49 protein-coding genes, 2 pseudogenes and 1 riboswitch (2 of these 52 running past the window's edge) are annotated in these 57210 nt (G+C 70.1%); of the genes and pseudogenes, 32 read left to right on the top strand and 19 right to left on the bottom strand.

What is annotated here, in order from left to right; genetic code table 11:
* The 4 genes from ACZ7L9_RS27345 to ACZ7L9_RS27330 all read right to left on the bottom strand — a co-directional run.
* On the bottom strand, positions 1 to 67 hold the 5' portion of the coding sequence (locus ACZ7L9_RS27345; RefSeq protein ID WP_471419165.1) for an L-rhamnose mutarotase. Its footprint begins 245 nt before the window's first position; the window shows 67 of its 312 coding nt (coding positions 1–67); it begins with the start codon at positions 65 to 67; its stop codon lies off the left edge, out of view.
* Between the two features lies 1 nt (position 68).
* Positions 69 to 1058, bottom strand: a complete 990-nt coding sequence (locus ACZ7L9_RS27340; protein ID WP_471419163.1) for an aldo/keto reductase — start codon at positions 1056 to 1058, stop codon at positions 69 to 71.
* Between the two features lie 146 nt (positions 1059 to 1204).
* Positions 1205 to 2596 carry a wax ester/triacylglycerol synthase family O-acyltransferase gene (locus ACZ7L9_RS27335; RefSeq protein ID WP_471419162.1) on the bottom strand — a complete coding sequence of 464 codons (1392 nt, stop codon included), beginning with the start codon at positions 2594 to 2596 and terminating at the stop codon, positions 1205 to 1207.
* A 205-nt stretch (positions 2597 to 2801) separates the two neighbouring features.
* Positions 2802 to 4868: a SpoIIE family protein phosphatase gene (locus ACZ7L9_RS27330; protein WP_471419160.1), complete on the bottom strand. Its 2067-nt coding sequence runs from the start codon at positions 4866 to 4868 to the stop codon at positions 2802 to 2804.
* Positions 4869 to 5129: 261 nt separating this feature from the next.
* On the opposite strand from ACZ7L9_RS27330, the gene ACZ7L9_RS27325 reads away from it, so the two are divergent.
* The 7 genes from ACZ7L9_RS27325 to ACZ7L9_RS27295 all read left to right on the top strand — a co-directional run bounded on the left by ACZ7L9_RS27325 (position 5130) and on the right by ACZ7L9_RS27295 (position 12965).
* Positions 5130 to 6497 carry an FAD-dependent oxidoreductase gene (locus ACZ7L9_RS27325; RefSeq protein ID WP_471419158.1) on the top strand — a complete coding sequence of 456 codons (1368 nt, stop codon included), beginning with the start codon at positions 5130 to 5132 and terminating at the stop codon, positions 6495 to 6497.
* 261 nt (positions 6498 to 6758) lie between these two features.
* Complete coding sequence (locus ACZ7L9_RS27320; RefSeq protein ID WP_471419156.1) at positions 6759 to 7808, top strand: iron-siderophore ABC transporter substrate-binding protein; 1050 nt, start codon at positions 6759 to 6761, stop codon at positions 7806 to 7808.
* Between the two features lie 17 nt (positions 7809 to 7825).
* On the top strand, positions 7826 to 8863 hold the full coding sequence (locus ACZ7L9_RS27315; protein WP_471419154.1) for a FecCD family ABC transporter permease: 1038 nt from the start codon (positions 7826 to 7828) through the stop codon (positions 8861 to 8863).
* Positions 8860 to 9924: a FecCD family ABC transporter permease gene (locus ACZ7L9_RS27310; RefSeq protein WP_471419153.1), complete on the top strand. Its 1065-nt coding sequence runs from the start codon at positions 8860 to 8862 to the stop codon at positions 9922 to 9924. Before ACZ7L9_RS27315 ends, ACZ7L9_RS27310 begins: the two co-directional genes overlap by 4 nt.
* A 191-nt stretch (positions 9925 to 10115) precedes the next feature.
* Positions 10116 to 10970: a YndJ family protein gene (locus tag ACZ7L9_RS27305; protein WP_471419151.1), complete on the top strand. Its 855-nt coding sequence runs from the start codon at positions 10116 to 10118 to the stop codon at positions 10968 to 10970.
* On the top strand, positions 10967 to 11491 hold the full coding sequence (locus ACZ7L9_RS27300) for a DUF1990 family protein (RefSeq protein ID WP_471419149.1): 525 nt from the start codon (positions 10967 to 10969) through the stop codon (positions 11489 to 11491). Before ACZ7L9_RS27305 ends, ACZ7L9_RS27300 begins: the two co-directional genes overlap by 4 nt.
* 37 nt (positions 11492 to 11528) lie before the next feature.
* A complete protein-coding gene (locus ACZ7L9_RS27295; RefSeq protein WP_471419147.1) occupies positions 11529 to 12965 on the top strand; it encodes a lipase maturation factor family protein in 1437 nt (478 codons plus the stop codon).
* 170 nt (positions 12966 to 13135) lie between these two features.
* On the opposite strand, the gene ACZ7L9_RS27290 is transcribed toward ACZ7L9_RS27295, so the two are convergent.
* Positions 13136 to 13312 carry a hypothetical protein gene (locus tag ACZ7L9_RS27290; protein WP_177328339.1) on the bottom strand — a complete coding sequence of 59 codons (177 nt, stop codon included), beginning with the start codon at positions 13310 to 13312 and terminating at the stop codon, positions 13136 to 13138.
* Positions 13313 to 13685: 373 nt separating this feature from the next.
* Positions 13686 to 15170, bottom strand: coding sequence for an SDR family NAD(P)-dependent oxidoreductase (locus ACZ7L9_RS27285; RefSeq protein ID WP_471419145.1), 1485 nt, complete (start codon positions 15168 to 15170; stop codon positions 13686 to 13688).
* A gap of 239 nt (positions 15171 to 15409) precedes the next feature.
* Here ACZ7L9_RS27285 and ACZ7L9_RS27280 point away from each other — a divergent pair, with 239 nt between their 5' ends.
* The 4 genes from ACZ7L9_RS27280 to ACZ7L9_RS27265 all read left to right on the top strand — a co-directional run bounded on the left by ACZ7L9_RS27280 (position 15410) and on the right by ACZ7L9_RS27265 (position 21085).
* Positions 15410 to 16705: a PP2C family protein-serine/threonine phosphatase gene (locus ACZ7L9_RS27280; protein ID WP_471419143.1), complete on the top strand. Its 1296-nt coding sequence runs from the start codon at positions 15410 to 15412 to the stop codon at positions 16703 to 16705.
* Complete coding sequence (locus ACZ7L9_RS27275; RefSeq protein WP_471419141.1) at positions 16702 to 18327, top strand: sensor histidine kinase; 1626 nt, start codon at positions 16702 to 16704, stop codon at positions 18325 to 18327. Before ACZ7L9_RS27280 ends, ACZ7L9_RS27275 begins: the two co-directional genes overlap by 4 nt.
* A 99-nt stretch (positions 18328 to 18426) precedes the next feature.
* Positions 18427 to 18882, top strand: coding sequence for an ATP-binding protein (locus ACZ7L9_RS27270; protein ID WP_471419139.1), 456 nt, complete (start codon positions 18427 to 18429; stop codon positions 18880 to 18882).
* 556 nt (positions 18883 to 19438) lie between these two features.
* Positions 19439 to 21085, top strand: a complete 1647-nt coding sequence (locus tag ACZ7L9_RS27265; RefSeq protein ID WP_471419137.1) for an APC family permease — start codon at positions 19439 to 19441, stop codon at positions 21083 to 21085.
* Positions 21086 to 21120: 35 nt separating this feature from the next.
* Here the strand turns inward: ACZ7L9_RS27265 and ACZ7L9_RS27260 are convergent, their stop codons facing one another.
* Positions 21121 to 21801, bottom strand: a complete 681-nt coding sequence (locus ACZ7L9_RS27260) for a (2Fe-2S)-binding protein (RefSeq protein ID WP_471419135.1) — start codon at positions 21799 to 21801, stop codon at positions 21121 to 21123.
* A gap of 253 nt (positions 21802 to 22054) precedes the next feature.
* Here ACZ7L9_RS27260 and ACZ7L9_RS27255 point away from each other — a divergent pair, with 253 nt between their 5' ends.
* Positions 22055 to 23125 (top strand): DMT family transporter, encoded by a 1071-nt coding sequence (locus tag ACZ7L9_RS27255; protein WP_471419133.1) that lies wholly within the window; start codon positions 22055 to 22057, stop codon positions 23123 to 23125.
* Here the strand turns inward: ACZ7L9_RS27255 and ACZ7L9_RS27250 are convergent.
* Positions 23095 to 24468, bottom strand: a complete 1374-nt coding sequence (locus ACZ7L9_RS27250; protein WP_471419131.1) for a transglycosylase family protein — start codon at positions 24466 to 24468, stop codon at positions 23095 to 23097. The two genes, ACZ7L9_RS27255 and ACZ7L9_RS27250, sit on opposite strands and share 31 nt — an antisense overlap.
* Before the next feature lie 231 nt (positions 24469 to 24699).
* Between ACZ7L9_RS27250 and gndA the strand changes: the two genes are divergently transcribed.
* The 3 genes from gndA to ACZ7L9_RS27235 all read left to right on the top strand — a co-directional run bounded on the left by gndA (position 24700) and on the right by ACZ7L9_RS27235 (position 28478).
* Complete coding sequence (gene gndA / locus ACZ7L9_RS27245; protein WP_471419129.1) at positions 24700 to 26142, top strand: NADP-dependent phosphogluconate dehydrogenase; 1443 nt, start codon at positions 24700 to 24702, stop codon at positions 26140 to 26142.
* A gap of 465 nt (positions 26143 to 26607) precedes the next feature.
* Complete coding sequence (locus tag ACZ7L9_RS27240) at positions 26608 to 27681, top strand: Dyp-type peroxidase (RefSeq protein ID WP_471419127.1); 1074 nt, start codon at positions 26608 to 26610, stop codon at positions 27679 to 27681.
* Entirely contained in the window at positions 27681 to 28478 is a 798-nt protein-coding gene (locus ACZ7L9_RS27235) for a family 1 encapsulin nanocompartment shell protein (protein WP_471419125.1), read from the top strand. The genes ACZ7L9_RS27240 and ACZ7L9_RS27235 overlap by 1 nt, the downstream gene beginning before the upstream one ends.
* Before the next feature lie 808 nt (positions 28479 to 29286).
* Here ACZ7L9_RS27235 and ACZ7L9_RS27230 read toward each other — a convergent pair.
* The 3 genes from ACZ7L9_RS27230 to panD all read right to left on the bottom strand — a co-directional run bounded on the left by ACZ7L9_RS27230 (position 29287) and on the right by panD (position 30808).
* Positions 29287 to 29916, bottom strand: coding sequence for an aspartate/glutamate racemase family protein (locus ACZ7L9_RS27230; RefSeq protein WP_471419123.1), 630 nt, complete (start codon positions 29914 to 29916; stop codon positions 29287 to 29289).
* Positions 29917 to 29991: 75 nt separating this feature from the next.
* The gene (locus ACZ7L9_RS27225; protein WP_471419121.1) at positions 29992 to 30351 is read right to left on the bottom strand and encodes a GNAT family N-acetyltransferase; all 360 of its coding nucleotides are present in this window, start codon (positions 30349 to 30351) and stop codon (positions 29992 to 29994) included.
* Between the two features lie 31 nt (positions 30352 to 30382).
* Positions 30383 to 30808, bottom strand: a complete 426-nt coding sequence (gene panD, locus ACZ7L9_RS27220; protein ID WP_471419119.1) for an aspartate 1-decarboxylase — start codon at positions 30806 to 30808, stop codon at positions 30383 to 30385.
* Positions 30809 to 31041: 233 nt separating this feature from the next.
* On the opposite strand from panD, the gene ACZ7L9_RS27215 reads away from it, so the two are divergent.
* The 5 genes from ACZ7L9_RS27215 (at position 31042) to ACZ7L9_RS27195 (ending at position 35101) form a co-directional block, all read left to right on the top strand.
* On the top strand, positions 31042 to 31251 hold the full coding sequence (locus tag ACZ7L9_RS27215; RefSeq protein ID WP_471419117.1) for a hypothetical protein: 210 nt from the start codon (positions 31042 to 31044) through the stop codon (positions 31249 to 31251).
* Positions 31252 to 31325: 74 nt separating this feature from the next.
* Positions 31326 to 31477: riboswitch (cobalamin riboswitch) on the top strand.
* Between the two features lie 39 nt (positions 31478 to 31516).
* Entirely contained in the window at positions 31517 to 32503 is a 987-nt protein-coding gene (locus ACZ7L9_RS27210; RefSeq protein WP_471419115.1) for an ABC transporter substrate-binding protein, read from the top strand.
* A complete protein-coding gene (locus ACZ7L9_RS27205) occupies positions 32500 to 33555 on the top strand; it encodes a FecCD family ABC transporter permease (protein WP_471419113.1) in 1056 nt (351 codons plus the stop codon). The genes ACZ7L9_RS27210 and ACZ7L9_RS27205 overlap by 4 nt, the downstream gene beginning before the upstream one ends.
* Complete coding sequence (locus ACZ7L9_RS27200; RefSeq protein WP_471419111.1) at positions 33552 to 34340, top strand: ABC transporter ATP-binding protein; 789 nt, start codon at positions 33552 to 33554, stop codon at positions 34338 to 34340. The genes ACZ7L9_RS27205 and ACZ7L9_RS27200 overlap by 4 nt, the downstream gene beginning before the upstream one ends.
* Positions 34337 to 35101 carry a (2Fe-2S)-binding protein gene (locus ACZ7L9_RS27195; RefSeq protein ID WP_471419109.1) on the top strand — a complete coding sequence of 255 codons (765 nt, stop codon included), beginning with the start codon at positions 34337 to 34339 and terminating at the stop codon, positions 35099 to 35101. The genes ACZ7L9_RS27200 and ACZ7L9_RS27195 overlap by 4 nt, the downstream gene beginning before the upstream one ends.
* Positions 35102 to 35179: 78 nt before the next feature.
* Here ACZ7L9_RS27195 and ACZ7L9_RS27190 read toward each other — a convergent pair.
* Both ACZ7L9_RS27190 and ACZ7L9_RS27185 read right to left on the bottom strand, forming a co-directional pair.
* Positions 35180 to 35559: pseudogene (locus tag ACZ7L9_RS27190) on the bottom strand (enoyl-CoA hydratase/isomerase family protein); the annotation flags it as partial.
* Between the two features lie 681 nt (positions 35560 to 36240).
* Positions 36241 to 37947 (bottom strand): FAD-dependent oxidoreductase, encoded by a 1707-nt coding sequence (locus tag ACZ7L9_RS27185; protein WP_471419107.1) that lies wholly within the window; start codon positions 37945 to 37947, stop codon positions 36241 to 36243.
* A gap of 246 nt (positions 37948 to 38193) precedes the next feature.
* On the opposite strand from ACZ7L9_RS27185, the gene ACZ7L9_RS27180 reads away from it, so the two are divergent.
* Positions 38194 to 38556 (top strand): UBP-type zinc finger domain-containing protein, encoded by a 363-nt coding sequence (locus tag ACZ7L9_RS27180; protein ID WP_471419105.1) that lies wholly within the window; start codon positions 38194 to 38196, stop codon positions 38554 to 38556.
* Between the two features lie 530 nt (positions 38557 to 39086).
* Here ACZ7L9_RS27180 and ACZ7L9_RS27175 read toward each other — a convergent pair.
* From ACZ7L9_RS27175 to ACZ7L9_RS27155, 5 genes are all read right to left on the bottom strand, one after another.
* Positions 39087 to 39854, bottom strand: a complete 768-nt coding sequence (locus ACZ7L9_RS27175) for an SDR family NAD(P)-dependent oxidoreductase (RefSeq protein WP_471419103.1) — start codon at positions 39852 to 39854, stop codon at positions 39087 to 39089.
* Positions 39855 to 40247: 393 nt separating this feature from the next.
* Positions 40248 to 41216, bottom strand: coding sequence for an MBL fold metallo-hydrolase (locus tag ACZ7L9_RS27170; protein WP_471419101.1), 969 nt, complete (start codon positions 41214 to 41216; stop codon positions 40248 to 40250).
* A gap of 93 nt (positions 41217 to 41309) precedes the next feature.
* Positions 41310 to 42149: an MBL fold metallo-hydrolase gene (locus tag ACZ7L9_RS27165; RefSeq protein ID WP_471419098.1), complete on the bottom strand. Its 840-nt coding sequence runs from the start codon at positions 42147 to 42149 to the stop codon at positions 41310 to 41312.
* A 53-nt stretch (positions 42150 to 42202) separates the two neighbouring features.
* Positions 42203 to 42529, bottom strand: a complete 327-nt coding sequence (locus ACZ7L9_RS27160; RefSeq protein ID WP_471419096.1) for a hypothetical protein — start codon at positions 42527 to 42529, stop codon at positions 42203 to 42205.
* Between the two features lie 265 nt (positions 42530 to 42794).
* Positions 42795 to 43673 carry a D-2-hydroxyacid dehydrogenase family protein gene (locus tag ACZ7L9_RS27155; RefSeq protein ID WP_471419248.1) on the bottom strand — a complete coding sequence of 293 codons (879 nt, stop codon included), beginning with the start codon at positions 43671 to 43673 and terminating at the stop codon, positions 42795 to 42797.
* A gap of 676 nt (positions 43674 to 44349) precedes the next feature.
* Here ACZ7L9_RS27155 and ACZ7L9_RS27150 point away from each other — a divergent pair.
* From ACZ7L9_RS27150 to ACZ7L9_RS27135, 4 genes are all read left to right on the top strand, one after another.
* On the top strand, positions 44350 to 45345 hold the full coding sequence (locus tag ACZ7L9_RS27150; RefSeq protein WP_471419094.1) for an LLM class flavin-dependent oxidoreductase: 996 nt from the start codon (positions 44350 to 44352) through the stop codon (positions 45343 to 45345).
* A 503-nt stretch (positions 45346 to 45848) separates the two neighbouring features.
* On the top strand, positions 45849 to 46886 hold the full coding sequence (locus tag ACZ7L9_RS27145) for an alpha/beta hydrolase (RefSeq protein WP_471419092.1): 1038 nt from the start codon (positions 45849 to 45851) through the stop codon (positions 46884 to 46886).
* Positions 46887 to 46975: 89 nt separating this feature from the next.
* The gene (locus ACZ7L9_RS27140) at positions 46976 to 47548 is read left to right on the top strand and encodes a sigma factor-like helix-turn-helix DNA-binding protein (protein ID WP_471419090.1); all 573 of its coding nucleotides are present in this window, start codon (positions 46976 to 46978) and stop codon (positions 47546 to 47548) included.
* Positions 47549 to 47722: 174 nt separating this feature from the next.
* Positions 47723 to 48640, top strand: coding sequence for a DUF5996 family protein (locus ACZ7L9_RS27135; RefSeq protein ID WP_471419246.1), 918 nt, complete (start codon positions 47723 to 47725; stop codon positions 48638 to 48640).
* A 50-nt stretch (positions 48641 to 48690) separates the two neighbouring features.
* Here ACZ7L9_RS27135 and ACZ7L9_RS27130 read toward each other — a convergent pair whose 3' ends face one another.
* The gene (locus tag ACZ7L9_RS27130) at positions 48691 to 49623 is read right to left on the bottom strand and encodes an RNA polymerase sigma-70 factor (RefSeq protein ID WP_471419088.1); all 933 of its coding nucleotides are present in this window, start codon (positions 49621 to 49623) and stop codon (positions 48691 to 48693) included.
* A 197-nt stretch (positions 49624 to 49820) separates the two neighbouring features.
* Between ACZ7L9_RS27130 and ACZ7L9_RS27125 the strand changes: the two genes are divergently transcribed.
* The 7 genes and pseudogenes from ACZ7L9_RS27125 to ACZ7L9_RS27095 form a co-directional block, all read left to right on the top strand.
* Positions 49821 to 50306 (top strand): carboxymuconolactone decarboxylase family protein, encoded by a 486-nt coding sequence (locus ACZ7L9_RS27125; RefSeq protein WP_471419086.1) that lies wholly within the window; start codon positions 49821 to 49823, stop codon positions 50304 to 50306.
* Between the two features lie 326 nt (positions 50307 to 50632).
* Positions 50633 to 51562, top strand: coding sequence for an NmrA family NAD(P)-binding protein (locus ACZ7L9_RS27120; RefSeq protein WP_471419085.1), 930 nt, complete (start codon positions 50633 to 50635; stop codon positions 51560 to 51562).
* Between the two features lie 189 nt (positions 51563 to 51751).
* On the top strand, positions 51752 to 52576 hold the full coding sequence (locus ACZ7L9_RS27115) for a hypothetical protein (protein ID WP_471419083.1): 825 nt from the start codon (positions 51752 to 51754) through the stop codon (positions 52574 to 52576).
* Positions 52573 to 53079, top strand: a complete 507-nt coding sequence (locus tag ACZ7L9_RS27110; RefSeq protein WP_471419081.1) for a DUF302 domain-containing protein — start codon at positions 52573 to 52575, stop codon at positions 53077 to 53079. Before ACZ7L9_RS27115 ends, ACZ7L9_RS27110 begins: the two co-directional genes overlap by 4 nt.
* Positions 53080 to 53234: 155 nt before the next feature.
* Entirely contained in the window at positions 53235 to 54038 is an 804-nt protein-coding gene (locus ACZ7L9_RS27105) for a DUF427 domain-containing protein (protein ID WP_471419079.1), read from the top strand.
* Between the two features lie 122 nt (positions 54039 to 54160).
* Positions 54161 to 54387, top strand: a pseudogene (locus ACZ7L9_RS27100) (globin domain-containing protein); the annotation flags it as partial.
* A gap of 157 nt (positions 54388 to 54544) precedes the next feature.
* Positions 54545 to 57210: the 5' portion of an FtsX-like permease family protein gene (locus ACZ7L9_RS27095; protein ID WP_471419077.1), read on the top strand. It continues 643 nt past the right edge of the window; the window shows 2666 of its 3309 coding nt (coding positions 1–2666); it begins with the start codon at positions 54545 to 54547; its stop codon lies off the right edge, out of view.

Genomic DNA, 57210 nt, shown 5'->3' with positions numbered 1-57210 from the left:
CGCGGTGCGCGGCCTCGTACTCCTCGATGCGGTCGGCGCGGACCTTGGTGTGCAGGGCGATTCTCATCTCAGTGTCCGTCCTCGGTCAGCAGGCCCTCGGCGCGCAGGTCGTCCCAGAGTCCGTCCGGGATCTCGCGGCGGAGCAGGGCGGCGGCGTCGTGCACCTCGTCCGGGGAGCGGGTGCCGACGAGCACTCCGGCGACGGCCGGGTGCGCGAGCGGGTAGTGGAGGGCGGCGGCCCGCAGCGGGACGCCGTGGCCCTCGGTGACGGCCTTGATCCGCAGCGCCCGGTCCAGGAGGGCCGGCGACGCGGCCGTGTAGTCGTACGTGGCACCAGGGCGCGGGTCGGCGAGGAGCCCGGAGTTGAAGACCCCGCCGACGACGACACTGCGGCCGCGGGCGGCGGCCTCGGGCAGCAGCTCGGTGAGGGCGGACTGGTCGAGGAGGGTGTAGCGGCCTGCGCAGAGCACGACGTCGATGTCGGTGTCGCGCAGGAAGCGGGTGAGCATGGCGGTCTGGTTCATCCCGGCACCGATGGCTCCGATGACGCCCTGTGCGCGCAGCTTCTCCAGTGCCGGGTAGGCCTCGTGGAACGCGGCCTCCGCGTGGTCGTCCGGGTCGTGCAGATAGACGATGTCGACGCGGTCGAGTCCGAGCCGTTCCAGACTGTCCTCGATGCTGCGGCGCACACCGTCGGCGCTGAAATCCCAGCGGCGGCGGTGCGTGGCCGGCACGGCGAAGCCCTCGGACAGCCCGCCGGACATGGTCTCGAAGGCGGTGCCGGCGGGCAGCGGGTCGAGTACCCGTCCCACCTTGGTGGACAGCACGTAGGAGTCGCGGGGTCTGCCACGCAGGGCCTCGCCGAGCCGTCGTTCGGAGAGGCCGAGTCCGTAGTGCGGCGCAGTGTCGAAACAGCGGATGCCCTCGCCCCATGCGGCGTCCACGGCGGCCGCCGCCTGCGCGGGGTCGACGGCGCTGAAGAGATTACCGATGGCAGCGGCACCGAAGGACAGTTCGGTGACCTCGACCGTGCTGCTGCCCAGCCTGTTGCGCCGCATGCTTCCGTCGCCCTCCCCGGTGATCACTTCCTGTCACACAGCGACTATTCATCGGATCACTTGGGCACGTCAATACCTCTGACACCACGAACTGCGGCATATTTCCAGGAATCTGTCCGATCTATGGTTGATCGGGTGCGGACCGTTCAACCGGTCGGCAGCAGTTCGAGCAGGTGCGCCACCTCGTCATGGGCACAGCTCGCCAGCCGCTCCAGATCGGGCAGCGCCTTGCCGTCGGCCACCAGCCCGACCCGCACCCGGCCGCCGTACGTGGACAGGGCGATGGCCAGGGACTGGCCGCGGGCCAGCGGCGCCATCGGGTAGACGGCGCGCAGCGGGCAGCCGCCGAGGGAGAGCGCCGAGCGCGGCAGGGGCACGCTGGTGACCAGGACGTCGAAGAGCATCCTGGCCGCGTTCCCGGCGATGGGCGCGCCGAAGCGGTGGGCCAGCGAAGGCAGTTGATCGGCGAGCACGGCGACCGCACCGGCACCGCGGAAGGGCCCCGCGGACTTGTTGCGGTCCATGGCGGTGCGGACGATACGGAACCGTTCCCAGGGGTCGGATTCGCGGACAGGGAGTCCGAGCAGATAGGCGGAGAGCTTGTTCCCGGTCGCGGCGGCCTGGCCCGGTCTGCGGCGGGAGACCGGCACCAGGGCGCGCGGGTCCTCGGCCGGCAGCGCTTCTCCGCGCTCCAGCATCCAGCGGCGGAGGGCCCCGGCGACGACCGCGAGGAGGACGTCATTGGTCGTACCTCCGGCGGCGCGGCGGATCCGCTGGACCGCGTCGAGGTCCAGGTCGGCGGTGGCGAGCCGCCGGGTGCCGCTGGAGCTCGCGGTGAGCGCGGGCGCGCCGCGCAGGTCGAGCCGGCTGGCCCGCACCATGGAGGCACCGACCCCGAAGGCCCGGCCGAGGTCCTCGATCCGGCCCAGCGCGAGGCCGGCGACCTGGCGCGGGCCCGGCATCCAGGAGCGGGGCGGGACCGCGCGCGCCCCGCGGGTGGGGATGCTGCCGCGGGCGCGGCCGGCGGCGGAGGCGATCTCGTCGAAGATCCCGGCGCCGATGGCGACCGCGCGCATTCCGTCGGCGAGCGCGTGGTGGAGCTTGACGAGCACGGCGAAGGGGCCGCCGTCGGCGCCGCCGATCACGTACATCTGCCAGGGCGGCAGGCCCCGTTCGAGCGGTCGTTCCATCAGCTCGCCCGCCAGCCGGGTGGCGCCCGCCATGAATCCGTCGTCCCCGCCGCGCGACTCCGCCTCGGTCAGCCGCACCCGTGCGATGTGCCGCCGCACGTCGAAGTCCTTGTCCACGAACCAGGCCGCGCCGCCGACCGGCAGCAGTACGTCCCTGACCCGCATCCGCAGCCGCGGAATCGCTGCGGCGCGGGTACCCAGCAGTTCCAGCACGGTCCCGGCGCTCGCGCCGTGCGCCGGGCCGGGGGCCGGGGAGAAGACGGCGAGCGCACCGAGGTGCATGGGGTGAGCATCGGATTCGAGGTGCCAGAAGGCCAGGTCGAGGGGTGCCAGCAGCTCAGTGCCCAACGGATCCTCATGTCATAGAAAGACTGGACTGACGGAGTGGCAGTCAATCGCTTGCGGTCGGTTACGGTCAAGCACTGACATGTTACGTTCTGTTACTGTCGGGTAGTGCTCAGCGTCTGTCGGGCCCGTACGCGGCGCCCTCTGGGGCCCGCCATCCGCGATATCCGCACCATCCGGGCTATCCACATCATTCGGGCCATTCACATCATTCGCTTTCCGGAATGACGAATTCACACCACACGCACTTGCCGACACCGCGCGACTCCACACCCCAGAGGTCCGCCAGCCGGTCCACCAGCATCAGCCCCCGCCCGGAAACCCCGGCCTCCCCCGCGTCCCGGCGTCGGGGCAGCGCGCTGGAACGGTCCTCGACATCGACCCGCAGGCGCCGCTCGGACCCGGTGAGCACCCGGATCGTGACGATCGCCCCACCATCGGTGTGCATCAGCGCATTGGTGATCAGCTCGTCGGCCGCCAACTCGACCTCGTCGGCCCGCGTCTTGGCACCCCAGGCCCGTACCGCCGCCCGGATCATGTGCCGCGCGGAGCTCAGCGCCTCCGGGTCGCCCTGGGCGACATGCTGCTGGAGCCTGCCGCCGGGTTGGGGCGCGTGAGCGATCTTGCGGCCCAGCAGCAGGACCGCCACATCGTCCTCGCCGCCGCGCTCGTCGACCTCTTCGCAGAGCCGGTCGGCCAGCTCCTGCAGGCCCCGCGGACCATTGCGCACCGTGGACGTCAGCAGCTGGATACCCTCGTCGAGATCGGCGCCGGGCGTCTCCACCAGCCCGTCGGTGAACAGCAGCAGCACCTGACCGGGGTCCAGCTCGACCGTGCCGACCGGATATTCGAGCCGTCCGAACTCGGCGGAGAGCCCCAGCGGCAACCCGCCCTCCGCTACCAGCCTGTGACAGTTGCCGTCGATGTCGCGCAGCAGCGGATCGACGTGACCGGCCCGGACCAGCTGCATCACTCCGGTCGTCAGGTCGACCTCGGCGTAGGTGCAGGTCGCGAAGCGGTCGGTGTCCAGTTCGTGGAGGAAGACGGAGGCGCGGGCCATCACAGTGGCGGGGCTGTGCCCCTCGGCCGCGTAGGCCCGCAGCACGATGCGCAGCTGCCCCATGACCGCCGCGGCATGCGTGTCATGGCCCTGTACGTCCCCGATGACGGCCCCGACCCGGCCGCCGGGCAGCGGGATGACGTCGTACCAGTCGCCTCCGATGTCCCGGCCCAGCCGGGCCGACCGGTACCGGACGGCGACCTGCGCCCCCGGCACGTCGGGGATCCGGCGCGGCAGCATGGCCTGCTGGAGGCCCTCGGCGAGATCGTGCTCCTGTTCGTACAGCATGGCCCGCTGCAGGCTCTGGGCGATGGAGCTGCCGAGCGCGACGAGCAGATTGCGTTCGTCGCCGGTGAAGCCCGCCTTGTCGCTGTAGAGCAGCCCAAGGGCACCTATGGGCCGGGCCTGGGCGATCAGCGGCAGATACGCGGCGGATGTGATGCCGAGGTGGCTGATGTGCGGCCAGAGAATCGGGTACGAGGTGGCGAAGTCCGTGGCGGAGTCGATGAAGCGGGGCGCGAGGGTGCGTACGACTTCGCTCATCGGGTACTCCTCGTCCATCCGGGTGTACCGCGTACCGGGGACGAACGAGCCCTCCGGGCCGTCCGCCACCAGATGGATGCGTCCGGCCTCGATCAGCCCGACGACCAGGCTGGTCGCACCGAGATGCGCCAGCCCCTGGGAGTTCTTCAGCACCTCGATGACGTCGCGGACCGTCCGGGCATGGGCGAGTGCGGCCGTGGTGCCCTCCACCAGGCTGGTGCGGCGCCGGCGCTCCATGTCCAGTTCCCGCCGGGCCGTCGAGTCGGCCAGCTCCTGGGTGGCGTCGCGGACGATACCGATGATGCGATGGGGACGGCCGCTCTCGTCGCGCTGGATGAAGCCCTGGGTGTGGGTCCAGCGCAGCGTGCCGTCGCGCCGCAGGATCCTGAAGTACGCGCCGTAGTTCCGCTGCCCGTTCTTGAGGGCCTGCGCGACCATCGCGTCGAGCCGGACACCCTCGTCCGGTGGCACCCGCGACGCGATCGACTCCGGCCGGTTGTCGTATTCCTCGTCGCGCAGATCGAACACCTCGAGTGCGGGACGGTCCATGTGCATGAGGCCACTGTCGAGGTCCCAGTCGAAGCTGCCCATACGGTTCAGGGCGAGACTGAGATCCGGGTGGGCGGGCCAGGCGTCCGGGAGTGACAGGGCACCCGCTACCCGATCATCCATGCGGGTCACTCTGCCATCATTTGTCCGAATCTTCGAGTGAACCCCGCACCCGTGGGGATTCCGGCGCCAGGCGTTCGGGGTCGGCTCCCGGACCCGTGCCGGACACCGGAGAGCACCGTTCGGGAGCGCCCGTAGGGCCGCCCGGACGGAGACCGCAGGTCAGCAACGGTTACCGTGTCCCGTGGCGCACGGTAAGCCCATCCTTACCTCTACCCTGCGCCGCACCGCCCGCGTCAGCCCGTTCTAAGGACCTGCAACTCCATGACCCGCCCCGTCCGCGTCGCCATAGTCGGAGCCGGCCCCGCCGGAATCTACGCTGCGGACGCGCTGCTGAAATCCGAGGCCGCACAGGACCCGGGGGTTTCGATCGACCTGTTCGAGCGGATGCCCGCCCCCTTCGGCCTGATCCGTTACGGGGTTGCCCCCGACCACCCGCGGATCAAGGGCATCGTCCAGGCACTGCACCAGGTGCTCGACAAGCCGCAACTGCGGCTGTTCGGCAACGTCGACTACCCCGCCGACATCGACCTGGACGATCTGCGGTCCTTCTACGACGCGGTGATCTTCTCCACCGGCGCCGACGCGGACCGCGCGCTCGACATCCCCGGCAGCGGCCTGGACGGCTCCCACGGCGCAGCCGACTTCGTCTCCTGGTACGACGGACACCCCGACGTGGCGCGCACCTGGCCCCTGGAGGCGGAGAAGGTCGCCGTTCTCGGGGTGGGCAATGTGGCCCTGGACGTGGCGCGCATGCTCGCCAAGACTGCGGACGAACTGCTGCCGACCGAGATACCCGCGAACGTCCACGAGGGCCTGAAGGCCAACAAGGCCCTGGAAGTGCACGTCTTCGGGCGCCGCGGTCCCGCGCAGGCCAAGTTCAGCCCGATGGAGCTGCGGGAACTGGACCACTCGCCGAACATCGAGGTCATCGTCAACCCCGAGGACATCGAGTACGACCAGGGTTCGATCGAGACCCGGCGCGGCAACAAGCAGGCCAACATGGTCGCCTCCACGCTGGAGAACTGGGCCATCCGCGACGTGGGCGACCGGCCGCACAAGCTGTTCCTGCACTTCTTCGAGTCCCCGGCGGAGATCCTCGGCGAGGACGGCCGAGTCGTCGGCCTGCGCACCGAGCGGACCGAGCTGGACGGCACCGGGAACGTCAAGGGCACCGGACGCTTCACCGACTGGGACGTGCAGAGCGTCTACCGTGCGGTCGGTTACTACTCGCAGGAGCTCCCGAAGCTCCCGTTCGACGTGGCCTCCGGCACCGTCCCGCACGCCGCGGGGCGCGTCGTCGACGGCGTGGAGCCCATGCCCTCGGTGTACGTCACGGGATGGATCAAGCGCGGCCCGATCGGCCTGATCGGCCACACCAAGGGCGACGCCAACGAGACGGTCGCCTGCCTCCTGGAGGACCACGCAACGGGCCGACTCCCGGCGCCGGAGCGGCCCGAGCCGGAGGCCGTCACCGCGTTCCTGGAGGAGCGCGGCGTCCGTTACACCACCCGCGAGGGCTGGTACCGCCTGGACGCGCATGAGCGGGCGCTGGGGGCGGAGCAGGGGCGCGAGCGGATCAAGGTCGTGGAGCGCGACGCCATGCTGGACGCTTCCGAGCCCCGCTCCTGACAGTACGGACCGTTCCTGACGGTACGGACCGACGGTCCGTACCGTCAGGAGGGGCAGCTCCGTCCACCTCGGCGGAGCTGCCCGGCCGGGATTTCGCTCAACGACCCTGCAGCGCCCCGACGTTGCCAGTGACATTGTCATGACTCTGACAATCCCAGGAGGCCGGTTGTAGGCGGAGGTCCACTTAGCTTAGGCTTACCTAAGTTCTGACGCTCCGCGTGGGAATCGCCCGCCCCGTCCACCTACCCATGAGGTACACCCATGTCCCGGTTCACCCGCGTGCGTCGCCGGACGCTCGCCGCAACTGCCACCGCCGCAGCGTTCGTTCTCGTCCTCGGTGCTTGTTCGTCGAGCGACGACGGCAAGGAGACCTCGGGCGCAGCCGGGAAGAGTGGCGGAGCGTTCCCGGTCTCCATCAAGAGCGCGCTCGGCACGGCGGAGATCAAGAAGCAGCCCGAACGGGTCGTCACCCTCGGCCAGGGTTCGGCGGAGACGGCCATCGCGCTCGGCCACACCCCGGTGGGCATCGAGAGTTACGAGTGGGGAAGCGACAAGTCGGGCTATCTGCCATGGATCCACGAAGCGGTGAAGAAGAAGGGCGACAAGCTGCCGACCCAGTTCACCGGCGGCGAGGACATCGACTTCGAGGCCATCACCGAGCTGGAGCCGGATGTCATCCTCGCGCCGTGGTCCGGGATCACGCAGAAGGATTACGGCATCCTCAAGGACATCGCCCCCACGGTCGCCTATCCCGATCTGGCGTGGAGCACGGACTGGGACGAGCAGATAGACATCGTCGCCAAGGCGCTGGGCCGGCCGGACAAGGCGAAGACCCTCATCTCGAAGATCGAGAAGCAACTGTCCGACGCGGCGGCGACCCGGCCGGACTACAAGAAGCACACGTTCTCGTACATCTACAACACCGGCCCCGGCACCCTCGGCGTGTTCAAGCCCAACGAGCAGCGCGTCGAGATGGTCTCCTCGCTCGGTCTCACCGTCGACCCGGTGGTGAACACCTTCAAGGAGACCAGGGGCACCGACTCGGCGCTCATCGGGCTGGAGAACGCCGAGAAGCTGAAGGACAGCGACCTCGTCTTCACGTTCTACACCGACGACAAGTCCCGTGAGGAGATCGAGGCGCAGCCGCTGTACGCGGCGATCGGGGCGGTCAAGAGCGGCGCCGTGGTCGCGGGCAAGGACAACTCCTTCGTCACGGCCTCCTCGATCATCAACCCGCTCACCGTGCCGTGGGTGATAGACCGTTACCTGCCGTTGATCGACAAGGCCGTCAAGGCCGCCGACAAGGGCTGAGGCCGACCATCCCGCACATGGCCACCACCACACACGCACCGCCGAGCGGTGCCGGAACCTCAGGGACCCGCACCGCTCGGCGGGTGTATTCCGTCGTCATCGCAGTCGTCGTCCTCGTGCTCGCCGTGTTCGCGAGCGTCATGTTCGGCAGCCGGACCACGTCGTTCGGCGATGTGCTGCACGTCCTGTCCGGTACCGCCGATCCGAATGTCACCACCATCGTCGAGAGCCGCTGTCCGCGGACCGCGCTCGGTGTGCTCGCCGGTCTCTGCCTGGCCGTCGCGGGCACCCTCATGCAGGGCGTGACCCGTAATCCGCTGGCCGATCCCGGTCTCCTCGGGATCAACGCCGGCGCCTCCGCGAGCATCGTCGCCGCGACCGCCTTCCTGGGGGCGTCGGGCAGTACGGACACCATGTGGTGGGCGCTGCCCGGTGCGCTGATCGCCGGTCTGCTCGTCCATGCGATCGGATCGGCGGGGTCGGGCGGCGGTCTGGCGCGGCTCGTGCTGGCCGGTGCGGTGCTCTCCGCCGTACTGATGTCGTTCATCCAGGCGGTGACGCTGAGCCGGCCGAAGGTCTTCGACAGCTATCGGTACTGGGTCGTCGGCGCGCTCGGCGGCCGGGACTTCGACGTCTTCTGGTCGGTCCTGCCGTTCGCGGTGGCCGGTCTGCTGATCGCGGTCCTGCTGGGGCCGGGCCTCAACACGCTCGCACTCGGTGACTCGGCCGCGGCGTCCCTCGGAGCGAATCCGGCCCTGGTGCGGGCGGGCGGGCTGCTCTCGGCCACGCTGCTGAGTGCCGCGGCGACGGCGGCCGTCGGCCCGATCGCCTTCGTCGGGCTGGCCGTTCCGCATGTGGTGCGGGCCCTGGTCGGTGTCGACTTCCGTATGCAGATCCTCTTCTCGGCGCTGGCCGGTCCCGCGCTGCTGCTCCTCGCGGATGTGGTGGGCCGGGTGGTCATGCGCCCGCAGGAACTGATGGTCGGTGTCGTGACCGCGTTCATCGGGGCGCCCGCGCTGCTCGTCGCCGTACGCAGGATGAGGGGTGCCGCATGACGTCGCATCAGGCCGGATTCCGCACGGCGTCGCCCAGGGGGTTCCTGACGATCGGCCGGACCGTGGCGGTGCCGGTCCGGCGGGTGTCGGTGCTGACGGCGCTCGTCCTGTTCCTGCTGCTGGTGGTGGCCGCGGTCGCCACGCTGTCGTTCGGGCGGCTGGGCATTCCGCTCGCCGATCTCGCCGGAGCGGTGACCGGCGGGGCCGAGGGCAAATACGCTTTCGTCCTGGAACGCCTGCGCGGCCCACGGCTGACGGTCGCCGTGGGCACCGGTGGGGCGCTCGGTCTGTCCGGGGCGCTGTTCCAGTCCGTCACCCGCAATCCGCTCGGCAGCCCCGATGTGATCGGGCTGGGGGCCGGCGCGGGGGCGGGCGCCGCGATCGTCGCCCTGATGTTCCCGGACACGGTGCCGGTGGGGCTCGGCGCGCTGCTCGGGGCCCTCCTGGCAATGGTGCTGGTCCATGTGTCGACCGGCACCGGATTCCGTAACCCGGCCCGGCTCGTCATCGCCGGGATCGGGGTCGCCGCGATGGGTGCGGCGGTCACCCAGTACGTCGTCTACGCCATGGAGCGGGACCGGGCCGCCGTTCTCAGCGCCTACGTCAACGGCAGCCTGTCGGCGCGGTCCTGGGACGATGCCGGCACGATCTGGCTGGTGCTGCTGGTAGTCGCTCCGCTCACCGCCCTGATCGCCCGGCGGCTGGACATCGAGGAGATGGGCGACGACATCGCGGGCGCGCTCGGGTCCGGCCCCCGCGGCACGAAGACGATCGCCGTCGTCCTCGCGATCGTGCTCTCGGCGGGCGCCGTCGGTGTCGCCGGGCCCATCGCGTTCATCTCGCTGACGGCCCCGCAGATCGCCAAGCGGATCACCCGGGTCTCCGGCCCGCACCTGCTGCTGTCGACGCTGACCGGCGCGCTGCTGCTGGTACTCGCGGATCTCTGCGCCCAGCAACTGCCGCTCTTCGACAACCTGCCCGTCGGCATCTACACGATGGCCATCGGGGGCGCGTACCTCGGCTGGCTGCTGGTACGGGAGTGGCGCCGGGGAGTCCTGTGAGTCCCTACGGAGCTGTCGCGCGCCGCTGAAGCGGCTGTACGGCGCCAGGAATACGCCCCGCGGACGCGCCGTGCGTGCGTCGTCCTCTCCGGCCGCCGCGGTCACGTTGCCACGGCCTCTCTTGAACGCGTTCAAGAGAGGCCGTAGAGTCATCGCCGAACATACTTGAACACGTTCAAGTCGGGGGCTCGATGTCTGTACTGGTCGATCTGATCGTGATGCTGGGCATGCTGGTGGTGGTCCCCGCGGGGCTGCGGCTGGCCGGTGCTCCCGAGCTGGACCGGATACGGCGTCTGTGGCCGCTCTTCGCCGTGCCCGGCGCCGTCGCGCTGTGGCTGCCGCGCGGCGTGCCCGCCACCACCCTGGCGGCCTGTTACGCGCTCGGGGCCGTACTCCTCGCGCTGCACGCCCCACTGCGGCTGCTCCGCAAGCTCTCGGCGACCGGAATCGCCGCCGTGGCACCTGCCGAGGTCTCCCTGCTCACCGCCCTGGTCACCCCGTCGGTCGCCGCCACCGCACTGGTCGCCGAACGCTCGGGGCACCCGCTCTTCGGCTTCGGACTCGGCATCCTCGCGCTGACCGTGCCGCACTTCCACTTCGCCGGATTCGCCGCCGCGCTGGTCGCGGGACTCGTCTCCCGGGTCGCCGGCAGCACCGCGGGACGGTTCGCCGCGCTGAGCGTGCCGCTGGGCACCCTGCTCGTCCTCATCGGCTACTTCATCGGGGACTGGGCCGAACTGGCCGGAGCGGTCGTGCTGACGGCGGGCATGTGGACCGTCGCCCTTCTCACCTGGCGCTCGGTCCGCGGCGGGCAACAGGACGGCATCACCCGCCTGCTGCTGGCCACCTCGTCCGCCGTGCTCGCGGTCACCATGGTGCTCGCACTGAGCTGGGCGCTCGGCGAGGCCACCGGAATCCCGCACCCCACACTGACCTGGATGGCCGCCACCCACGGCCTCGGCAACGCACTGGGCTTCGCACTCTGCTCGGTGCTCGCCTGGCAAAGGCTCCAGAACCCCACCGATCACAAAGGCAGGACCGTATGAGCACCCTCACCTACCCCGAGGTCGGAGCCACCCGCCTCGGCCCGCTCCCCGACGGCTACCACCACCTCCACCACCGGACCCGGGTCGGGCGCGGCCGGGCCGACCTGGAGGCGGCGGGCGCGGCGGTCACCGGCTGGCGCATGCATCGCACCAGCGGTGCCCGGGTCCACGCGTCGGCGGCCCGCGCCGAGGCCGGGGGCTCCGTACGGGTGTCGCTGGGCGTCGGCCCGTTCCGTTTCACGGCGCCCTGCCGGGTCGTCTGGGCCGCCTACGAGGACGACCGCATCGGATTCGCCTACGGGACCGAGGTCCGGCACCCGGAATGCGGCGAGGAGTCCTTCGTCGTGGAGCTGACGGACGACGGGACGGTGTGGTTCACCGTCATGGCGTTCAGCCGCCCGGCCGCCTGGTACTCGCGCCTCGCGGGGCCCGTCGTGCCGGTGCTCCAGCGCTGGTACGCCCGTAGGCTCGGCACCACGCTGCGCCGTATCGTCACCGAAGGCCGAAACGAGCGCGTCTGAAGGGCTGAGCCGGGCCACCGGGCCGATACTGGAAGGGATGGACTGGTTCACCGCAGACGGGTACTGGCTCAGCCGGCTGGTCTTCCAGCGGGCTCTCGCCGGCGTCTATCTCTTCGCCTTCCTCACCGCCGTGCTCCAGTTCCGGGCGCTGATCGGTGAACGCGGCATGCTGCCCGTGCCCGATTTTCTGCGGCGCACGGACTGGCACAGCGCGCCCGGCCTCTTCCGGTTCCACTACTCCGACCGTTTCTTCGCATTCGTCTCCTGGACCGGCTGCGCGCTCGCCGTCGCCCTGCTCGCGGGGGTGGACTCGTACGTTCCGCTCTGGGCGGCGATGCTGCTCTGGGCGCTGCCCTGGGCGCTCTATCTCTCGATCGTCCAGGTCGGTCAGACCTGGTACAGCTTCGGCTGGGAGTCGTTGCTGCTGGAGACCGGCTTCCTCGCCGTGTTCCTCGGCAACGCGCACACGGCTCCGCCGGTCCTGGTGCTGTGGCTGTTGCGCTGGGTGCTGTTCCGGGTGGAGTTCGGCGCCGGGATGATCAAGATCCGCGGCGACGAGTGCTGGCGCAAGCTGACGTGTCTGTACTACCACCACGAGACCCAGCCGATGCCGGGTCCGCTGAGCTGGTTCTTCCACCGGCTGCCGAAGCCCGTGCACCGGGTCGAGGTGGCGGCCAACCACGTCACCCAACTCCTGGTGCCGGTGCTCCTCTTCACTCCGCAGCCGGTGGCGAGCGCGGCCGCGGGGCTGATGATCGTCACCCAGCTGTGGCTGGTCCTGTCGGGGAACTTCGCCTGGCTGAACTGGGTGACGATCACCCTCGCGCTGTCCGCCGTCGACTGGTCCCTGTTCACCGAACCGCCGGCGCAGTCCGCGCCGCCCCTCTGGTACGAGATCGTCGTCATCGCCGTCACTGCTCTGGTGGTGTTCCTCAGCTACCGCCCGGCGCGCAATCTGGTCTCCCGCCGCCAGGTGATGAACCGCTCGTTCGACCCGCTGCATCTGGTCAACACCTACGGCGCGTTCGGCAGCATCAGCCGGGTCCGGCTGGAGGTCGTGGTCGAAGGCACGGACGAGCGGGTGCTCCACGAGGGCACGGTCTGGCGGGAGTACGGCTTCCGCGGCAAACCGGGCGATCCGCGCCGGCTGCCCCGCCAGTTCGCCCCGTACCATCTGCGGCTCGACTGGCTGATGTGGTTCGCGGCGCTCTCCCCCGCGTACGCGGGCCCCTGGTTCGGCCAGTTCGTGGAACGGCTGCTGGAGAACGACCGGGACACGCTGCGGCTGCTGCGTCACAACCCGTTTCCCGAGGCCCCGCCCACGCATGTCCGCGCCAGGATGTACCGCTACCGGTTCACGACCTGGCGCGAACTGCGGGCCACCGGACGCTGGTGGCACCGCACCTACGTGCGGGACTTCATGCCGCCCGTCTCGCTCGGCCCGGCCTGGCTCAGCCCGACCAGGCGGCCTTGAACACCCGGGCGATCCCTCAACCATCCGATGACGTGCCGAAGTTGCGGTCAGGACCGCACGATCAGCCGGTGGCTCCGGACGCCGGTACGTCCGCACCACCCCGTAACGGCCGAGCTCCGGCCCACCCGTTGAGGGGTTGGCCGGAGCTCGGGTGTGAAGGCGAGAAGCGCTCAGTCGATGCCGGGCAGGATGTGCGGCTCGGCGAGGTCGTCCTCGTAGCCGGCCAGCCGGATCGGTGCGGACCTGGCCCACACTTCGATGTTCCGGAGCTTCTCGGGACCGCGGGCCCGCTCTCCGTGGCGTTCGGCCGGTCGTTTCTCGTGCTTCGTCAGTTCTGGTGTCGTCACCGCGCACTCCTTTGTGTCGCGTATCCCCGAGGCGATGCCGACGCCCCGGTCTCACAACCGGGTATCGACCACCCGCGAGGGCAGGGGTAGGAACAGTTCGGTCGCGGTGGCGCCGGATACGGGGCGGGACGGCGACTCGGTTGACAAGCCTGTCCCAGGACGGCCGAGGAGGGTTTGTGGGCTCCTCGATGACGTCCGTTCGCATAAGACTAACCAAATGAGCGCGTTCCCGCTCGATGGAACGCGTGCCATAGGTCACTTTCGGCCACCGCATACGGAAAAGACCCGGCCAGGAGCGATGCCCCGGCCGGGTCCACGGCGTCGCACGCAACGGCGCGACCGATGCTGCCGCGTCCGCGGCGTGACCTGTCGGCTACCAGTTGGCGGGCGCGTAGTCCTTGAGGAAGCAGCCGTACAGGTCCTCGCCCTCCTCGCCGCGCACGATCGGGTCGTAGACGCGGGCGGCTCCGTCGACCAGGTCGAGCGGGGCGTGGAAGCCCTCCTCGGCAAGGCGGATCTTGTCGGGGTGCGGGCGCTCGTCGGTGATCCAGCCGGTGTCGACGGCCGTCATCAGGATGCCGTCCTTCTCGAACATCTCCTGGGCGCTGGTGCGGGTGAGCATGTTCAGCGCGGCCTTGGCCATGTTGGTGTGCGGGTGGCCCGCGCCCTTGTAGCCGCGGCTGAACACCCCTTCCATCGCGGACACGTTGACCACGTAGGAGCGCTTGGCGGCGGTCGCGGCCATCGCCGGGCGGAGGCGGCTGATCAGGATGAACGGCGCGGTGGAGTTGCAGAGCTGGACCTCCAGCAACTCGATCGGTTCGACCTCCTCGACCGTCTGGATCCAGCTGTTGGTGTCGTGCAGGTCGGGCACGAGTCCGCCCGCGTCGATCGCGGTTCCGGCGGCGATCCGCTCCAGCGAGGCGGACCCGGTGACCAGGGCGAGCTCGGTGACGTCCTGCGCGGACAGGCCTTCCTTGCGGGCGGCCGGGAGAGCCGCGACACGGTCGACGGTGCCGCTGCCGAAGGTGCCGATGACCTCGGCGGCGGGCAGCTCCCCCGCAGGGAGCGGGGCGGACTCGGCGTTGACCAGTTCGCTGTACGCGTTCGCGGAGCGGCGCACGGTCTGCGCCGCATTGTTGATCAGGATGTCCAGCGGGCCCTCGGCCGCGACCGAGTCGGCGAGCGCGACGACCTGCGCGGGGTCACGCAGATCGATGCCGACGATCTTCAGCCTGTGGATCCACTCGTCGCTGTCCGGCATCGCCTTGAAGCGGCGGATCGCGTCGTTGGGGAAGCGGGTGGTGATGGTGGTGTGCGCACCGTCACGCAGCAGCCGCAGCGCGATGTACATGCCGATCTTCGCGCGGCCGCCGGTGAGGAGCGCGCGTCGGCCGGTGAGGTCGGTCCGGGCGTCGCGGCGCGAGCGGTTCTCCTTGGCGCACTGCTGGCAGAGCTGGTGGTAGAAGGCGTCCACCTCGACGTACCGGGTCTTGCAGATGTAGCAGGAGCGGGGGCGCTGGAGGACTCCCGCGATCTCGGCACGGGCCGAGGACGACGGCAGGACCCCCTGGGTCTCGTCGTCGATGCGGTCGGCCGAGCCGGTCGCGGTGGCCTCGGTGACGGCCTTGTCGTGCGCGGTCTTGGCGGCGCGGCGCTCCTGACGGCGGCGCTGCTTCACGGTCCGGTAGATCCCGGCCGTGGCGCGGCGCACGGCGATGGCGTCGGGGTGGTCGATCTCGATGGTGTCGAGTTCGTCGAGCACGCTCAGGCAGACGGCCAGCCGCTCCGGGTCGATACCGGGACCGAACTCCTCGGTACCGGAAGCGAGCTCCGGGCTGTCCTCTGTCACCGTCATTGCCATTCCTCTGTCGCTTGTCCCTCGTGGCGCCGACCGCCGTACCTGCTCCTGCCGGGCCGAACGCCCCGGTCAAGTCTGCCATGTACGGGATGCTGCTCCGTTCGTGTGATGTCCCCCGCGTGACGCGCGTGGCACGGAGTCGCTCCGCCCCCACGGCTCCTCCACGGTTCGGTCACATATGCTTCCCTGCGACACGGCCGGGGTTGAGTCGTGCCGTCCGTACAAGGGGGTGGAGAGTGGCAGAGCTCCCGGCGGGCGGCTCTCCTGCCAGAGCCTCGGTGCGTCCGGACGCCGTGCCGGTACAGAACGGGCCCGCCCCGGCCGGCAACGAATCCGGAAGCGAAACCGGCAATGACTCGGTGTGGAAGGTCGATGCCGTGATTCTGCTGGTGGAGGACGACGCCGGTGACGCCCTCCTCGTCGAGGAGATGCTCGCGGACAGTGAGCTGGATTCCGCGCTGACCTGGTGCCGGACGCTCGCGGAGGCGCGCCGGTTCCTGGCCGGCTGCCGGACCCCGTGCTGCGTACTGCTCGATCTGCATCTGCCCGATGTGTACGGCCTGGACGCCGTGACCCAGATCGTCGATTCGGCGCCCGATGCGGCCATCGTCGTACTGACCGGCAGGGCCGAGGCCGATACGGGCCTGTCGGCCGTGGCGACCGGCGCCCAGGACTACCTCGTCAAGGGGCGGCTCGATCCGGAGGCGCTGGGCCGCTCGGTCCGTTACGCCCTCCAGCGCAAGCAGGTCGAGCAGGCCGCGGCGGCGCTGCGCGCCAACCGGCTGATGGCTCGGGAGAACGCCCGCCTCGAACGCGGGCTGCTGCCGGTGCCCCTGCTGCACGACGATTCCTTCGAAGCGGTGGCACGGTACGCGCCGGGCCGGGCGCACGCCCTGCTCAGCGGTGACTTCTACGACGTGGTGCAGACCTCCGACGGCACGGTGCACGCGGTGATCGGCGATGTGTCGGGGCACGGGGCGGCGGAGGCGGCGCTGGGTGTCTGTCTGCGGGTGGCCTGGCGCACGGCGGTGCTGTGCGCGACCGGCCGGCTCGAACAGGTCCGGCTGCTCGAGGAGATCCTGGTCGCAGAACGCTCCGACCCGCATGTCTTCGCCACCGTCACCTCACTGTCCTTCTCCCCGGACCGGCGCCGGATGCAGGTGGTGCGGGCCGGTCACCCCGGGCTGTTGCTGCGCAGCGGTGACCGGGTGAGCTGGGTCGAGCCGGAGCCCGGGATGGCCCTGGGGCTGCTGCCGGGGACGGGACGGTGGAGCGTCTCGGAGGTGTCCCTGCCCGGGGACGGCCGGATCGTCCTCTTCACGGACGGACTCTTCGAGGGGCGTACGGGGCCGGGCTCCCGGCTCGGCGAGGACGGGCTGCTCGCCCTGGCCCGCAGACACGGGGCGCTGCCGGCCCGCGCGTTCGTGGACACCCTGGTCGACGAGGCCGCCGAGGCCGCGTTCCCGTACGGCGGTCTCGCCGACGACGTGGCCGTGCTCCATCTGGGCTGGGGCCCGGGGACGCCGCGGTGAGCGGGCGGGACGCATCGCCGGAGCCCGGGCGCGGCCTGACCTCACGGCTGTCCGTTCAGAACCGGGTCCATCTGATTCTCGCCGTCTTCGTGCTGGTCGTCTGCGCGGGCCTGACCGTCGAGGGCCTGGTCCTGTCCCGGATATCCGACCGCACCACCGAGCTGGTGGACCGCATCCAGCCCGCCCGCTCCTCGTCGCTCCAGTTGCAGAACGCGCTGCTGGAGCAGGAGACCGGGGTCCGCGGATTCGCGCTCACCGGCGACTCGACCTTCCTGCGTCCGTACGAGGCGGGGATGCGGGACGAGAAGCTGCGGATGGCCCGCGTACGTGCCCTCGTCGGGGACGAGCAGCCCTTCGCCCGCGATCTCGACCGGATCGCCGCGGCCTCCCGGGAATGGCGCAGCGGGCATGCCGAGCCGCTCGTCGCCGCGGTCCGCCGGGACGGCCCGGCGTCCGAGTCCTCGGCCCCGATCCGGCAGAGCACGGACGAATTCGACACCCTGCGCCGCCTGTACACGGCCCAGCAGGCGCATCTCGACCTTGCGCGGGACCGGGCCCGAACCGATCTGAGCAACGCCCGCACCACCCGCGACGAGGTGCTCATCTCGCTGGTCGTGGGCTTTCTGCTCGCGGTGGGATCGCTGAGTCTGTTGCTGCACCGGATGGTGGGCCGGCCGCTGGGCCGGCTGACCGCCGCCTCCGAGGCGGTCAGCTCGGGGGCGTTCCACAAGCGGATCGAGGTCGACGGGCCCTCCGATGTGCGGGCGGTGGCGGCGGCCGTGGAGGACATGCGCCGTCGCATCGTCGAGGAGCTCGCCGAGTCCCGGGAACGCGAGACGCTTTTGGCGGAACAGACGCGGGAGCTGCGCCGGTCCAATGCCGAACTGGAGCAGTTCGCCTATGTCGCCTCGCACGATCTGCAGGAGCCGCTGCGCAAGGTCGCCTCGTTCTGCGGTCTGCTGGAGAAACGGTACGGCGCGGAACTCGACGACCGGGCGCGGCAGTACATCGACTACGCGGTCGACGGCGCCGGACGGATGCAGGTGCTGATCAACGATCTGCTCACCTTCTCCCGCATGGGACGGGTTCACGACCGGTGGAAGCCGGTCGACCTGGACCGGTCTCTCGACCGCGCGCTGGCCAATCTCGCGCTGGTCGTCGAGGAGTCCGGTGCCACGGTCGTACGGGAGGGACCGCTGCCCTCGCTGACCGGGGACGCCACGGCGCTGTCCATGGTCTGGCAGAACCTGATCGGCAACGCAGTGAAGTTCCGCCGCCCCGACGTGCCGTGCCGGATCGTGGTGGGCTGTGTGCGGGCGGGCGACGACTGGCACTTCCGGGTGGCGGACAACGGCATCGGCATCGCGCCGGAGTTCTCGCAGAAGGTCTTCGTCATCTTCCAGCGTCTGCACGGCAGGGAGGAGTACGAGGGAACGGGCATCGGTCTGGCCCTGTGCCGGAAGATCGTGGAGTTCCACGGGGGCCGGATCTGGCTGGACCCGGAGAGCGCCGAGGGCACCTGCATCCGTTTCACGCTGCCGGTCGCCCCCGCCGTACCCGTGCACACCGCGGCGCGGCAGCCCGACCCGGATCCCGCCGTCGAAAGGCCCGGGCATGGCTGAGATCTGCCCGGTTTTCCCCGGAGTGGGACCGTTCGTCGCGGGTAGGCGAACGTCGAGAAGCTGTCATCGAACACCCCTGCGTCGCCCTGGCTGGAGCACATGAACGAACAGGTCACCTCGCGACCGGCCGGCTGTCCCTGCCCGGACCGGCCCACGGAGGTTCTGCACAGCGCCGAGGTGTTCGACGGCGAACCCGGCTGCATCGCTCAGGCCCGGGACCTGGCCGACCGCTTTCTGGTCCGGCTGGCCGCCGAGTGGCTCGCGGTGTTCGGCGAGCACACCCGCAGCGATCTGATGCTGGCCGTGAGCGAGCTGGTCACCAACGCGGACCGCTACAGCAAGGGCCCGTATCTGCTGGAACTGGAGGGCACCGCGGAGCGCGTCAGCGTCACGGTGTACGACAGCAGCACGGCCCTCCCGCTGTTCTACTCACCCGACCCGGCGCGCCCCGGCGGCCACGGCATGGAGATCGTCGTGGCGCTGTGCGACCGGCTGACCGCCGAGCGCGTGCCGGTGGGCAAGCGCATCCGGGCCGAGTTCGGCTTGAGCACCTGACCTGTGGGGCGGGCGGGACGCCGCCCGCCCCACGACCACGGTCGGCCCCGTGCGGTGGGCGTCCGCGTCCGAAGTGCCCCAGTCCGACGGCTCGCTGCCCGTAGCCGCCGTTCTCATCTGCCTTCGCCGTCTCACCACGTGGTTGCCGGTCGTCGCGAGCCGGGCGCCCATTTTGTGAGCTCCTCCAAAGCCATTCGGACAGGGCGGTTGCGATCCAGAAGAGCCCAACGACTCTGATGGGACTCATGGTGTCGGACTGCTGGACATCCACGCGACGAATTCGGGCGGCTTTTCGCGGTGGCGTCCAGCACGGGCCGGTCATCCAGACCGGTCGCATCGACGGACCTGTGCAGTCCACGCCGCACAACGGCTGACACATCGTCTCCGGGGCGTGAGGATCCGCCATCCGGCGGCCGCTCCATGCGCGACCCGACTGGCGCAACTTCCGCATGCTCCGGGAACGACTCGCACAGATCGGGGCATCTAGTTGAGGTCCCGTGGATACGGACAGACACCTCACGCCTCATCCCCCACCGGAACAAGGGGTGCATCCAGCATGCAGATGTCCAAGCCGGTCGCACCCACGGCGCCCACGAATCCGGGCCTCAAGCGGGAGATCGGGCTGATCGGTCTCATCTGGACCTCGGAGGGGTCCATCATCGGGTCCGGCTGGCTGTTCGGCGCGCTGTTCGCCGCGCAGGCAGCCGGCACGGCGGCGCTCATCTCCTGGGGTATCGGGGCGCTCGCCATCATTGTGCTGGCGTTCGTGCACGCCGAACTGGGAGCCATGTACCCGGTCGCGGGCGGCACCGCCCGTTTCCCGCACTACGCATTCGGCAGTGCCGCCGGTGCGTCCTTCGGATGGTTCTCGTGGCTGCAGGCCGTCACCGTGGCGCCGATCGAGGTCATGGCGTCGCTGAACTATCTCAGCGTCCACGCCCCTTGGGTGCAGACCGGCAAGAATCACCTGACACCCGCGGGGTACGGGCTGGCCGTCGCTTTCATGGCGTTCTTCGTGGTCGTCAATTTCTTCGGCATCAAATGGCTCGCACACACCAACAGCGTGGCGACGTGGTGGAAAGTGGCCGTCCCCGTCTTCACCATCATCGTGCTGGCCGCCACCACCTTTCACGGCAGCAACTTCGGCTACCAGGGCTTCGCCCCCTTCGGCGCCAAGGGCGTGCTCTCCGCCATCAGCACCAGCGGCATCATCTTCGCGCTGCTCGGCTTCGAGCAGGCCGACCAGTTGGCGGGCGAGAGCCGTAATCCGGCCAGGGACATCCCGCGGGCGGTCATCGGCTCCATCCTCATCGGCGTCCTCGTCTACGTGGCACTTCAGGTGGTCTTCATCGCCGCCCTGCCGCACAGCGCGTTCGTCCACGGCTGGGCCGACCTCTCCTTCAGCGGAAAGGCCGGCCCGTTCGCCGGGCTCGCCACCTCCGTCGGACTCGGCTGGCTCGCCACGCTGCTGTACATCGACGCGGTCGTGTCACCGTCCGGTACGGGCCTGATCTACACCACCGCCACCTCTCGGGTCTCCTACGGCCTGTCCCGCAACGGCTACGTCCCAGCGGTTTTCGAGCGCACCACCAAGCGCGGCGTCCCCTGGTTCAGCCTGCTCTTCGCGTTCGTGGTCGGGCTCATCGTGTTCCTGCCGTTCCCCACGTGGCAGAAGCTGGTCGGCTTCGTCACGTCCGCGAGTGTGCTGATGTACGCGGGGGCGCCGCTCGCCTTCGGGTGCCTGCGCAAGCAGGACCCGGACCGGCCTCGTCCGTACCGGTTGCCCGGCGGGATGTTCTGGGCACCCGTGGCCTTCATCGTGTCGAACCTGATCATCTATTGGGCGGGCTGGGACACCCTGTGGCGGCTCGGTGCCGCGATCGTGCTCGGCTACCTGCTCCTGGGCGGCTCCGCGCTGCTCAAGCTCAACCCCAGGGTGCCGCACATGGACTGGTGGTCCGCGCAGTGGCTTCCGGTGTACCTCGTGGGCATGGGTCTGGTCTCCTGGCAAGGCGGTTTCTGCAGCACGGGCCCGGCGTCCACGGCGTCCTGCGGTGCGACGGATGCCCTTCCGCTGTGGTGGGACATCGCGCTCATCGCGGCGTTCAGCCTGGTGATCTACTTCTGGGCCCAGGCCGTCCGGCTCCCGGACGAGGAGACCCAGGAGTACATCGGCTCCGTAGAGGTGGTGCCCGGCGGGTGACCCGGCCTCGCGCCCGGCTCCGGCGCGTCCGTGTGTCAGACCCTCTCGAAGACGCAGTCACCGCACAGACCACCGGCCGGACAGCGGTAGTACAGGCAGCAACTACGGCGGCGGAACGCCGTGTCGTGCGGGGCGCCGGTGTTCCGCAGGTCCGGGTGGTCGAACAGTTCGGCGACCAGTGCGCCGGCCCGTACGGACACGTCGGGGCGGCCGTGACTTCTCGCCCAGGCGACCAGTTCGCGCAGGGCTCCTGCCAGCGCCGAACCGGCGTTGCCCCACAACAGCCGGTTCGACAGGGGGCCGTCCCGGTGGATCGCCTCGGCAAGGGGCACGAGGTGGCCGTACTGGACGGCCTCCCGGATCCGGTCGGCGGTGGCGGGCAGCGTTTCGGAGGGGCTCAGCCACAGATCGTCCGGGGCGGTGTGCCGCGGGTCCCAGTGCAGGGCATCGGGCGAGAGACCGGGGAAGCGTCCCGTCAGGGCCGCCGGGCCGAGCGCGACCGACCAGAGGCGAGCGGCCAGCCCCAGGTGTGCAATGGAGGCGGCGACTCTGCGCTCGGAGGTACGGAGCCGGTCGGCGACCGTGTCGATGCGGGCCGCGAGCGGTGCGGAATCCCCCGCGTACAACAGGGCCAGCGGGCGGTGCGCACCCCCGGGTGGTGCGGTGGTGCGCAGGGCGAAGAACCCACCCACCGAGGACCCTGCCGGCTCGTCCATCGCGCTGCTCCCTCCCGGTTCGGTGGCCGCCGCGACCGGTGACCTCGCGGGATCGCGGGCGTCCGGGATGCCGCGAGCCGCGCGACCCGGCGTTCACCGTATCCCCTCCGAGTGATCGACTCGGAGTCCTCAGGAGGGATGACTACCGTCGGCAGGAGGACACCGGGACCACTCCCGTACTACCAAGGCAGTACGACGGATCGCCCCCTCAAGGACGACGACGCGGCCGCCTCGGAGGGACATCGTGGTGAACATGAGTTCCCTTGCGCTGTCCGTGCTTCTGTCGCTGGTCTCCGCGGTCGCCTACGCGGCCGGGGCAATCGTCCAGGAGCGCGTGGCCGCGGCCGGCGACGGCCGCTCGCTCGCACCCTTGCGCAACCGTGTCTGGTGGTCCGCCGTGGCGCTGAACGGGGTTGGCGCGGTGCTGCATGTCGTGGCGCTGGCCTACGGTCCGCTCAGTCTCGTCCAGCCGCTCGGTGCGCTGACCATCGTCTTCGCCCTGCCGATGGCGGCACTCTTCGTACGCCGCCGGGCACGGGCCACCGCATGGCGCGGCGCAATCATGGCGACCGTCGGTCTGGCGGGCCTGCTCGCGCTCACCGGGGACGGCGAGTCGCGGTCGCTGAGCGGCCCGGATCAGCTGATGCTCGCCGGTGTGGCGCTCGGTGGGGTCGCGGCGCTCTTCCTGGTCTCCAAGGGTGTGCACAGGCCGGTGGTGCGGAGCGTGATCGTGGCAGGGGCGGCGGGTGTGGCTTTCGGTATCGCCTCGGTGTTCACGAAGACGGTGGCGGTGCAGTGGACGTCCGGCGACGCGGGGGCCGGAATGCCGGCTCTGCTGGCGATCGCCGCATTCGCGGCGGCCGGGCTGCTGCTGTCCCAGGTCGCGTACCGGGGTGCCGGGCTGACCGCGCCGCTGGCCACGGTGACCGTGGTGAATCCGGTGATAGCCGCGGCCGTCGGCATCACCATGTTCGACGAGGAATTCCGGCACGGTACGACGGGCACCGTGCTCGCGCTGGCGTGCGGGGTGGTCGCCGCCGGCGGGCTGATCCTGCTCACGACGGAGCGGCTGGGTTCGGAGCGTCCGGCGGCGATGTCCGCGAGGCCTGCCGCGGCCGACGAAGCCGTCGCGGCGGCCCCTGCGCTGCCCCTGCTCATGTCGTTGGAGCGTCGGATCGGACAAGTGGAGTTCGGGCCCGGGCGGCCGTCACACGCCCGCCCCGCACGGCGGGACGGCGTGTCGTCCACGGCGTCCGGCGCAGCCGATGACGCAGCCGGATCGCCAGGGGCCGTTCAGACGCTGACGCCGCCCGCCCTGAGGTAGGCCAGCGGGTCGATGTCCGAGCCGTAGCCGGGGCCGGTGCGGATCTCGAAGTGCAGGTGCGGACCCGTGACGTTCCCGGTGGAGCCCGATCGGGCAATCCGCTGGCCTGCGGAGACGTGCCGGCCCTCGCGCACGTGAAGCGCGGACAGGTGCGCGTACTGGCTGTACTTGCCGTTGCTGTGCCGGATGACGATCTGGTATCCGTACGCTCCGCCCCAGCCCGCCGAGACGACCGTGCCGGAGTCGACCGCCTTCACCGAGGTACCGGTCGGAACGGGGAAGTCGACACCGGTGTGGTAGCCGCTGGCCCAGGAACCGGCCTGGTGGTACGGGGTGCCGATACCGGCCGCGACCGGCGCGACGAGGCCGGCGTGCTTCTCCGCCCGCTCATGGTCGTGGCTCTCGGTCTTCTTCGGGTGGGGCTTCGGCTTCGCGGTCCGATGGTGCGGCTTCGCCGTCCGGTGCTGGGGTTCCGCGCTCCGGTGATGCGGCTCCGCCGTTCGGTGCTGGGGATTCGCCGACTGGTGGGGGGACGTGGCCGCTTGCTGCTTCGGCTTGGCCGTCCGGTGCTGCGGCTCAGCCTTTTCGTGCGGTGCGGTCGTCGCCTTCGGCTTCTTCGTCGGCTTCGTCGTCACGGTCGAGCCCGCCCCGGCATCCGTTCCCGGTGCCCGGGCCGCATCGAGGCTCAGGCGCTGCCCGGGAAAGATGAGATCCGGGTCGTCCCCCACGACCTTGCGGTTCGCCGCGTACAGGTGCTGCCAGCCGCCCCGTACGTGCTCGGTCGCCGCGATCGCGGAGAGCGAGTCGCCAGGGGTAACGGTGTACGACTCGCGCTTGCCGGGCACCGTGGTCGGCGTGGCGGGCGTGGGCGTCCGCTTCGTCTCCGGCTTCCCGGCGACGACCTTCCCGGGCGTCTTCACCTGGCTGGTCCTCGCCGACTGGGTATTGACGTCGGGGGCGTCCCCGCCGCTCGTCAGCCCCGCCCGTGTCGAACAGCCCGGCCAGGCGCCGGGCCCCTGCCCTTCGAGCACCTTCTCCGCAACGGCTATCTGCTGGTCCTTGGTCGCGAGATCGGCGCGCGGGGCGTACGCCGTGCCACCGTAGGCCGCCCAGGTCGAGCGGGTGAACTGCAGGCCACCGAAGTAGCCGTTTCCGCTGTTGACGTGCCAGTTGCCGGTGGACTCGCAGGCGGCGACCTTCTCCCAGACGTCCGTCGACGCGGCGCCCGCCGAGGCCGCCGCGACAAGCGGGAGAGCGATGCCCGCGCCTCCGGCGGTGACCGTGAGCGAGGCGCGGTTGAGCCGGCTGGGCTGATATCTGCGGTGCCGTCCGTTCGCGGCCATGACTTGGCTCCCCCACAGGCAGTAGGACACGTCGCAAGCGCCCAACTTATGGGCAGACAAAGGGCGATGACAAGAGAGTAAAGCCCGGCGCACCCGTCACGGACGGCCCTGACGGCCCGGATCGTCCCGTGCACAGACGGAGCCATACGGCCCATGCTGAACTGCCGTTGCCCTGCCCCGTATCCATACTGAAGATCCCGGCATCCCTGACACAGATTGCAGAGAACACAGATGAGCGGCACCGCGCAGATCGGCGTCACAGGACTCGCGGTCATGGGCCGCAACCTCGCCCGTAACTTCGCCCGCAACGGCTTCACGGTCGCCGTACACAACCGGACGACCGCGAAGACGGACGCCCTGGTCGAGGAGTTCGGCGACGAGGGTTCCTTCGTGGCGGCACGTACGCCGGAGGAGTTCGTCTCGGCGCTGGAACGCCCGCGCCGGCTGGTCATCATGGTGAAGGCGGGCGGTCCGACGGATGCCGTGATCCAGGAGTTCGCGCCGCTCCTGGAGGAGGGCGACGTCATCATCGACGGCGGCAACGCGCACTTCGAGGACACCCGCCGCCGCGAGCGGGATCTGCGCGGGCGCGGCATCCACTTCGTGGGCGTCGGCATCTCGGGCGGCGAGGAGGGCGCGCTGAACGGGCCGAGCATCATGCCGGGCGGCTCGTCGCAGTCGTACGAATCTCTGGGGCCGCTGTTGGAGAAGATCGCCGCCAAGGCGAAGGACGGCGCCCCGTGTACCACTCACATCGGTCCCGACGGGGCCGGGCACTTCGTGAAGATGGTCCACAACGGCATCGAGTACGCGGACATGCAACTGATCGCGGAGGCGTACGACCTGCTGCGCAAGGTGTCGGGCTACTCCCCCGCGAAGATCGCCGAGACGTTCCGCCGCTGGAACACCGGCCGCCTCGACTCCTATCTGATCGAGATCACGGCGGAGGTGCTCTCCCACACCGACGCGGCCACCGGAAAGCCCTTCGTCGACATCGTGCAGGACCAGGCGGAGCAGAAGGGCACGGGCCGCTGGACCGTGCAGATCGCGCTAGATCTCGGGGTTCCCGTCTCCGGTATCGCGGAGGCCGTGTTCGCCCGCTCGCTGTCCGGCCACGCGGATCTACGCGAGGCGGCGAAGAGCCTGGCGGGCCCGTCGGCCGCGGTGCTCGACGAATCGGCTGCCGCGGCGTTCGCCGACCGGGTGGAGCAGGCGCTGTACGCGTCCAAGATCGTCTCGTACACGCAGGGGTTCCACCAGATCCGGGCGGGCAGCGAGGCGTACGACTGGAACATCGACCTCGGCGCGGTGGCGGCAATCTGGCGGGCCGGGTGCATCATCCGGGCCGCGTTCCTGGACCGGATCCGGGCGGCCTACGGCACCCGCCCCGACCTGCTGAGCCTGCTCTCGGACAAGCAGTTCGCCACGGAGATCGGCGCGGCCCAGGACGACTGGCGCGCGGTGGTCGCCGAGGCGGTGCGGCAGGGTGTGCCGACGCCGGGTTTCGGGGCCGCGCTCTCGTACTACGACGGACTGCGCGCGGGCCGGCTGCCCGCGGCGCTGACCCAGGGGCAGCGCGACTTCTTCGGCGCGCACACGTATCGGCGTACGGACCGCGAAGGCTCCTTCCACACGCTCTGGGGCGGCGACCGGTCCGAGGTCGAAACCGGCTGATGCGCGGGACGCCGGCGGCGCCCCTGGCCCACGGCGGCGGGCGGCGTTCGGCAGCCCTCCGCCGATGCGCCACGGTGGAGACCGGGCTGACACCGGTGGCCGTGGGCCCTGAGACCTGGTGGGGCAGCCCCCGAAGGCGATGCGGGTCTGCCGCGGCCCGCCGGAGTGCCCGGCCTATTGCCACGCCCCTGGCGGTCGGACCGCCCGGCCTCCTCCGGCTCCGAGCCGTTCGCACCTGGCCGGTGTCCCGGTCGTCGCCGGGAGGTCGCGCGGGTCGTCGCCTCACGTGACGTCCGGAAGCGCGTCAAGAAACCGGTGGATGAGGCGAACCGGCCCACCGTCGCCCGGGCGGGTGACCCGGGGTGCGGCGCAGTCGTACGTGTGCGTAAGTAGCAGCGGGCCTACTTGTCGCCCCACCCGAGAGCTCGCTGCACTTCCGTACCGCTGACGCCATGGAGCCTCCGTATGCCCGACGCCACGCCGGAACCGGTCGCGGCCCAGCCCGTCGTCGCGCCGTTGACCAGCGCCGCCCTGATCCTGGTCGCCACGATCGAGCCCGATGGTGAGCCCGTCGTCCGCGGGGTGCTGCCGGATCTGGCGGCGATCTCCCGTTCCATCGGGTTCCGGTTCCCGGGCGCCGACCTGGTCGCGGTGACCTCTTTCGGCTCCGACGCCTGGGACCGGCTGTTCGCAGGACCGCGTCCGGCGGGGCTCCACCCGTTCCAGGAACTGCACGGTGCCCGCCACCGGGCGCCCGCCACGCCGGGAGATCTGCTGTTCCACATCCGGGCCGAGCGGATGGACGTCTGTTACGAGTGGGCGGCCCAGCTCCTCGACCGGCTCGGCGCGGCGGTGAAGGTGGTGGACGAGACACAGGGATTCCGTTACTTCGACCACCGGGACCTGCTCGGCTTCGTCGACGGCACGGAGAACCCCGTGGGGGCGGACGCGCGATCGGCGGCCCTGGTCGGCGCGGAGGATCCCGAGTTCGCCGGCGGCAGCTACGTCATCGTGCAGAAGTATCTGCACGACCTCGCGTCCTGGAACGCGCTGAACACCGAGGCCCAGGAGCGCGTCATCGGCCGTACGAAGTTCGCCGACATCGAGTTCCCCGACGACGTCAAACCCCCCGACTCGCATGTCGCGCTCAACACGATCACCGAACCGGACGGCACGTCGCGCGAGATCCTGCGGGCCAATATGCCGTTCGGCAGCTTCCAGCAGGGCGAGTTCGGCACGTACTTCATCGGTTACGCCGCCGATCCGGGCGTGACCGAGCAGATGCTCCGCAACATGTTCCTCGGCAACCCGCCCGGCACGTACGACCGCATCCTCGACTTCTCCACGGCGGTCACCGGCACACTCTTCTACGCCCCCCGCGCCGACTTCTTCGACGCCCCGCCACCGTCGCCCGCCATGACCGCGGCCGAGACCCTGCCGGAGCCGGCGTCCGCGCCCGCGGTGGCGCAGGCCCCGGCCCCGGTTCGGTCGGACGACGGCTCGCTGCGCATCGGCAGCCTGCAAGAAAGCGCCCAGTGATGAACAACCTCCACCGCGAACTCGCCCCCGTCACGGAAGCCGCCTGGGACCAGATCGAAGAAGAGGCCCGGCGCACCTTCAGCCGCCATGTGGCGGGCCGCCGTGTCGTCGATGTCACCGGCCCGGACGGTCCCGGACTCGCAGCCATCGGCGACGGTCATCTGCGCGGAATCGATCCGCCCACACCGGACGTGACCGCCCGGGCCCGCACTTCGGTGCCCGTCATCGAGTGGCGGGTGCCGTTCACGGTGACCCGTTCGGCCGTGGACGACGTCGAGCGCGGTTCCGACGACAGCGACTGGCAGCCCGTCAAGGACGCGGCCCGCACCTGTGCGTTCGCCGAGGACATGGCGATCATCGACGGGTACGCGTCGGCCGGCATCACCGGGCTCCGGGACGGCTCCTCGCACACCCCGCTGCCGCTTCCGGCCGACGCCCGCGACTATCCGACCGCCGTCAGCCAGGCGCTGACCCGGCTGCGGCTGGCCGGGGTCGACGGCCCGTACCGGCTGCTGCTCGGTGCCGACGCCTTCACCGAGGCGACGGAGACCTCCGACCACGGATACCCGGTGGCCACCCACCTGGCCCGGCTGCTGGACGACCAGATCCTGTGGGCACCCGCCGTCACGGGCGGCGTTCTGCTGTCCACCCGGGGCGGCGACTTCGAACTGCGCCTGGGCCAGGATCTGTCGATCGGCTATCAGGACCACGACGCGACCAGCATCCGGCTCTACTTCCATCAGGCGTTCACCTTCCGAATGCTGACGCCGGAGGCCGTGATCCCGATCATCGCCTGACCCTCCCGGCAGCACCACGCAGGTGGGAGCCGTGCCGGGTGCGACCGTCCACCACGAGAGTTCCCTCCGGCGGAGTCAGACCGCCGGCCCGCCCCACCCCTGGGCCAGGAACGCCTCGACGGTCCGGGCGAACCGGCGGGGGTTGTCGAGCCACGGATGGTGTCCCGCGTCCGGCTGGACGACCGGCTGCCGAACAACGCCGCGACACCGGCGGCGAGACAGGTAAGCGGGCCGCCCTCCAATACCGCGAGGACGAGGACCGGTGCGCCCCACGCGGCAAGGGCGGCGCGGGCCGCGGCGGTGCTTCCGGCGGAAGTTCCCGGACAGCACACCCCAGGTCGGCCCCACGGCCGCGGACCGCGACCGGCAGCATACGAACAGGGCTCGATCACCGGCTCACGGCGCGCGTGGACACCGCCCCGGTCGGCACCGGAGTAGCGCTGTCGAGGGGCCGGAGCCCGCGAGACGGACCGGGCGGTCAGCCGGGCGGATGAGGTGACGGCTCCGGTTCCGGTACCGGCTCGGGGTTCGGGGTGGGCGGCTGTGGAATCGGATCCGGCGCGGGGCCGGGCGGGACGGGTCCGGGCGGCGGAGGCGGCGGCTCCGGCAGCGGCGACGGCGGCTCGGGCATCGGTCCGGGCGTGGGCGCCGGTGCCACGGGGTCGGGGTACGGATTGGTCATCGGAGGCCTCCGAGCGGTTCGGGGTGGATCTGCTTCCACCGTCCCCCGGAGCGGCTGCCCGCGCCTGGTGAGCCCATGCGTACGGGTTCCGGATGATCTGTCCGGGTGCACCGTCCCCGCGACGGGTCAGCGCGCGGCGGCGACTGCCGCGGCTGCGAGGCCCGTCCGGGGGCTGGCGAGCACCGGGATCCGGGTGACCGCACGGGTGACCACATCGGCCATCGACGCCTGCGCCAGCACGATCACATCGGCGTCCGTCACCGCATCTACCGCCGCCGCGACCAGGTCCAGAAAGCCGTCGCGGTCCCCGGCCTCGAAGCGCGCCCAGGCCCCCTCGACCAGGACGGTGCGGACCCCGACGGGCCGGTCCCCCACCTCTTCGGCGAGCAGCGCGAGGGTCGGCGCCAGGGTGTCGCCCAGCGCCGCGAGGACCACCACGCGGTCCATTTCCGAGGCAGCGGCCGCCATGGGGCGGTCGACACGCAGCACCGGAACCCCGACCGTCAGCGCGGCCGACTCCGCGACCCCGCCGATCGTCGAACAGGTGCAGAGAACGGCGGAGGCACCTTCGGCGACGACGCCCGCGAGCAGCGCCCGGATCTCGTCCGACACCGCTTCGGGGCCCTCGTCCCTGGCCCGGGCGAGCAGGTTCTCGGACACGAGATGGCGCAGGGCGAGTCCGGGATGATCCGTGTCCCGGAGCGCGTCGAAGACCGGGACGTGGACCGGGGAGGTGTGCAGAAGTGCGAGTGTCATCGACCGAACGTACAACTCCCCGGTCCGGGTCGGGTCATCGGCCGAGTGGATCGGTGCAGTCCGCCGTGTTGATCACTACAACTCGGGGTGGGACGTGAGCTGCGCCTTCGCCCGCTCCACCAGTTCGGCCGGGGCCTCGGGAGCCCGGTCGGGGTGGCGCTCCGCCCACTTCGCGGCGTACGGGCAGAGCGGGACGACCGGGACACCCTCGCGGCCCGCCATGGCGTAGAACTCCTGGACGAGGGCGCCCGCGATGCCCTTGCCCTCGTGGCCGGGCTCGACGACGGTGTGCACGGCGACGAGCGCCGCGGGGTCGCCTTCCATCACGAAGTACGCGATGACTCCGGCGGCCTTCCCGTTCTCGTACGCGAGGAGGTTGCCGCGCGTGCGGTCGTCGCGGATGTCGAGTTCGATCCGGTCGGTCTGTTCTGCCATGACGGGTGCTCCCTCAGTGGTCGAGCCGGGGTCAGCGCGCCGCTGGGAGGGCGTGCGGGCTCCGTTCGGTGGCGGTGCCGGGTACGGGCTCGGAGGCATCGGCGCCGAGCGCGACGATCCGGTTGTCGGCATCGACATGCACGATACGCGGGGTCAGGCCGCGCGCCTCGGCGTCGTCGACCTGGGCGTAACTGATCAGGATGACCAGGTCACCGGGGTGGACGAGGTGGGCGGCGGCGCCGTTGACGCCGATGACACCGGAGCCGCGTTCGCCCTCGATGACGTACGTCTCCAGGCGTGCACCGTTGTCGATGTCGACGATGTGCACCAGCTCGCCGGGCAGCAGGTCCGCCGCTTCCATCAACTCGGCATCGACGGTGACGGAACCGACGTAGTGCAGGTCGGCCTGGGTCACGGTGGCCCGGTGGATCTTGGACTTGAACATCGTGCGCAGCAATCTGTACTCCTGGAAGAGGGCTCCCTGCCAGCTTTGTGCAGGTCAAGGGCGTTCTTCACTGTACAACTGCACGCCTTGGACTCGTAGATTGCAGAGAACATCAGTTCACGCTCGCGAGCAGGCTCCCTGCCTGCGATTCCGCGCGAATCAGGCTGTTGCAACGCGGCCGATCGGGCACCTGACCGGAAGGCCATCTCGGAATTCTGGGGGACTGATGCTGATCAGATGCTGACTTGACGGCACCACTCAGCAGGCCACGGCCTGTTACGGGACACGCCCACCGGGCCAACGGCCGTAGCCGCGCCCAGCCGACCGCCGCCGTGGTGGACGCGCAGAGCGTGAAGGTTTCGGGAAACGTTACCGAGACCAGCCAGGGCATCTACGCCGGCAAGAAGATCAAGGGACGCAAGCGTCGTCTGATCACCGACACCACAGCAGCCTGAATGGTGGTCAGATGCCCTCGGTCGTCGCGGACCTCGGCGTCCGGGGCCGACCAGGGCCGACAACGCACGGGTCGGGACCTGTCGGAATGCGCGGTCTGACAGAATGGGCTTCGAAAATTCAGGCGACGCGCGTCAGGAAACCGGTGTGAATCCGGTACGGTCCCGCCACTGTGACCGGGCTGCAGCAGCCCGGAAGCCAGATACTGGCCGCGCCGCCTTCTCGTACGACCCAGGGGACGAGGACATCCCCCGGAAAGGCTCGGCCATGCCCCGGATCCGCCGTGTACCACTCGCGCTCATACCGCTGCTTCTGCTGCCGCTCACCGGATGCGGCTCCGGCACGGACGGCGAGGACAAGGCAAAGGCCGCACCGGCCGTCGACGGTTTTCCCTACACGGTCACCAACTGCGGTACGAAGACGACCTTCGACGCCCCGCCGAAGCGGGTCGTCACCATGAACCAGCACGTCACCGAGATCGTGCTGGCCCTCGGGCTCCAGGACCGGCTGACCGGGACGGCCTACCTGGACGACAGCATCCTGCCGGAGTACCGGTCCGCGTACGCCGGGACCAAGGTGCTCGCGAAGGAGTACCCCTCCAAGGAGGTGCTGCTCGGCGCCAACCCCGACTTCGTCTACGGCGGGTACAGCAGCGCCTTCGACAAGGCCAAGGGCCTGGACCGGGCGGGACTTCAGAAGGACGGCATCAACACCCGGCTGAACATCGAGAACTGCACCAAGGGCAAGGTCGGTATCGATCAGCTCGCCACCGAGATCACCCAAGTCGCCAGGATCTTCGGCGTACCGGAACGCGGCAGGAAGCTGATCGCCGAGGAGCGACAGAAGATCACGACGGTCGAGGCAGGGCTCAAGGGCTCCTCACGTCCCTCGGTGTTCGTGTACGACTCCGGCGACAGCTCCGCGTTCACGGCGGGCGGCAAGGGCATCGGCAACGAGATCGTCCGGCTCGCCGGGGGCCGGAACGTCTTCGCGGACCTCGACGCCACCTTCGGCGACGTGTCCTGGGAGCAGGTCATCAAGCGCAAGCCCGAGGTGGTCGTGATCTACGACTACGGAGGCACCACGATGGCAGCCAAGAAGAAGCGGCTGCTGAACGATCCGGCACTCGCGAACGTGCCGGCGGTCAGGAACAAGAAGTTCGCGGTGCTCCCGCTGTCCTCGGCGGTGCTCGGTGTCCGGGTCGCCGACGCCGTGCAGGACCTGGCCGGGCAGCTGCACCCCGGCACTCCGTGAGCGCGGAGTCCGCCCGCCCCGGCCCGAAGTCCGTCCTGCGCTCGGCCCCTGTCGTGATCGGCGTCCTCACGGTGCTGCTGCTCGCGGCGGCGGTGGCCGGTCTGGCGCTCGGCCCGGTACGGATTCCGCCGGGCGAGGTATTGAGTACGGTCCTGGGCGGTGAACGCACCGGTGCGTACCCGACGATCGTGTGGGAGGTACGGATGCCCAGGGTGCTGCTCGGGGCCGTCGTCGGCGCCGGGCTGGCCCTGTCGGGCACGGTGCTCCAGGCGCTGGTGCGCAACCCGTTGGCCGATCCGTTTCTGCTGGGCGCCTCGTCCGGGGCGTCAGCGGGCGCCGCCGTGGTCGTCGTGCTGGGGGTCGGCGCCGGAGCGGCCACCGACGTGGCGCTGCCCATTGCCGCGTTCGCCGGGTCCATGGCCGCGCTGGTCGCCGTCTACGCGATGGCCCGGCGCGGCGGCACCATGACAACGGGCCGACTGATCCTGGCCGGGGTGGCGATCCAGTACGTGCTGTCCGCATTCACCAGCCTGATCCTGGTGTTGTCCTCCCGGGCCGAGCATGTGCGGGCGATCCTGTTCTGGACCCTGGGCGGCCTGGGTGGCGCCCGCTGGGACCAACTGGCGCTGCCCGCCGCGATATTGGGCGTCGGGGCCGTACTCCTGATCAGCCTGGCCCGTCCGCTGGATCTGCTGCTCACCGGGGAGGAAGGGGCCCGCAGCCTGGGCCTGGACCCCGGACGTTTCCGGGGCGGGGTCTTCGTGCTGGTGTCGCTGATCATCGGCGTGCTGGTCGCCTACAGCGGGGCGATCGGCTTCGTCGGCCTGATGATTCCGCACGCCGCACGGCTGATCGTCGGCGCGTCCCACCGCGGACTGCTGCCGGTGACCGCGCTCGGCGGGGCCGTCTTCCTGCTGCTGGCCGATCTGCTGGCCCGAACCGTGGCAGCCCCCGAAGAGATTCCCGCCGGGGTGATCACTGCCCTGCTCGGCGGCCCGTTCTTCCTCTGGCTGCTGCGCCGCTCCAGCCGTACCGAAGGGATCACCGGATGAGCCCGGCACCGTCCGCGACGGCGCTCGCCGCCGACGGGATCAGCTACCAGGTGGCCGGCCGTACTCTGCTCGACGCAGTCGTGCTGGACGCCGCCCCCGGCGAGACGGTCGGCCTGGTCGGGCCGAACGGCAGCGGCAAAACCACCTTCCTGCGCTGTGTGTACGGCGCCCTGCGCCCCGCAGCGGGCCGGGTCCTGCTGGACGGAGCGGACGCCGCGACCCTCGGCGTGAAGGAACGGGCCCGCCACGTCGCCGTCGTACCGCAGGACAGCCCCGGCACCTTCGGCCTGACCGTACGCCAGATCGTGGCGATGGGCCGAAGCCCACACAAACGGTTCTGGGAGCAGGACGACGCCGACGACGCCCGCCGCATCGACCAGTCGCTCCAGCGCGTCGGCGCGGCGCCCCTGACCGACCGGCGGTTCGAAGAGCTGTCCGGCGGGGAACGGCAACGGGCCCTGATCGCCCGCGCCCTGGTCCAGGAACCGGGGCTGCTGGCGCTCGACGAACCCACGAACCATCTGGACATCCGCTACCAGCTGGAGATCCTCGGCCTGATAAGGACGCTGGGCACCACCAATCTGCTGGTGCTGCACGACCTCAACCTGGCCGCCTCCTACTGCGACCGGCTGTTCGTCCTCAGCGCCGGACGACTGGTGGCGTCCGGCTCCCCGCACGCGGTACTGACGGAAGAACTGCTGGCCGAGGTCTACGGGATACGAACCCGGATCGGCGTCCACCCGGTCACCGGCTCCCCCAACGTCGTCTACCTCCCGCTGTCATGAGTGACGACACTTCCCCCGTCTGGACGCCCTTGCCGCACGGGCCACGCTGGCAGGTCGCCGAAGGCGAACCGTCCGCGAGCGAAGCAGGAGTGTGGCTGGCAGCCGACCGACTGGCCGATCCGGCGGGCGTGGAGCTGTCCAGTCTGCTGGAGCGCGAGCGCACCAGCAGCGGCCACCGCACCGGTCATGCGACCGCGCTGACCCTGATGGCGGTGTACGCGGGCTGGGTCACTGCCGCCGCCGTGCTCCACTGGGCGCTGCACGACGAGGTCCCGGACATGCGGTCCGGCAATGTCCTGGTGCGCCCCGCCACGCACGGGATCGGCGGAGTCCGGGTACGCAGAGCCCGGCTGCTGGCGCCCCGGACCGGAGAGGACTCCGTACGGCTGCTGCACCGCACCGTCCTCGACGGACATCTGCTGCCCATCGCCGATGCGCTGCACCGTCGTACCCGCGCCGGGGCCAGGCAGTTGAACGGAGGCATCACCCATGGCTGCGCCACGGCGCTGTGCGCGTACGGCGCCCGGGTGGATCTGCTGGCAGCCCGCTGGCGGCAGTTCGTGGACACCGCACCCGGCGGACTCGCGACGCTGGGCGAGGTGGAACGGGTCCGACGAGCACCGCACGGCCCGGAGCGGCTGGTCTATCTGCGCAACACCTGCTGTCTGTACTACACGAGTGCCGAGGCGATGCGCTGTGCGAGCTGTTGTCTGACCAGCCGCGAGGAGCGACTACAGGCTTACGCGAGGCCGCCGAAGTAACACCGGCGGGCTCCGGGGAGCCCGGACACCGGTACCAGCGAAGTCCGGCGCGGTCCCGAATCCCAGGCAGGCGGCGCCGGCTGCGGTTGTGACCTTGAGCGCGGTCGGCGACTTGGACAGCAGAGTCGTAGCCGCGTCCTTGGCCGCCTGAGCCTCGTGTCCGAGCAGCCGGTCGACGATCTCTTCGACCGTGTCCGCCGCATAGCAGTGGTCGATCCAGGCACGGTTGCCGTCGAGCTCGCCCGGGGTGCCTGCCGGACGTGGCGGGTGAGCACATCATGAACGGAGGCGAGGCCGGCGAGCACGGCGGGCAGCGCCTCGGACGGTACGAAGTGGTCGGCGAGACCGCATAGTTGGGCGTCGGCCGCGCCGATGGCCGTGCCGGTCAGCGCGAGGTGGGTGCCCAGTTCGCCCGGGGCCAGTCCGAGCAGGCAGGCAGGTCCCGGCCGGCCTACGAACGGACCCCTGACCGGCCGGTGGGCACGAGCGATCCGCCAAGCCGCCCGCCCGTCGGCGCGCCCCCGGCCCGTCCACCGGCCGGGGGAGCGCCGACGGACACTCACAGTGCCGTGAGCTCCGCCGCGCCATGGGGCGCCAGACGCGCAGGGCATCGACCACGTCCGCGGCGAAGTACACACTGGGAGCGATCGCCCCGTGAAGCGCCCGGGGGGCAGTGGCGGCAGCGAGGAACCCGCTCAACTCGTAGGATTCCTCGGCCCGCAGGACGAGCCTCGCGGCGGGCGGACCGTCCGCTGCTTCGCGTATTCCGCGGCAGTCTGCTGGTCAATTCTCGGCGGGCTTCCGCAACGGACGGTGTCGTACGCTTCTTCTGCACGTAGGTCTGCGTCAGGCGCTCGATCGCGTGGTCCTGAGCGCCGCAGCCGACCGATTCACACTGCTCACCGAGCGGGAGCCGGGCATATCCCCCCAGGCCCCCCGCCACGGCACTCACCAGGCCAGCAACCCGGGACGACTCCGTGCCCGATGCTGACCGTTTACTGACCGGAGCGACTCCGTCACGCCTCTGACCTGTACAGATGACCAAGCGCTGCATCTTGGACTTGAACAATGTACGCATCATGGAGGTACTCCCCGGCTAGGCCCCCTTCCTGCGTTTTTGCAGGTCAGCGACCTGCTCCTTACGAGCTGTCAGCAGTGAGGGAGTGGTGAACAGCCGAGACGACGACGGAGCCTTCGCCGACGGCGGAGGCGACGCGTTTGACGGACCCGGCTCGGACGTCGCCGACTGCGAAGACGCCGGGCAGACTGGTCTCCAGTCCGGCCGGCTGCGCACCGTCGGCGTACATCCGGCGGTTGGTGACGTCCGTGCCGACGCGGACGAAGCCCCTGTGGTCGGTTTCCAGGCAGCCGTGCAGCCAGTCGGTGTTGGGGTTGGCGCCGAGCATCAGGAAGACGTTGGCAATCGACCGGGTCTCCATGGCGCCGGTCTGGTTGCTGGTCCATCGCACCCGGGTGAGGTGCTCGTCGCCCTCGAGTCCGGTGAGTTCGGTGTGCGGGTGCACAAGAATGTTGCCGGAGGCTTCGATGCGGTCCTGCAGATAGCGGGACATGGTCTCGGACAGGCCCGGGCCACGGATGAGCATCTGGACCTGGCGGGCGTGCCGGGAGAGGAAAACCGCGGCCTGACCGGCGGAGTTGGCTCCGCCGACGACCGCGACCTCCTCGCTTTCGCACAGGCCGGCCTCCATGTGGGTGGCGGCGTAGTGGATGCCGTTGCCCTCGAACCGGTCCAGGCCGGACAGGTCCAGGCGTCGGTAGCGCGCGCCGGTGGCCACGACGACCGTCCGGGCCCGCAAGCGGTCGCCGTCCTCCAGCGTGATCGTGTACGGCCGTCGGCCGCAGTCCAGCCCCACTACCAGGCGGGGCAGCACGATGCGGGCGCCGAACTTCTGTGCTTGGACCTGGGCGCGCCCGGCCAGTGCCTGGCCGCTCACTCCGATGGGGAACCCCAGATAGTTCTCGATCATGGAGGAGGTACCGGCCTGGCCGCCCGGCGCCTCTGCCTCCAGTACCACGGTGTGCAGTCCTTCGGAGGCGGCGTAGACCGCGGCGGCCAGTCCGGCCGGGCCGGCGCCGACCACCGCAAGGTCGTACACCGCGGTCGGGTCCAGTTCCTCGGCGAGTCCCAGGTGTTGTGCCAGGTCCCGGTTGCTGGGGTTTTCCAGGAACCGGTCCGGCCGGTAGACCACCACCGGCCAGGTACTGCGGCCGTCAAGGCCGTAGCGGCTCAGCAGCTCGCGGGCGGCTGGGCCGCCCGCAGGGTCGATGGTGGCGACCGGATAGCCGTTGCTCTCGAGGAAATGCAGCACCCGCAGGGTGTCGGCGGTGGTGAGCGGGCCGGCGACCAGCACGGTGGCCTGACCGTGCTGGATCAGGCCGAGGCGGCGCAGGATGAGGGCGCGCATCACGGTCTCGCAGATGTCCGGTTCCGCAGCCAGCAGGCGACGGAACTGCGGGCGGTGCAGGCGCACCACTTGTCCGTCCTCGCCCATCCGGCCGTTGAGCAGGGCCTTGCGGTCGTTGAACAGGTCCAACTCGCCGGTGAACTGGTGGGCTCCGTGCACCGTGATGACCTGACATGCGCCGTCCGGGGCTTCATGGTAGATCTCGATGTTGCCTTCCAGGACCAGGAAGAAGTCCGCGCTCCGGTCCCCGCGCCGGAACAGCGGGGTTCCGGCGCGGAGGTCCTCGACCTGTCCGAAGCTGCGGGTGCGGGCCACCTGCTCGTCGGTGAGCCGCGGGAAGGTCTGCGCCATCCGCCGATAGGGATCGGAGGTGTCCGCGCCGGACTCGGCCGGTATCCCGAAGCCGCTGCTCGTACTCATCAGCCCCACCACCGCTCCCGCGGAACCGACCTTTGCCTCTCTTGGCCGGCACCAGGCTGAAACCGCTGCCAGAACCTCTCCAGTGTCCCACCGCGCCCCCGCGAAGCGACCGGGTTCACAAGCGCCCGGACGGCTGCTACCCCCCGGCCCCGCAGCACCACCGGTCGTACGAAGGGAGGCAGGTCATGTGCGGTGCCGGTCGAATGGAGCAACGATGGAGGGTGCGCACTGCGAAGGAGATGAGTCATGTCCGAGAACCGCGGCATTCCCGGTATCGCCCCCTCGGTGCCCCCCAGTGGAGACGGCTGCGTCGAGTGCCTGGCCGGTGAAGGCCCCGGCTGGTGGTTCCACCTGCGCCGCTGCGCCGCCTGCGGCCACATCGGCTGCTGCGATTCCTCCCCGGCCCAGCACGCCACCCGTCACGCACGCCAGGAAGGACACCCGTTCCTCGCCAGCTTCGAACCCGATGAGGACTGGTTGTGGAACGTCGAAACCGAGCAGTTCTACACCGGCCCCGACCTGGCCCCGCCCGCCAACCACCCCACCACCCAGCCCGCCCCGGGACCGCAAGGGCGCGTACCGGGGGACTGGCAACGACACCTCCACTGATCCGCCGGTTGGCCTGATGCCCATGGAAGCTGAGCTGCTCTTGACGGCGTCGCCGAATGGAACAGCCCGGTCACCGAGCTGACGCGCGCCGCCAAGAAGGCCGTACAGCAGCGCTACGGGCACAGGCCGCGCCGTGCAATCGGCTGACGAATCTGCCGATCACTGTCGCCCGCCGGAACCTCGGCTGCCCCGGTGATCAGGTGTCGGCCGAGGTGGCATCCCGGCCTCCGGCCAGCCGCCCGGCGGTCGAGTGCCACCACGCTCCGGGCCGACCACGCCCTGTACTGATCAGGCCTTGCCGCCCGCTGCCCCGCTCCGCCGTCGGCGGGCCCCACCTTGCTCAGGCGCGGACCACCGTGGTGTCCACCAGGTCCTCGGTCGGGAAACCAACGGGTCGTTGGCCGTTGTCGCCCAGCTCGGCGGCGCGGACGCCCGCAAGACCACCGGGGGCCGACCACAGGGAAAGCCAGAAAGGACCCCTCCTGCAGAGGCATTGGTCGCCTCAAGCGGCTGGTGCAGGGCCTCGCGGTTCACGAGCTCGGGAAGAGGGGCCCGCCCGCCATGAGGCCGCCGTCGACGGTCAGGACGTGGCCGCTGACGTATCTCGCCTTGTCGGAACCCAGGAACTGGACGGCCTCGGCAATCTCCTCCGGGGTGCCCGCCCGGTGCATGGGCAGTACCGAATCGACCGCGTCACGTACCGAGTCGTCGCCGGTGAACCGCTCGTACATGCCGGTCCGGGTGAAGCCGGGCGCGACCGCATTGACCCGGATACCGTGAGCGGCTCCTTCGAGTGCGGCCGCCTTGGTGATACCGGCGACAGCGTGCTTGCTCCCGACGTACAAGGTCGCCTCGGGGTATCCCATCAGGCCAAAGACGGAGCTGACGTTGACGATGCTGCCGTCCCCCTGTTCCCTCATCACCCGGAACTCGTGCTTCAGGCACAGCAGGGTCCCTTTGACGTTGGTATCGAAAGTGGTCTGGTAATCCTCGTCGTTCACCTCGGTGACAGGGCCGCGTGTTCCTTCGGTGCCGGCGTTGTTGAAGGCCACATCGATCCGCCCGAACCGCGCGACCGCACGCTCGACCAGGTCCTTTACGTCAGCGTCGAAGCGGACGTCGGCACGCACGAACTCGGTCGGGGCGCCGAGGCCGGAGAGCTCCGTGGCAAACCGTTCGCCCACGTCCTCGTGGCGGCCGGAGACGACGAGGTTCGCGCCTTGACGGGCGTAAGCCAGGGCGGTGGCGCGGCCGATGCCGGTGAGCGCACCCGTGATGAGGACTACGGGATCAGACACGTCGAGGGTCCTTCCTGCCACCGCAGGGGTGAACGGCGGGCAAATGGTTCGGAACCCGCACCGCAGCGGGCTCCTCTTCGGCCGGGGCGTACCTCCTGAATCCCGTAAAAAGTGTCCCAGCCGTACGACAGCCGCATCCGACCCCACCGCCGCATCCATCGAACGGCGTCACTTGATGGCCCGTACGGCCCACGGACGGCAGCCGGGCCAGACGGTCCGGCCGCGAACTCGACGCCCTCCTCGCCCAGCTGATCACCCTCCTCTGCGCCGAAACACCTCCCCAACTGTGAACAGCTCGCCGGATGCCGACCGGACCCACCGTCGACGTCCTTGAGAGCCGTCGTCCCTGAAGTCACCCTCCACCCGGCCGACTCGCGCGGCCGGCCAGGGAGGTCAGCCTTTGGCGGACCTGGCCGAGCCCCAGAGCGCACCCCGGTTGCCCCGGGTCGGGTGCAGTTCCAGCATGCCCTGGTAGAGCTCGAGGGTGGTCGTGGTGCGCTCGGCGACCGTCTCGAAGTCGCGGAGGTACTTCGCGGTCTCGACGATGTTCTTCGGGTCGTCGGGACCGTCCGGACGCTTGTGCCCGGCGATGACCGCCTGCGGGTTCAGCGCGGCGATGGTGTCGAGTGCGTGGAGCCAGGACCGGCGGCCCTCGGCGGACGATTCGGCGAGGTAGAGGTGGACATCGTTGTAGACGGCGTCACCGGCCACGACCAGGCCGATGGACGGCACGTGCAGGCACGTGGTGTCGTCGGTGTCGGTGTGCCCGAGCGCCACGACGACCAGGTCGTTGCCTTCCAGGTCCAGCCGGTCGCCGACCAGCGGCTCGGCCGCGACGAGCCGGTCGGGGATCTGACCCGGGAAGTTCGTGTGCCACGTCGACGCGACGGACTTCAGCGCCAGCTGCTCCTCCATCCGTGCCACCACGGCCGGTGCGGCGACGGCGCGGGCCTGCGGGAAGCGCTCGAGCACGGTGCCCAGCCCGAACCAGTGGTCGCCGTGCCCGTGGGTCACGAAGACCGTGGTGAGGTTCCTGCCGCTCGCGGCGACCCAGTCCGTCAGCCGGCCGGCCTGCTCCGTGGTCAGCAGCGCGTCGACCAGCACCGCGTCGCGCTCGCCGGTGACGAGGGTCGCCGTGATCGGCGACCACATGCGTCGGGGCAGGTCGGGTGGCAGGTCGGCGATCTCCGTGGGGATCGAGGGTGCGGTGTGGATGCTCCAGCTCAGCGGTGTTCCGGGCATGATCAGCTCCTCGGGGTCCTGCCGGTGCGCGCAGATCGCCTGTACGGGTGGGTGGTTCGGCTGCCGCATCGCCGTGCGGACCCGGGCCGCGATGTCGTCGCCGACGGTGGCGCGCGCCACCCCGTGTGGCGGGTCGCCTTCTCGGGCTCGTCACCTTTTACGGTGGCGGCCGAAGAGTTCCGCGTCGGGGTCTCCCAAGGCCGACGAGGCTGGTCATGACAGGAGTGCCAGCGCGCTGTACCAGACCGGGCTCACGTTGAGCCGATCCGGATAGAGCTGCAGCATCCGGTCGAAGAACTCGCGCGGGCTCGGTCCTGCCGCCAGCAGGCGCTGCGCATCGAGCAGGTAGGCGCGGGTCTGTTCGAGGATCGCCGGGTCGTCGGGGAGCTCTCTGTTCTTGTGGCCCGCGACGACCGCACGTGGACGCAGCGCGGCGACGGTGTTGAGCGCGGTGAGCCACTTCTCGATTCCGCCGCCGGGGCTTTCCAGCAGGTACTGGTGGACTCCGTTGTACGCGACGTCGCCTGCCACGACGAGGCCGATCGACGGCACGTGCAGGACCGTGGTGTCGTCGGTGTCGGTGTGGCCGGTCTCGACCGCCAGGAGGCGGTGCCCCTCCAGCTCGAACCCTTGGGCGGGGACCACCTGGTACACCACTGGACTGTCGGGAATGAGTCCGGGGAAGTCGACGTCCCACATCTGTTCGCGTCCCTCGGTCGCCTGCCGGTGCATCAGCCGGATCGTGCCCCCGGTCGCGTACGGCACGGCGTCAGGGAACCGTTGCATCAGCAGATCGGTGCCGAACCAGTGGTCGCCGTGCCCGTGGGTGGCGTAGATGTGAGCCAGTCGTCTGCCCCGGTTCTCGATCCAGTCGCCGACACCGTGCACCTGCTCGCGAGTGAACGGCGGGTCGACCAGGACCGCGTCCGTCTCGCCCAGGATCAGGGTGGAGGCCAGTGGCGAGGACACGATCGGGCCCCCGTCGGGCAGCCGCATGGACCGTTCGCGGCGTACTCCGTCGAAGACCATTACGTCGTAGCGCAGTTCCGTCACGTCGGACCTCCTGACTCCGCGATCGCTCGCCGAGCGCAGACGTCGGGCGGGGATCAGGCGCGGGCCGGTGTCCCCGCACGGGCCACCGGACCCGTGGCCGCTGCTTTCCGGGTACCAGGAACACCTTTCCCTGCCGGCCCTTCTGCCCAGGAGACGGCTTCACCGATCTCGTCGAGCGAGTACTTACGTCCCGGAGAGGTTTCGGTGCCCCCCTCTCGCATCAGTGCCACGGTGTACTCCCGCAACTGCCACCGTTCTGCGTCCGTGAGCCTCGGGAGCCAGTAGCCGAGCCAGTAGACCTCCACGATGCGGCGGCCCGCAAGAATGTAACGCGGGTCCTCGCCGACCTGGATCGGCTCGCCGGTCAGTGAGCCGTACACCAGCGCCAAATCTGCATTCCGGTTTCTCCGACCACCGGATCGATGGCGTGTTTGACCATGGCAAATGGGCATTGTCAGCTCAGCCCTACGCAGCGATCGTAGCCCGCACGCCTCGGCGACGCATGCCGGAGACGTCGGCACCTCAGCCGGCGCCGCGACCGTGCCTTCTCACCACGAAACCGGCACCCGGACCCGCTCACTGCCCGGGCGACCGCCGACCGGGCCTCGGCCGGTCACCGCCATCGTCAACCGACATCCCGACAGCTCAGCTGACGACGCGGATCGGTCGTCCCGCTCGGAAGGCGGCGATGTCCTCGACCGCATCGCCGTAGAAGACCTCGTAGAGCTCGCGGGTCACGTAGCCGATGTGCGGGGTGAGCACGGTGTTCGGCAGCGTGCGGAAGGGATGGTCGGGGGGTAGCGGCTCGACGTCGTAGACATCGAGTGCCGCGCACCTGATGGCCTTGCGCTGCAGGGTCTTCAGCAGGGCGTCCTGATCGATGATCGGGCCCCGCGAGGTGTTCACCAGAATGGCGGACGGCTTCATCGCGGCGAGTTCCGCACTGCCGACCAGTCCTCTGGTGCGGTCGCTGAGCACCAGGTGCACCGACAGCACGTCCGCGTCGGCGAACAGCTCCTGTCTGGTCACTGCCGTCACCCCGTGCTCGGCCGCACGTTCGGGTGTGAGGTTCTGGCTCCAGGCGATGGTGTCCATGCCGAACGCCTGGCCGATCCTGGCGACGCTGCTGCCCAGGTTTCCCAGTCCCAGGAGCCCGAGGGTCTTTCCGTGCAGCCCGGTGCCGACCGTGTGCTGCCAGCCGCCGTCCCGCATCGCCCGTTCCTCGACCGGGAGGTTGCGCGCGGCGGCGAGGATCAACGCCCAGGTGAGTTCGGCCGTGGGCGCCGCGAAATATCCCGTCCCGCAGACCACGATGCCCTGCCGAGTGGCGGCCGCCACGTCGATCGCCACGTTTCGCGGGCCGGTGCTGACCAGCAGCTTCAGATCGGGCAGCCGGCGCAGAACCTCGGCGGTGAACCACGTGCGCTCGCGCATCGCGACGACCACCTCGAAGCCGGCGAGCCTGCGGATCAGGTCGTCCGCATCCGCGATGTGGTCGGTGAACACCTCGATCTCGGCGTCCAGACGGTCCCAGGGGAAGCCCTTGGCCAGGCATGGTGGGTCGCGGAGATCTGGCCGACCAGGACGGCGAACGGCATGTCGAGGGCTGCGTAGAGGGCGCCGGAGTCGGGGTGGTGTTGCCGGCCGGACCCTCGGCCATGAGAGGGGTGTAGTCGCTGACGATGACGCCGGCCTGCTGCATGCGCAGTAGTCCGGTCTCGCGCTTGGTGCGGCTGAAGGTGCCGCAGGCGTCCGCGGCGATGTGTGCGTCGTGGCCGACGGGCTGTTGCGGAGAGCTCGGGCAGTGCAGTGCACACTTCGAACAAGCCCGAAGCGCACCTTGACCCGGTCAAGGTGCGCCACGTGGCCCGTGAACGTGCCTACGTGGCGCCTTCCAAGGATCGATATTCGCGGTGCCTTGCCTTCTTTACTGCCCTGCACGCAGTGGTCACGTTCGCTGGAGTGGTGTACCGACGGCCACCGGGTGATCTCGGTGTGGAGAGCATGTGATAGAGCCCTGCGTGGTCTTCGGTGCTGGGCCGATCAGGTTGACGGCGGCCCGTTCGGCGATGCTGCGGGGTGTGTCGAAGGCGTTGATCGATGATCGAGGCGCGTGCGTGGAGTATCAGACGAATGACCCGCAAGGGGCGGAGTATTCGGAGATGACCACGAGCAACCTGGTTCAATCGGAGGGCACCTCATGAAGATTTCCAGCCAGTTCCCGACCTCCCTCGACGCGCCGGCGCACATCGCCGTTTCTGAGCAACTGGGTTACGACCGAGCCTGGCTGTTCGACACCCCTCAGCAGAGCCCGGACGTGTGGATGATGCTGGCGTTGGCCGCGGAACGCACCCAGCGCATCGGTCTGGGGCCGGGTGTGCTGGTGCCCAACCTTCGTCATCCGATGGTCAATGCTTCGGGTACCGCTGCCTTGTGCGCCCTGGCGCCGGGGCGGGTCGCCGTCGCCTTCGGCACGGGATTCACCGGTGCCCGGGCCATGGGTGCGAAGTCCACGACCTGGGCCTATCTCGGCGAGTACGTCCGCGTGTTCCGCGCCTTGCTGCACGGCGATGCCGTCGACTGGGCCGGCGGTCGCATGCGCATGCTGCACCCGGCCGGCCATGCCCCGGCCCGCCCGGTCGACGTGCCTGTGCTGATCTCGGCGCTGGGTCCCAGGGGTTTCGCCGTCGCGAAGGAACTGGCGGACGGGCTGTTCACCGTCAACGGCGAGACCGCGTACGCCAAGGAGTTCACCTGGGCGGCTCTCGGTGTGCACGGCACCGTGCTGGCAGCGGGCGAGTCCCTGGACTCACCCCGAGTCCGTGCCGCCGCCGGGCCGGGCAACGCGCTGGCCTATCACTCCGCCTACGAGTTCGGCGGCGACGTGACCACGCTGCCCGGCGGGCAGGCATGGCTGGACGTGATCAATCAGGTTCCCGCACGAGAGCAGCACCTGGCAGTCCACGACCACCACCTGGTCGCCCTCAACGCCGCCGACCAGGCCGCCTGGGCAGCCGGCGGCTGGGCCGCGATCCCGGCCACCACAGTGACCGGATCGGCCGCACAGCTGGCCGACCGCCTCGCCGAATACGCAGAGCAAGGCATTACCGAGATCGTCTACCAGCCAACCGGACCGGACATCGCCCACGAGTTGGAGGCGTTCGTCACAGCCGCCCGTACGGTGCGTGCCGGCTGAACTCGCTTCGAACGCGACGACGCGCCGCTCGCACGCCGCCGGGCCGAGCTGACCATCGCACGCCTACGCGCGGGCGGTCCGGTGCCGCCGGCGTGGGAGCCACCCCCGCCCCGCCCTCTTCGCCCCCACCACCGCTGCCGCGCGAATCTTGGCCACTCCTGCCACCTTCACGACAGGAGGGCGGCAATCCTCAAGAACCTACAACCGTCCACGCGACGTGTGTCAGGGCGAGAAGAGCCGCGATCTGCTGCCCGTGCTCGTGGCGCTGCGGCAATGGGACGACACGTGGGCTGCGGACGAGCCATGGCCACCGTTGGTCTCGCACCACCGGGAGCGCGGCGCCGAAGTGCACGCGGTGCTGCGCCGCGCGAGCGACCATCCGGATGGGGGACACCGTCATGGGGTCCGGACCGGGCCTGATCCGCAACAATGCGGAAAGCGCCTGAACCCGACAGCGCCGGGAGACGCAACCCTGAAGCGTCAAGCAGCAATGGAGAGATGTCGTGTCGCACGGCTTTCGTCCCCAGCGGAACGTCCTGCGCAGGCCGCGCCAGACCGTTTGCTACCTGGAAGCAGGACCGCTCGACGGATCACCGTTGGTATTCGTACATGGCTGGCCCGGGATCGCTTCGACATGGCGGCACCAGATGGCTCACTTCGCCGCACTCGGCTTCCGCGTCGTGGCCCCCGATCTGCGCGGATACGGGCGGTCGACTGTGCACACCGATCCTTCCGCCTACCGGCAGGAGCTCATCGTCAACGACATGCTTGCCCTGCTGGATCGTCTGGAGCTCGGCACGGCGGTCTGGGTCGGGCACGACTGGGGCAGCCCCACGGTGTGGAACATGGCTGCCCACTTCCCCGAACGGTGCACCGCTGCGGTCACCCTCGCAGTCCCCTTCGGGAGCCTGGAGTGCGGACTGGACGCCCTGATCTCGACCGTGGACCGGGCGCGCTACCCCATGAGCACGCACCCCAACGGGCAGTTCGACTACATGGTCTACTACGAGCAGCACCCGCGGCAGGCCACGGCGGTCTTCGACGCCGAGCCGGCCAACGCCGTCAAGGCGTTGTTCCGGAAAGGCGACCCGACGGTACACAGCCGTCCTGCGCCCACCTCCGCCGTAACTGCCGACGGCGGCTGGTTCGGTGGCGCCTCCGCGGCCCCTGACCTGCCCCTCGACACGGATGTGCTCTCACCGCAAGACCACGCCGAGCTGACCGAGTCGCTGGGGACCAACGGCTTCTGGGGTCCGACCTGCTACTACCTCAACCACCGAGCGAACGCGGCTTACGCCAGTGCGGCTGTCAATGGAGGCCTGGTGGACATGCCCGTGCTGTTCATCGGCGCCGCCTACGACTCCGTCGCCGACATCACCAACCCCCGCATGCTGGACGGCATGCGGCACACGTGTTCCGATCTCACCGAACGCGTCGTCCAAGCCGGGCACTGGCTCCAGCTGGAAGCCGCCGACGAAGTCAACCACCTTATGGAGGACTGGCTCCGATCCGTTGCCGCACGTGCGGACTCGAGCGCCTGAGACGACGCCGCGGCAGCGGTGCGGTCGGCGGCGAGGCACGTCGCCCCCCGCCCTCGAGTCCTCGCCATATCCGGCTTGTGCACGAAGGAATGGACCTGCGCAAGGCCCCCCACCGGCTGTGCACCTTCTACGACAAGAAGTGGGAACTGCACTACTTTGCCACCGCCGGCTCCTATGAAGAGATCGCCGTCGCCTGCGACATCCCCGTCGGCACCGTCCGCAGCCGCCTGAACCAGGCCCGATCCCAACTGGTCCGACTGCTCCTGTCGACCGCGGACCGGACCCACAACGACGCGGCGCACCGCAGCGAAGCGAGCCGGCAGGAAGGACTCGCCACCTTGACAAGCTGGGAATCGGGCACACTGCCCCGCGAGATCAGCGAACTATGGCCCGCCCACAGCAAGATGACCGGGCGGCTCCCCCACCCGGGCGAACACGTCCACCCCATTCGAGTCATGCGCCGCTACCTGGAAGACGGGGTACGCCAACACCTGCACCACGTCACCGCCGGACGGGACATCGGCATCTGGGAAATGAACGTCACTACCACACACGGCAGCCTGCGCCACTGCCGCCGACCCTCTCCTGGCTCATGCTCCGCCGAGACGGGCGCGCGATCCGCAGGCCCGCGAGCGGTGATGTGGTCAATCCCTGCACGCTGAACTGAAGCGCGGTAACGGCTGTCGCTCAGATGACCGGCGCCGTCAGACAGGACGACGATGGGGCAAGTGGCTATCGTGGGCCGGTCCGGGCCGTCACGGTGCCCGCGGTGTTCAGGGGACATTCGAAGCTCCGGAGGAACCATAGTGACGACGGAAAGCCGCCGGGCAGCCGGGATGTGGCCGCGGTTGCGGGTTGCCGAGTGGGCCGAGACGCGCGACACGCTGCATATGTGGACGCAGATCGTCGGGAAGGTCCGGCTGGCACACGCTCCGCTGCTCAATCACTGGTGGCAGGTGACGCTCTACGTCAGCCCACGGGGATTGACCACCTCGGCCGTTCCCCACGGTGCGGGTGCCTTCGATATCGAGTTCGACTTCGTCGACCACGCGCTGAGTCTGCGCACCAGTGACGGCGGCGCCCGGCGCATCGCCTTGGAGTCCATGCCGGTGGCGGACTTCCACGCGCGTGTCCTGCGGGCCCTGGAGGACATGGGCGTCCCCACCACCATCCAGGGGCATCCGAACGAGGTCGAGCCGGCGGTCCCGTTCGCGGAGGACTTCTCCCACCACACGTACGACCCGCATGCCGCGCACCTGTTCTGGCGCCAGCTTCTCCAGGCCAACCGGGTGCTGAGCGAATTCCGCAGCTATTTCGCAGGCAAGGTCAGTCCGGTTCACTTCTTCTGGGGTGCCATGGACCTGGCATGCACCCGGTTCTCCGGACGCGGCGCCCCACGCCACCCCGGCGGCGCGCCGAACTGCGGTGACTGGGTCATGGAGGAGGGCTACTCACGCGAGCTCAGCAGTTGCGGTTTCTGGCCCGGCGGCGGTGACGAGGGAGCTTTCTACTCCTATGCCTACCCCGAACCCGACGGATTCGCCGAGAGCCCTGTCACCCCCTCCGAGGCGTTCTACAGCCGGGAGAACGGCCAGTTCCTGTTGCCGTACGAGGCGGTGCGTACCGCCCGCGAACCCGATCGGACGCTGCTGGGCTTCCTGCACAGCACCTACGAGGCCGCCGCGACTCGGGGCGAATGGGACCGGGCATCGCTGGAGACGGATCCAGCCCGCTGGAGCGGACGTAGATCATGATCTTGCTGATGGGGGTGGAGATGGCCGTGGCCGGCACCCCGCAGGGGGGTTCAGACTGAGCGGCTCACAGCGATCTCTCTGTCGATGCGAGACAGTTTCTCGGGGTTGCGCACGGCGTAGAGCCCGGTGATGAGGCCGTCGTCGATGCGCATCGTCAGGACGCTGTCGGTCTCTCCGTCCAGCCGGACGATCAGCGCAGGGTGTCCGTTGACCTGTACCGGCCGCAGCGACGCCGCAACAGCGAGCCGGCCCAGCACGTGGGTCACCTGACCGGCGCCCACGACGGGCGCGAGGGCGGCCTGCACGACTCCGCCGCCGTCGGTCAGCAGGACGACGTCCGGTGCGAGGATGTCGAGCAGGCGTTGCATGTCGCCCGTTTCGACCGCCTGTTGGAAGGCGTCGAGTGCGTTGCGGGCCTCGGTGGGGGGAACGGCTTCACGAGGTCGGCGCGCGGCGACGTGAGCCCGCGCGCGGTGGGCGATCTGGCGGACCGCGGCCGGGGTCTTGTCGATGGCGTCCGCGATTTCGTCGTAGCCGAGTTCGAAGACCTCGCGCAGCACGAACACCGCCCGCTCGGTCGGCGCGAGCGTCTCCAACACCAGCATCATCGCCATCGAGACGCTGTCCGCCAGTTCGACATCCTCGGCCACATCGGGCGCGGTCAGCAGCGGCTCGGGCAACCAGGGGCCGACATAGGACTCCTTGCGCCGGCGCAGCGTACGCAGCCGGACCAGCGCTTCGCGTGTGGTGATCCGGACCAGGAAGGCGCGCCGGTCCCTCACCGTGTCGAGGTCGACGCCCACCCAGCGAAGCCAGGCCTCCTGCAGGACGTCCTCCGCGTCGACTGCCGAGCCGAGCATCTCGTAGGCGACGGTGAACAGCAGGTTGCGGTGGGCTACGAACGCCTGGGTGGCGGAGTCCATGCGGCTGTCGCGAGCGAGGTGTTCGTCGGTGTCGGTGGATCCCTCGCTGCGCTGGTTCATTCCCGGCTCCTGCCTGTTCGCACTCGACCGTGTCACCCACAAGATGCCGGACCCCGCCGCTTTGTGACACCCATGGCTGGTGGCCTACGTCACGCAGTCGCGCTGTCACAGGGACCGGGTGGCCGGCATCTCCATGTCGTCACGATGCCGGGCGAACGAGCCGCACGGCAGCCAACTGCACGAGTGAGGACGAAGTCATGGAACCTCGTATCAACCTGATGACCAACCAGGTCGGTGCCGAGATCAGCAAGCGGATGTACAACGTCAACCTGGCGATCCAGGAAGCCTCGCTGCCCAAGTCCCTTCAGGAGCTGGTTGAGCTGCGCGCCAGTCAGATAAACGGCTGCGGCTGGTGTGTCGACGTCCACACCAAGGAGGCCGCAGCCGCGGGTGAGACCGCGGTCCGGATCAACCTGGTCGCCGCCTGGCGCGAGTCGACGGTGTTCACCGAGGCCGAGCGGGCCGCACTGGCGCTCGCCGAGGAGGGCACCCGGCTCGCCGACGGCCACCAGGGCGTGTCCGACGAGACCTGGGCCCAGCTGTGCAAGCACTACGACGAGGACCAGATCGCGGCGCTGGTCTCCCTGGTCGCCATGATCAACGCTGCCAATCGGATCGGGGTGATCACGCGCACGCGGGGAGGCTCCTACGACCCCGGCATGTTCGCCGGCCTCTCGAGCTGATCGCGGGTGGAGCGCAGGGACTTCCACATGCACGATCACACCGGATGCAACGACGTCCGAGTCGCAGCGGTGTGAGCGCGGAGTGCCCACCAACCACCACATGCCTGCGTCGTCGGGTCGGGCCCGGGTGGTGCAACGGTGCTGGTCGCGGCCCTCAACCAGTGGCTGTGACCAGCACTTTCGCAACAGCCCCTGCTGGGTTCTGTCAATTACTACCTGCTGTTCGGCACCTGGCAGGATCTCGCCGCGACAGCACTGAGTGGGGTTCCTGGACGGCTCGTCGGGCTCCAGTTGCACCCGGGCGGTGCACACCGCAGGCTGCACCTATGGACCGCACCCCAGAAGCCGGTTTGCTGCCCATCCTGGTGACGGGCGCGGCGGGCAGCGTCGGCGCCGTCGGACGATCCGTGGTCGAAGGCCTTCGGCGACGGGGCCTGCCCGTCCGGGCCATGGTGCGTCGCGATGACGAACGGGCGCAGGCGCTGCGCGCGACGGGTGCCGAGGTCGTCGTCGGAGATCTGACGCGTGCGGGCGACGTTGCCGAGGCCCTGGCCGGTTGTGGACGTATGTACTTCGGCATGGGCGTGTCGGCGCAGTATCTGGAGGCTGCCGTGACGGTGGCGGCCGTCGCGCGTGCGTACGGGCGCCTGGAAGCGTTCGTGAACATGTCGCAGCTGACTGTCTCCCAGATGGACCTCACCAGCGCCTCCGAGTCTGTGCAGCAGCGGCAGCAGTGGCTGGTGGAGCAGGTCCTGGGCTGGTCAGGCCTGCCCGTCGTCCAGGTCAGGCCCACCGTGTTCATGGAGAACCCGCTGTTCCGTGTCGGCTTTTCGTCGGTCGCGAAGTCCGGCAGCATCAGACTGCCCTTCGGCCGGGCGAAAACCTCCCCCGTGGCGGCCGGGGACGTCGCAGCGGTCGTCGAGGAGATCCTGGCCGATCCGGCCCCGCACATCGGCCGAATCCATGAGTTGACCGGCCCGCGCTCGGAGGACATCGCCGCGATGGCGGCGGAGGTTTCCGCAGCTCTGGGCCGACCGGTCCGTTACACCGACGTCCCCCTGCAGGAATGGATCGACGACGATCTCGGGCCGCTGAAGCTGCCCGACCACGTCTTCCAGCACATCTCCACCATGGCTCGCCTTCACGCGGAGAATCGCTACGACCGCAAGGCGGAAGGGGTCGAGCAGGTCATCGGGCGGCCTCCTTCGGGGGTGGCCGATTACGTCCGTGCGAACCCCAGCGTGTTCAGCCCCTGACGCCGCGTCCTCGAGGCCTGGTTGCCCCCAGGTTCGTTGGCCGTCGGCCGATTTCGATGCGGAGGAGGTCTGCGAGTCTTCGCGGCCCTCGCCGTCGGCACGGTCCTGAACAGCAGCTGCCGCACCGCCCTGGGCCCAGGCAGGGCTCCGCGAATCCGATGACCGGCCGCTGGCCCACGCCACCAGCGGTTGCACGCTCTTCCCGCTCCCGGCACGCTGACCGCCATAGGCATCGCAACGGAAAGTACCCGGCCCATGAGTGACGAACTCCTTGATCTGGCAATCGCCACTGCCGGCGGTCAAGAACTATGGGCCACGCTGCGCGGCCTGAAAGTCGACATCTCCATCGGCGGCCCGATCTGGGCGATGAAGGGCTGGCCGCCGGAGAAGACGTTCGACCAGGTCCTGACGCTCGACACGGGCAGAGAGCACATCGTATTCAGCCCGTTCACCCGCCCCGACCAGCGGATGGTCCTCGACGCCGCCGCCGACAGCGTCACCATGCAGACCCTCGACGGCGAACCGGTCGAGACTCTCGCCCCCGCACGCGCCGGCTTCAAGGGAATGCTGCGCAACACCACCTGGGACGCTCCGCACCTCGGCTACTTCCTGGGTTACGCGTGCTGGAACTACTTCACCACCCCGTTCCTGTTCACCCATCCGGACGTGCGGGTCCGTGAGATCGAACCCTGGCGCGAGGCCGGGCAGACCTGGCGACGCCTGCAGGTGCGTTTCCCGCCCGAGATCGCCACGCACAATCCCGACCAAGTGTTCTACTTCGATGCGCTCGGAAGGCAACGCCGCATGGACTACATCGCTGAAGTCAACGGCAGCACCCTCGTCGGCCACTACACCAGTCGCTACAAGAGCTTCGACGGGCTGCTCGTGGCGACGCGCCGACGAGTCTTCCGCCGGAATCCCGACAACAGCGTCAACCTCAACCTTCCTTCCATCACGCTCGACATCCACGATGTCGAGCTCATCCACTTCGACGACGATCAGGCGCAGCCATGACCACGGGCACCGCAGTCGTCGACCACGCCGCCCGGCGGCTCGTTGTGACGCTCCCACGTCCCTACGACGCAGCGCGCGAGCACTACGAAACCCTCGTCCCCGAGATCGATCAGCACCGCTTCTTCCAGATGGCCTCCTGGCAGGCGGCGCTCGAGCTCGCCGAGATCAACGCCCCGCACGGGTTCATGCGCTACTACCGCAGCGACATCACTGCCGTCATGGCCGGCTCGTCGTCCTCCTGGAAGGCCACGCAGTACCTGATGGGCAACCACACCATCGCCGAACGTATGTTCCACCACGACCCGTCGGTCATGCTGCACGCACCACTGCGGACCCTGCTCTACGCGGACCCCGACGGCGACACAAAACTCGCCGTCGACCAGCCCAGCCTGTTGTTCGCGAGCTACGGCGACCCGCGGATCGCCGACGTCGGCCGCGAACTCGACGCCCTCCTCGCCCAGCTGATCACCCTTCTCGGCGGCGACGCACCTCCCCAGCTGTGACTCCACGTGGCGGCGGCCGGCGCCGGGGCAGGCGGCATCGGTCTCTCCGGCGGGAGAAGATGCCGGGCCGTGACCACCATGATTGCCTGGTGCTGGTGGGGTTGCTTGCGTGGACTCCGCAGCACTTGGCACGAACTGCCATGAGGACAAAGATCATGGAGCACTTCACACCGGACTACCCGGAAATGATCGTCCCGGTCGGCCATGTCGAGCCCGTACCGCGCCGCCTCCGCGGCTATGCGGCGAACGTTCCCGTCTTCGACACTGTGCGGGCGCGCTATGTGTGGCTCTGGCCGGGCTACCCGCAATACTGCATCCCCCGAGAAGACATCCGCGAGGGAACTCTCCTCGACGAGGGTCGGCCCGTGACGCTACGGGTCGGCAGGGCGCGTCGCCACACCCTCAGGCTGGGTTCGCTGACCCGCCCGGGCGCGGCCTGGGAGTGGGCCGATGACGCACCCCCCGGTGTCGTCGGCTGTGTCAGCTTCCGCTGGGAGGCCATCGACGCATGGTTCGAGGAGGACGAGCAGGTGTTCGTCCATCCCAGGAATCCCTATACCCGCGTCGATGCACTTCGGTCCGGCCGCAGTGTGCGCGTCATGCTCGACGGGGCCGTGGTTGCAGACGCGCCTTCCTCGGTGATGGTGCTGGAGACTGGCCTCCCGACGCGCTACTACCTCGACCGCCTGCACATCGACTGGACCCGCATGCAGCCCACCGACACCGTCACCAGTTGCCCCTACAAGGGGAACACCAGCGGCTACTGGTCTGTCACAACGGACACGACCACCTACCTTGACCTCGCCTGGGCATACGATTTCCCGACTCGGCAGGTAGCGCCCATCGCCGGACTGGTGGCCTTCTACAACGAGCGCGTGGACCTCTACGTTGACGGCCACCCGATGCCACGTCCCTCTCTCCTCACCAGAGCCATATGGGAGCAGCAACACCCCGCATGACCTCCGCGCGCCCAGCCGCTTCGGCACCACCACACCGTGGGAGAAGGGAGCGGTTCAGGGACGGCCTTGGCGATGGCGTCGGCGGTCACGCCGGTAGTCCGGGATCGCGGGCAGTGCCGTAGCGGCTGAGGCTGTTCCTCATGCAGTACGGGGGCGGTCCGACGACGTACAGCGAGAACCGCGGCCCTCCCCGGCTGCGCATGCGGCACGCCCCCCTCGTGGTCGACCGGGCCCGTGGCTGCGGCACACGCGGGTCGCCGTCGAGGAGTTCGGCCTGTCCGAGGAGCACGAGACGACGCTGTGGAACTACCTGACGTACGCGGCGGCGTCGGTGATCAGCGTGCCGTAGTTTGCGCTCCACTGCCCGGATTCCGTTCATAGAACGCCGATTTCCGGTCACGATCTGGTCAAGTCCCCTTCATCATCACTTACCCCACCGCATCCGGTCTGACAACATCACCGGGAGGTCCGGGCAACGGTGACAGCAGAGGCTTGGGGGAAGCCGAGTGACGACGTACGGGGGGCGCTTCAGGGAGCGTTCGGGGCGTGCCACGCTCGTCCTGGCGAGGGCGCAGGCGCATCGCCCGCTGATCACCGCTGCGCTCGTGACCGTCCTGCTGACCACGTCCGTGCTGGCGGCCCTGGCCGCCTACTCGACCGCGATCGGCGACGCGGCCCTGCGCCACTCGCTGGCCGAGCCGCGCAACGCCGCCGATGCCGCGCTGGTCGTCAAGGCCGAGGTGGCGGCTGATCGTCGCCGGGCCACCGACACCGCCGTACGCGACGCAGCGCGCCGTACCTTCGACGGGCTGCCGGTAACCGTGCGGACGCTGGTGCGCTCAGGCCCGTACGCCCTGCCCGCAACCACCCGGGCCGCAGCCACCCGGCCCGACGACAAGCCCGACCTCACGCACTTCGCGGCGCTCGACTCCACGCAGGTGCGGCTCAGCGAGGGGCGTCTGCCACGCGCGGGCGCGCCGGACGTCGAGGTGGCGATGCCCGAGACCGCCGCGCGGCGGCTGCGACTGGCGCCGGGCGCCCGTCTCACCGTCACCGACCGGCTCGACGGGCCGCCCGTGCGGATCCTCGTCACCGGCGTGTACCGGCCCGCCGAGCCGGCCTCCCCCTACTGGCTGCTGGACGAACTGGGCGGGCGGGGCGTACGGACATCCACCTTCACCACCTACGGCCCCCTGCTGACGGCGCCGTCCGTCGTCACCGGCGGCCGGGTGAGCGACGGAGGGTCGGCGTGGCTCGCCTCCGCCGACTTCGCCCGTCTCACCGCCGACCGCATCGGTGCCCTGCGCACCTCCGCGCGCACCGGGCCGGCCGCCCTGCTCAAACTGCCCACCGGGGACGACAGCAAGGGCGGTACGGCCGGCGGGACGACCGCGACCACCGCCCTGCCCGGGGTCCTCGACCGGGTCGAGCGCTCCCTGCTCGTCTCCCGCTCCACCCTCCTGATCGTCGCCCTGCAGCTCGCCCTGCTCGCGGCCTGCGCGCTGCTGCTCGTGGCCCGGCTGCTCGCCGCCGAGCGCACCGGCGAGACCCAGCTGCTGCGCGCCCGCGGCGCCTCCCGCACCGCCCTCGCCGGCCTCGCCGCCCGGGAGGCGCTGCTGCTGGCCGGGCCCGCGCTGCTGATCGCCCCGCTGCTGGCAGGCCCGCTGGTCAGGCTGCTGGCCGGGCAGGGGGCGCTGGCCCGGCTCGGGCTGGAGCTGGAGGTGCCGGCCGGCGGACAGCTCGGGGTGTGGCTGACGGCGGCCGGCGTGGCGCTGGGGTGCGCACTGGCGGTGACCCTGCCCGCGGTCGCCGCGACCGGGTTCCGCACGTCCCGCGCCCGCGCCCTGCCCGCTCCGCTGCGGGCCGGGGCGGACCTGGGGCTGGTGGCAGTGGCCGGGGTCGCGTACTGGCAGCTGGACCGCCGCACGTCGGGCGCGGTGAGCGCGGACACGACCGGCGCCCTGGGCATCGACCCGCTACTGGTTGCCGCGCCCGCCCTCGCGCTGCTGGCCGGCGCGGTCCTGACGCTGCGTCTGCTGCCGTTGGCCGCCCGGCTCGCCGAGCGCCGGGCGACGGGCGGGCGGGGGCTGGCCGCGGCGCTGGCCGGCTGGCAGCTCAGCCGCCGCCCGGGGCGCGGCACCGGTCCCGTACTGCTGCTCGTGCTGGCCGTCGCGCTCGGCGTACTGGCGATCGGCCAGGGCTCCTCCTGGGAGCGCTCGCAGGACGACCGGGCCGACTTTGCGGCGGGCGCGCCGGTGCGGGTCCTGGGCGCCGGCGGCGGCGAGCTCGGCCGCACGCAGGATTACGCGGCCGTGCCCCACGTGCGCGAGGCCGTCCCCGCCGTGCGGACGACCCAGACACTGTCCGGCGGCCGCACGGCGACGGTGCTGGCGCTGGACACCGCGCGCGCGGCGGACACCGTCCTGCTGCGCCCCGACCTGGCGCCCGCCCCGGTGAAGCGGCTGCTGGCGGGGCTGGGTCCGTCGGGTGAGTCGGCGGGCGCGCGCGTGCCTGCCGGGGCGACCCGGCTGACGCTGACGGCGACCCTGCTCAGTTCGGTGCGGGGGACAAAGAGCGCGGCGGCCGTGACCCAGACGCTGGAGGACGATCACGGCGTCCCCTATCCGTTGCCGTCCGGCGACCTCCCCGCCGACGGGCGCCCCCACACACTGTCCATCGAACTGCCGAGAGACCACGGACCGTTGACGCTCACCGGGGTACAGCTCGTGCTGCCCATGCCGTCCTTCCATGCCGAGCAGCACACCCTGACCCTCGACGCCCTGACCGCGACAACCGCCGCCGGCACGGCACAGCAAGTGCCCCTGCCAACGTCCTGGACGGCGGCCTCCGGCACCAACGGGCAGGGCTCTGCCAACCCCAGAACCTCACCGACCCGCGCGCGCGTCCACCCCGCCGCGCACCCGACCGTGGTGTACGGCACGGGCTACGCCCCGACCGACCAGCCCTGGCTCAGCCCGTCAATGACGCTGCGCATGCAGGTGACCCAGCCCAGGACCACCGCGGTGGCCGCCCTCGTCACCGACCGCTTCCTCGCCTCCGCCGGCGCCCGCCCCGGTCAGACGATGGACATCGCCTTCGAGGGCCAGAACGTGCCCGTGCGGATCGTGCGCGCCGTACGGCAGCTGCCGACGACCCAGGGCGGGGAGCAAGA

The sequence above is a fragment of the Streptomyces sp. NPDC111516 genome, from assembly GCF_055635345.1.
Note: the sequence above shows the minus strand (reverse complement) of the source record. Positions and strands in the feature narration are given on the sequence as shown.

Excerpts from the sequence above, each read along its gene's own strand:
- ACZ7L9_RS27340 (WP_471419163.1), bottom strand. The coding sequence starts at position 1,058 with ATGCGGCGCAACAGGCTGGGCAGCAGCACGGTCGAGGTCACCGAACTG.
- ACZ7L9_RS27330 (WP_471419160.1), bottom strand. The coding sequence starts at position 4,868 with ATGGATGATCGGGTAGCGGGTGCCCTGTCACTCCCGGACGCCTGGCCC.
- ACZ7L9_RS27325 (WP_471419158.1), top strand. The coding sequence starts at position 5,130 with ATGACCCGCCCCGTCCGCGTCGCCATAGTCGGAGCCGGCCCCGCCGGA.
- ACZ7L9_RS27320 (WP_471419156.1), top strand. The coding sequence starts at position 6,759 with ATGTCCCGGTTCACCCGCGTGCGTCGCCGGACGCTCGCCGCAACTGCC.
- ACZ7L9_RS27315 (WP_471419154.1), top strand. The coding sequence starts at position 7,826 with ATGGCCACCACCACACACGCACCGCCGAGCGGTGCCGGAACCTCAGGG.
- ACZ7L9_RS27310 (WP_471419153.1), top strand. The coding sequence starts at position 8,860 with ATGACGTCGCATCAGGCCGGATTCCGCACGGCGTCGCCCAGGGGGTTC.
- ACZ7L9_RS27305 (WP_471419151.1), top strand. The coding sequence starts at position 10,116 with ATGTCTGTACTGGTCGATCTGATCGTGATGCTGGGCATGCTGGTGGTG.
- ACZ7L9_RS27300 (WP_471419149.1), top strand. The coding sequence starts at position 10,967 with ATGAGCACCCTCACCTACCCCGAGGTCGGAGCCACCCGCCTCGGCCCG.
- ACZ7L9_RS27295 (WP_471419147.1), top strand. The coding sequence starts at position 11,529 with ATGGACTGGTTCACCGCAGACGGGTACTGGCTCAGCCGGCTGGTCTTC.
- ACZ7L9_RS27285 (WP_471419145.1), bottom strand. The coding sequence starts at position 15,170 with ATGACGGTGACAGAGGACAGCCCGGAGCTCGCTTCCGGTACCGAGGAG.
- ACZ7L9_RS27270 (WP_471419139.1), top strand. The coding sequence starts at position 18,427 with ATGAACGAACAGGTCACCTCGCGACCGGCCGGCTGTCCCTGCCCGGAC.
- ACZ7L9_RS27265 (WP_471419137.1), top strand. The coding sequence starts at position 19,439 with ATGCAGATGTCCAAGCCGGTCGCACCCACGGCGCCCACGAATCCGGGC.
- ACZ7L9_RS27260 (WP_471419135.1), bottom strand. The coding sequence starts at position 21,801 with ATGGACGAGCCGGCAGGGTCCTCGGTGGGTGGGTTCTTCGCCCTGCGC.
- ACZ7L9_RS27255 (WP_471419133.1), top strand. The coding sequence starts at position 22,055 with ATGAGTTCCCTTGCGCTGTCCGTGCTTCTGTCGCTGGTCTCCGCGGTC.
- ACZ7L9_RS27250 (WP_471419131.1), bottom strand. The coding sequence starts at position 24,468 with ATGGCCGCGAACGGACGGCACCGCAGATATCAGCCCAGCCGGCTCAAC.
- gndA (WP_471419129.1), top strand. The coding sequence starts at position 24,700 with ATGAGCGGCACCGCGCAGATCGGCGTCACAGGACTCGCGGTCATGGGC.
- ACZ7L9_RS27240 (WP_471419127.1), top strand. The coding sequence starts at position 26,608 with ATGCCCGACGCCACGCCGGAACCGGTCGCGGCCCAGCCCGTCGTCGCG.
- ACZ7L9_RS27235 (WP_471419125.1), top strand. The coding sequence starts at position 27,681 with ATGAACAACCTCCACCGCGAACTCGCCCCCGTCACGGAAGCCGCCTGG.
- ACZ7L9_RS27230 (WP_471419123.1), bottom strand. The coding sequence starts at position 29,916 with ATGACACTCGCACTTCTGCACACCTCCCCGGTCCACGTCCCGGTCTTC.
- ACZ7L9_RS27225 (WP_471419121.1), bottom strand. The coding sequence starts at position 30,351 with ATGGCAGAACAGACCGACCGGATCGAACTCGACATCCGCGACGACCGC.
- ACZ7L9_RS27210 (WP_471419115.1), top strand. The coding sequence starts at position 31,517 with ATGCCCCGGATCCGCCGTGTACCACTCGCGCTCATACCGCTGCTTCTG.
- ACZ7L9_RS27200 (WP_471419111.1), top strand. The coding sequence starts at position 33,552 with ATGAGCCCGGCACCGTCCGCGACGGCGCTCGCCGCCGACGGGATCAGC.
- ACZ7L9_RS27195 (WP_471419109.1), top strand. The coding sequence starts at position 34,337 with ATGAGTGACGACACTTCCCCCGTCTGGACGCCCTTGCCGCACGGGCCA.
- ACZ7L9_RS27185 (WP_471419107.1), bottom strand. The coding sequence starts at position 37,947 with ATGAGTACGAGCAGCGGCTTCGGGATACCGGCCGAGTCCGGCGCGGAC.
- ACZ7L9_RS27180 (WP_471419105.1), top strand. The coding sequence starts at position 38,194 with ATGTCCGAGAACCGCGGCATTCCCGGTATCGCCCCCTCGGTGCCCCCC.
- ACZ7L9_RS27150 (WP_471419094.1), top strand. The coding sequence starts at position 44,350 with ATGAAGATTTCCAGCCAGTTCCCGACCTCCCTCGACGCGCCGGCGCAC.
- ACZ7L9_RS27140 (WP_471419090.1), top strand. The coding sequence starts at position 46,976 with ATGGACCTGCGCAAGGCCCCCCACCGGCTGTGCACCTTCTACGACAAG.
- ACZ7L9_RS27135 (WP_471419246.1), top strand. The coding sequence starts at position 47,723 with ATGTGGCCGCGGTTGCGGGTTGCCGAGTGGGCCGAGACGCGCGACACG.
- ACZ7L9_RS27130 (WP_471419088.1), bottom strand. The coding sequence starts at position 49,623 with ATGAACCAGCGCAGCGAGGGATCCACCGACACCGACGAACACCTCGCT.
- ACZ7L9_RS27125 (WP_471419086.1), top strand. The coding sequence starts at position 49,821 with ATGGAACCTCGTATCAACCTGATGACCAACCAGGTCGGTGCCGAGATC.
- ACZ7L9_RS27120 (WP_471419085.1), top strand. The coding sequence starts at position 50,633 with ATGGACCGCACCCCAGAAGCCGGTTTGCTGCCCATCCTGGTGACGGGC.
- ACZ7L9_RS27110 (WP_471419081.1), top strand. The coding sequence starts at position 52,573 with ATGACCACGGGCACCGCAGTCGTCGACCACGCCGCCCGGCGGCTCGTT.
- ACZ7L9_RS27105 (WP_471419079.1), top strand. The coding sequence starts at position 53,235 with ATGGAGCACTTCACACCGGACTACCCGGAAATGATCGTCCCGGTCGGC.